The sequence below is a fragment of the Streptomyces sp. NBC_00576 genome, from assembly GCF_036345175.1.
Lineage (GTDB): Bacteria > Actinomycetota > Actinomycetes > Streptomycetales > Streptomycetaceae > Streptomyces.
This window is the reverse complement of record NZ_CP107780.1, coordinates 10,110,571-10,168,241: the sequence shown is the minus strand read 5'-3', so window position 1 is coordinate 10,168,241 and position 57,671 is coordinate 10,110,571. Positions and strand designations below refer to the sequence as shown.

The 57,671-nt window shown below is 71.6% G+C and carries 38 protein-coding genes and 2 pseudogenes (2 of these 40 only partly in view); 25 read left to right on the top strand and 15 right to left on the bottom strand.

All coding sequences use genetic code 11. The features are described from left to right. On the bottom strand, positions 1-799 hold the beginning of the coding sequence (locus OG734_RS44195) for an IlvD/Edd family dehydratase (protein WP_330293011.1). 914 nt of this gene lie to the left of the window's left edge; 799 of the gene's 1,713 nt are visible here — the first part of the coding sequence; its start codon is at positions 797-799; its stop codon lies beyond the left edge, outside the window. Between the two features lie 49 nt (positions 800-848). On the opposite strand from OG734_RS44195, the gene OG734_RS44190 reads away from it, so the two are divergent. From OG734_RS44190 to OG734_RS44180, 3 genes and pseudogenes are all read left to right on the top strand, one after another. Beyond that, positions 849-1,679: an IclR family transcriptional regulator gene (locus OG734_RS44190; protein WP_330293010.1), complete on the top strand. Its 831-nt coding sequence runs from the start codon at positions 849-851 to the stop codon at positions 1,677-1,679. Between the two features lie 258 nt (positions 1,680-1,937). Then, positions 1,938-2,495, top strand: a pseudogene (locus OG734_RS44185) (fumarylacetoacetate hydrolase family protein); the annotation flags it as partial. Then, complete coding sequence (locus OG734_RS44180; RefSeq protein ID WP_330293009.1) at positions 2,492-3,526, top strand: zinc-dependent alcohol dehydrogenase; 1,035 nt, start codon at positions 2,492-2,494, stop codon at positions 3,524-3,526. The pseudogene OG734_RS44185 and the gene OG734_RS44180, both read left to right, overlap by 4 nt. Positions 3,527-3,532: 6 nt before the next feature. Here OG734_RS44180 and OG734_RS48195 read toward each other — a convergent pair whose 3' ends face one another. Together OG734_RS48195 and OG734_RS44165 are read right to left on the bottom strand one after the other, a co-directional pair. Next, positions 3,533-5,569: a 2-oxo acid dehydrogenase subunit E2 gene (locus OG734_RS48195; protein WP_443065035.1), complete on the bottom strand. Its 2,037-nt coding sequence runs from the start codon at positions 5,567-5,569 to the stop codon at positions 3,533-3,535. A 1-nt stretch (position 5,570) separates the two neighbouring features. Next, entirely contained in the window at positions 5,571-6,521 is a 951-nt protein-coding gene (locus tag OG734_RS44165) for a thiamine pyrophosphate-dependent enzyme (RefSeq protein ID WP_443065034.1), read from the bottom strand. Between the two features lie 451 nt (positions 6,522-6,972). On the opposite strand from OG734_RS44165, the gene OG734_RS44160 reads away from it, so the two are divergent. From OG734_RS44160 to OG734_RS44125, 8 genes are all read left to right on the top strand, one after another. Further along, complete coding sequence (locus OG734_RS44160; protein WP_330293008.1) at positions 6,973-8,298, top strand: cysteate synthase; 1,326 nt, start codon at positions 6,973-6,975, stop codon at positions 8,296-8,298. Between the two features lie 61 nt (positions 8,299-8,359). Then, entirely contained in the window at positions 8,360-16,027 is a 7,668-nt protein-coding gene (locus OG734_RS44155) for an amino acid adenylation domain-containing protein (RefSeq protein WP_330293007.1), read from the top strand. Between the two features lie 6 nt (positions 16,028-16,033). Beyond that, the gene (locus tag OG734_RS44150; protein ID WP_330293006.1) at positions 16,034-22,372 is read left to right on the top strand and encodes an amino acid adenylation domain-containing protein; all 6,339 of its coding nucleotides are present in this window, start codon (positions 16,034-16,036) and stop codon (positions 22,370-22,372) included. Between the two features lie 31 nt (positions 22,373-22,403). Beyond that, positions 22,404-26,363, top strand: coding sequence for an amino acid adenylation domain-containing protein (locus tag OG734_RS44145; protein WP_330293005.1), 3,960 nt, complete (start codon positions 22,404-22,406; stop codon positions 26,361-26,363). Then, positions 26,360-26,572 (top strand): MbtH family protein, encoded by a 213-nt coding sequence (locus OG734_RS44140; protein WP_330293004.1) that lies wholly within the window; start codon positions 26,360-26,362, stop codon positions 26,570-26,572. The genes OG734_RS44145 and OG734_RS44140 overlap by 4 nt, the downstream gene beginning before the upstream one ends. Before the next feature lie 35 nt (positions 26,573-26,607). Continuing rightward, positions 26,608-27,321, top strand: a complete 714-nt coding sequence (locus OG734_RS44135; protein WP_330293003.1) for a thioesterase II family protein — start codon at positions 26,608-26,610, stop codon at positions 27,319-27,321. 11 nt (positions 27,322-27,332) lie between these two features. Then, entirely contained in the window at positions 27,333-28,157 is an 825-nt protein-coding gene (locus tag OG734_RS44130) for an SDR family oxidoreductase (RefSeq protein ID WP_330293002.1), read from the top strand. A gap of 52 nt (positions 28,158-28,209) precedes the next feature. Further along, the gene (locus tag OG734_RS44125) at positions 28,210-30,882 is read left to right on the top strand and encodes a non-ribosomal peptide synthetase (RefSeq protein ID WP_443065032.1); all 2,673 of its coding nucleotides are present in this window, start codon (positions 28,210-28,212) and stop codon (positions 30,880-30,882) included. A 69-nt stretch (positions 30,883-30,951) separates the two neighbouring features. Here the strand turns inward: OG734_RS44125 and OG734_RS44120 are convergent, their stop codons facing one another. From OG734_RS44120 to OG734_RS44105, 4 genes are all read right to left on the bottom strand, one after another. Then, positions 30,952-34,173, bottom strand: coding sequence for an alpha-L-rhamnosidase (locus OG734_RS44120; RefSeq protein ID WP_330293001.1), 3,222 nt, complete (start codon positions 34,171-34,173; stop codon positions 30,952-30,954). A 510-nt stretch (positions 34,174-34,683) separates the two neighbouring features. Next, entirely contained in the window at positions 34,684-35,955 is a 1,272-nt protein-coding gene (locus OG734_RS44115) for an ABC transporter substrate-binding protein (protein WP_330293000.1), read from the bottom strand. Between the two features lie 56 nt (positions 35,956-36,011). Then, positions 36,012-36,833: a carbohydrate ABC transporter permease gene (locus OG734_RS44110; RefSeq protein ID WP_330292999.1), complete on the bottom strand. Its 822-nt coding sequence runs from the start codon at positions 36,831-36,833 to the stop codon at positions 36,012-36,014. After that, positions 36,830-37,786 (bottom strand): carbohydrate ABC transporter permease, encoded by a 957-nt coding sequence (locus OG734_RS44105; protein WP_330292998.1) that lies wholly within the window; start codon positions 37,784-37,786, stop codon positions 36,830-36,832. The genes OG734_RS44110 and OG734_RS44105 overlap by 4 nt, the downstream gene beginning before the upstream one ends. 320 nt (positions 37,787-38,106) lie before the next feature. On the opposite strand from OG734_RS44105, the gene OG734_RS44100 reads away from it, so the two are divergent. Together OG734_RS44100 and OG734_RS44095 are read left to right on the top strand one after the other, a co-directional pair. Beyond that, entirely contained in the window at positions 38,107-39,144 is a 1,038-nt protein-coding gene (locus OG734_RS44100; protein WP_330292997.1) for a LacI family DNA-binding transcriptional regulator, read from the top strand. A gap of 184 nt (positions 39,145-39,328) precedes the next feature. Next, on the top strand, positions 39,329-40,468 hold the full coding sequence (locus OG734_RS44095) for an ABC transporter substrate-binding protein (protein ID WP_330292996.1): 1,140 nt from the start codon (positions 39,329-39,331) through the stop codon (positions 40,466-40,468). 192 nt (positions 40,469-40,660) lie between these two features. On the opposite strand, the pseudogene OG734_RS44090 reads toward OG734_RS44095, so the two are convergent. The 3 genes and pseudogenes from OG734_RS44090 to OG734_RS44080 all read right to left on the bottom strand — a co-directional run. Then, positions 40,661-41,073, bottom strand: a pseudogene (locus OG734_RS44090) (alpha/beta fold hydrolase); the annotation flags it as partial. A gap of 31 nt (positions 41,074-41,104) precedes the next feature. Further along, positions 41,105-41,509 carry a pyridoxamine 5'-phosphate oxidase family protein gene (locus OG734_RS44085; protein ID WP_330292995.1) on the bottom strand — a complete coding sequence of 135 codons (405 nt, stop codon included), beginning with the start codon at positions 41,507-41,509 and terminating at the stop codon, positions 41,105-41,107. Then, positions 41,506-42,198: an NAD(P)-dependent oxidoreductase gene (locus OG734_RS44080; RefSeq protein ID WP_330292994.1), complete on the bottom strand. Its 693-nt coding sequence runs from the start codon at positions 42,196-42,198 to the stop codon at positions 41,506-41,508. The genes OG734_RS44085 and OG734_RS44080 overlap by 4 nt, the downstream gene beginning before the upstream one ends. Positions 42,199-42,274: 76 nt before the next feature. Here OG734_RS44080 and OG734_RS44075 point away from each other — a divergent pair, with 76 nt between their 5' ends. The 4 genes from OG734_RS44075 to OG734_RS44060 all read left to right on the top strand — a co-directional run bounded on the left by OG734_RS44075 (position 42,275) and on the right by OG734_RS44060 (position 45,384). Continuing rightward, positions 42,275-42,931: a TetR/AcrR family transcriptional regulator gene (locus OG734_RS44075; protein ID WP_330292993.1), complete on the top strand. Its 657-nt coding sequence runs from the start codon at positions 42,275-42,277 to the stop codon at positions 42,929-42,931. A 345-nt stretch (positions 42,932-43,276) separates the two neighbouring features. Beyond that, positions 43,277-44,269, top strand: coding sequence for a dihydroxyacetone kinase subunit DhaK (gene dhaK, locus OG734_RS44070; protein WP_330292992.1), 993 nt, complete (start codon positions 43,277-43,279; stop codon positions 44,267-44,269). A gap of 94 nt (positions 44,270-44,363) precedes the next feature. Then, positions 44,364-44,963, top strand: coding sequence for a dihydroxyacetone kinase subunit DhaL (gene dhaL, locus OG734_RS44065; RefSeq protein ID WP_330292991.1), 600 nt, complete (start codon positions 44,364-44,366; stop codon positions 44,961-44,963). A 10-nt stretch (positions 44,964-44,973) separates the two neighbouring features. Further along, positions 44,974-45,384 (top strand): PTS-dependent dihydroxyacetone kinase phosphotransferase subunit DhaM, encoded by a 411-nt coding sequence (locus OG734_RS44060; protein ID WP_330294011.1) that lies wholly within the window; start codon positions 44,974-44,976, stop codon positions 45,382-45,384. 92 nt (positions 45,385-45,476) lie between these two features. Here the strand turns inward: OG734_RS44060 and OG734_RS44055 are convergent, their stop codons facing one another. Beyond that, entirely contained in the window at positions 45,477-46,193 is a 717-nt protein-coding gene (locus OG734_RS44055) for a glycoside hydrolase family 75 protein (RefSeq protein WP_330292990.1), read from the bottom strand. A 365-nt stretch (positions 46,194-46,558) separates the two neighbouring features. On the opposite strand from OG734_RS44055, the gene OG734_RS44050 reads away from it, so the two are divergent. Both OG734_RS44050 and OG734_RS44045 read left to right on the top strand, forming a co-directional pair. After that, on the top strand, positions 46,559-47,536 hold the full coding sequence (locus OG734_RS44050; protein WP_443065031.1) for a fibronectin type III domain-containing protein: 978 nt from the start codon (positions 46,559-46,561) through the stop codon (positions 47,534-47,536). A 207-nt stretch (positions 47,537-47,743) separates the two neighbouring features. Further along, on the top strand, positions 47,744-48,280 hold the full coding sequence (locus OG734_RS44045; protein ID WP_330292988.1) for a hypothetical protein: 537 nt from the start codon (positions 47,744-47,746) through the stop codon (positions 48,278-48,280). 80 nt (positions 48,281-48,360) lie between these two features. On the opposite strand, the gene OG734_RS44040 is transcribed toward OG734_RS44045, so the two are convergent. The 3 genes from OG734_RS44040 to OG734_RS44030 all read right to left on the bottom strand — a co-directional run bounded on the left by OG734_RS44040 (position 48,361) and on the right by OG734_RS44030 (position 51,124). Continuing rightward, positions 48,361-49,164, bottom strand: coding sequence for a putative protein N(5)-glutamine methyltransferase (locus OG734_RS44040; protein ID WP_330292987.1), 804 nt, complete (start codon positions 49,162-49,164; stop codon positions 48,361-48,363). 317 nt (positions 49,165-49,481) lie between these two features. Beyond that, positions 49,482-50,204: a GNAT family N-acetyltransferase gene (locus OG734_RS44035; protein WP_330292986.1), complete on the bottom strand. Its 723-nt coding sequence runs from the start codon at positions 50,202-50,204 to the stop codon at positions 49,482-49,484. Continuing rightward, positions 50,201-51,124 (bottom strand): NADP-dependent oxidoreductase, encoded by a 924-nt coding sequence (locus OG734_RS44030; protein WP_330292985.1) that lies wholly within the window; start codon positions 51,122-51,124, stop codon positions 50,201-50,203. Before OG734_RS44030 ends, OG734_RS44035 begins: the two co-directional genes overlap by 4 nt. 232 nt (positions 51,125-51,356) lie before the next feature. Between OG734_RS44030 and OG734_RS44025 the strand changes: the two genes are divergently transcribed. The 3 genes from OG734_RS44025 to OG734_RS44015 are packed head-to-tail and all read left to right on the top strand — an operon-like array spanning position 51,357 to position 53,424. Further along, the gene (locus OG734_RS44025) at positions 51,357-51,962 is read left to right on the top strand and encodes a sulfite oxidase-like oxidoreductase (protein ID WP_330292984.1); all 606 of its coding nucleotides are present in this window, start codon (positions 51,357-51,359) and stop codon (positions 51,960-51,962) included. Beyond that, entirely contained in the window at positions 51,955-52,713 is a 759-nt protein-coding gene (locus OG734_RS44020; protein WP_330292983.1) for a ferredoxin reductase, read from the top strand. The genes OG734_RS44025 and OG734_RS44020 overlap by 8 nt, the downstream gene beginning before the upstream one ends. Before the next feature lie 60 nt (positions 52,714-52,773). Continuing rightward, positions 52,774-53,424, top strand: coding sequence for an Rv1733c family protein (locus OG734_RS44015; RefSeq protein WP_330292982.1), 651 nt, complete (start codon positions 52,774-52,776; stop codon positions 53,422-53,424). A 23-nt stretch (positions 53,425-53,447) separates the two neighbouring features. Here OG734_RS44015 and OG734_RS44010 read toward each other — a convergent pair whose 3' ends face one another. Continuing rightward, positions 53,448-54,806 (bottom strand): 8-oxoguanine deaminase, encoded by a 1,359-nt coding sequence (locus OG734_RS44010; RefSeq protein ID WP_330292981.1) that lies wholly within the window; start codon positions 54,804-54,806, stop codon positions 53,448-53,450. A 134-nt stretch (positions 54,807-54,940) separates the two neighbouring features. Here OG734_RS44010 and OG734_RS44005 point away from each other — a divergent pair, with 134 nt between their 5' ends. From OG734_RS44005 to OG734_RS43995, 3 genes are all read left to right on the top strand, one after another. Beyond that, positions 54,941-55,909, top strand: coding sequence for an acetylxylan esterase (locus OG734_RS44005; RefSeq protein WP_330292980.1), 969 nt, complete (start codon positions 54,941-54,943; stop codon positions 55,907-55,909). Positions 55,910-56,030: 121 nt separating this feature from the next. Beyond that, a complete protein-coding gene (locus OG734_RS44000; RefSeq protein ID WP_330292979.1) occupies positions 56,031-57,197 on the top strand; it encodes a serine hydrolase domain-containing protein in 1,167 nt (388 codons plus the stop codon). A gap of 168 nt (positions 57,198-57,365) precedes the next feature. Continuing rightward, positions 57,366-57,671 carry the beginning of an alpha/beta fold hydrolase gene (locus OG734_RS43995; RefSeq protein ID WP_330292978.1) on the top strand. Its footprint extends 516 nt past the window's final position, so the window shows 306 of its 822 coding nt (coding positions 1-306); the start codon lies at positions 57,366-57,368; its stop codon lies beyond the right edge, outside the window.

The following is a 57,671-nucleotide window of genomic DNA, read 5'->3' as shown; positions in this document are numbered from 1 at the left end:
ACCCGCCGATGGCGGCCAGGGCGACGATCGCGTTGTGGAAGGACGCCTTGGTCAGGAAGGTGGCAGGGCGCCGGTCGGCGGCGACCATGTCCACCGCCAGTCTGCCGGTGCCGTGGGCGGCTTCCAGCAGCCGGCTGTCGGGCGCCGGAGTACCGGCCACCCCCGGCACGATCGTCCCCAGCGCCTCGGCGACCAGGGCCATCGTCGAGGCCGTGCCCATGGTGTTGCAGTGCCCGCGGCTGCGGATCATCGACGACTCGGAGCGGGTGAACTGCTCCTGGGAGAGCGTGCCGGCCCGCACCTCCTCCGACAGCCGCCACACGTCGGTGCCACAGCCCAGCGGCGTACCCCGGAAGGTCCCGGTCAGCATCGGCCCGCCTGGCACGACGACCGCGGGCAGGTCCACCGAGGCGGCAGCCATGAGGAGCGAGGGGATCGTCTTGTCGCAGCCGCCCAGCAGCACGACACCGTCGATCGGGTTGGCCCGCAGCATCTCCTCCGTGGCCATCGCCGCCATGTTCCGCCAGAGCATGGCGGTGGGCCGCACCTGTGTCTCGCCGAGCGACACCACGGGCAGGTCCAGCGGGATGCCCCCGGCCTCGTACACGCCATTGCGGACCGAGGCCGCCACCTCGTTCAGGTGGGCGTTGCAGGGAGTCAGGTCCGAGGCGGTGTTGGCGATGGCGATCTGCGGCCGGCCGGTGAAGGCGTCATCCGGTGCGCCCCGGCGCATCCAGGCCCGGTGGATGTAGGCGTTGCGCCCCTGTCCCTCGTACCACTGTGCGCTGCGAAGCTTCACCGTCGACCCTTTCCAACAATTGGTATGGTGGTCTATTCTTCGGAACCTCATGGAGCATAGGCAGATGTACGACGGCTCGTCAGCCCCTGCGGCCGAGGAAGTCGCCGGAGGCGACGGTGACGCCGCGCGTCTCGTGGGCTCGGACCGGGTGCTCGCTGTCCTCAAGGAGCTGGCGCGCTATCCCGACGGCGTGGGCCTTGAGGAGCTGACCCGGGTGATCGGCAGCCCCAAACCGACCGTGCACCGGGCGCTGGTGGCCCTGCGCCGGGCCGGACTCGCCGACCAGGGCGCCCGAGGCCGCTATGTTCTCGGCGACGAGTTCCTGCGGATGGCCTTCGCCCACCACGAGGAACGCCCCGAGCATGTCCGGGTACGTCCCGTACTGGAGGCGCTGGCCGACCGGTTCGGCGAGACGGCGCACTACGCGGTCCTGGAGGGCCGTGAGGTCGTCTACCGCGCCAAGGTCGACCCGCCGACCGGCGCCGTGCGGCTGACGTCGACGGTGGGCGGCCGGAACCCCGCCCACGCCACCGGCGTCGGAAAGGCGCTGCTCGCCCACCAGTTGGCGACGGTGGGGGAGGTCGAGGCGTGGATCGGCAACTCGCCGCTGGTCCGCCGCACACCCCGGACGCTGTGCACGGCCTCAGACCTGCACCGCGACCTGCGGGCCGTCCGCGAGCAGGGTTACGCCGTGGACGACCAGGAGAACGAGCCCGGCGTCAACTGCCTCTCCCTGCCCGTGTACGCGACCTCGCCGACGGCTCCCTCGGGCGCGGTGAGCGTCAGCGCGCTGACGTACCGGACGCCGCTGCGCACCCTGGTCGACGCGGTCGACGAGATCCGGACGCTGCTCGGCCCGTTGGCAGAGCCGCACCGATGAACCACCAGCAAGGATGCCGCGGCCTTCAGGCCAGGGAGGAATCGGACTCCTGTGGAGCAGGGCCGGAAGCGGGATTTCACCCCAAAGGCGAAACACCGTCCACCTGATCGGGTAAGCTGCATACAGTGCGTTGCGAGAATCAAGCGCGTACGCCGTGCTGATCGACAACCCGGCTGGTGTTGATCGTGGAAGACCTGTTGGGTCGCTGACCCGCAGGCAGCGTGAGCCAGGAATCCCCCTGCTTCAGCTGGGGGAGGATTCAACAAGTCGCCCAACACCCTCGTCGGTCCCAACGACGACGTACGCATCCCGCGCGGCTCCACCAAGACCGACTGGGAGGTGGAGCTCGCCATCATGATCGGCCGCCGCACGAGCTACCTGGACTCGGCCGAGGAGGCGCGCGACGCCATCGCCGGGTACGTGGTCGTCAACGACGTCAGTGAGCGCACGTTCCAACTGGAGCGAGGCGGGCAGTGGGCGAAGGGCAAGTCCGCCGAGACCTTCAACATGGCGGGTCCCTGGCTGGCCACCACCGACGAGATCGAGGACGTCCTCGCGCTCGACATGTGGCTCGACGTCAACGGTGTGCGCCGTCAGACCGGCAACACCAAGACCATGATCTTCGACCCGTACTTCATCGTGCACTACCTGAGCCAGTTCCTCGTCCTGGAGCCCGGTGACCTGATCAACACCGGTACCCCGCCCGGCGTCGGCATGGGCTTCAAGCCGCCCGTGTGGCTCCGGCCCGATGACGTGATGGAGCTGGGCATCACCCGCCTCGGCAGCCAGCGCCAACACGTGCTCGGTCCACGGTGACCGCCAGCCGCCTCATACGCGCGTTCGTTCTGACGGCACCCGGGAAGTACGAGGTCCAGGAGGTCCCCGCCCCGGTGGCGGTCCCCGGCGAGGTCGTCGTCGACGTCGAGCGGGTCGGGGTGTGCGGCACCGACATGGAGTTCCACACCGGGGCCATGGCCTACCTCCACCAGGGCCACTCCTCCTACCCGATGCGCCTTGGCCACGAGTGGTCGGGGCGCGTGTCGTCGGTCGGTGACGGTGTCGACGCCGCATGGATCGGCCGCCGGGTCATGGGCGACACCATGCTCGGCTGCGGCACCTGCCGCCGCTGCCGACGGGGCAGTCAACACGTGTGCGAGCAGCGGCAGGAGGTCGGCATCCGCGGGGAGCGGGCCGGTGCCCTCGCCGAGCAACTCGCCGTTCCCGCCTCCTCGTTGCACACCCTGCCCGAATCCGTCGACGCGGTACTGGGCGCGCTGGTCGAGCCCGGCGGCAACGCCCTGCGTGCCGCCCGGGCCGCCGAACTGCGGTCCGGGGACCGGGTGTTGGTCCTGGGTCCGGGGACCATCGGTCTCCTGGTCGCGATGTTCGCCCGCGCGGCCGGTGCGGAGGTCCATCTGATGGGCGTGACCGAGGGCTCGCTGGCCTTCGCCCGCGAGCTGGGCTTCGAGCACGCCTGGCGGGAGGACTCCGTCCCGGATCTGCCGTACGACGCTGTCGTGGACGCCTCCAACGCGGCCCATCTCCCGGACCTCGCCCTTGAGTTGGTCGAACCGGCCGGCCACGTCGTCTACATCGGTCTGGCCGGCGTACCAAGCCGGATCGATACCCGCACGCTCGTCCTCAAGGACGTCACCGCGGTCGGTGTGCTGTCCGCCTCCCCCGGTCTCGACGCCACCATCCGTGCGTACGCCGAGGGTTCTGTCGATCCGAGGCCGCTCGTCGCCGCGACGGTGGGGCTGGACCAGGTCGGAGCCGTCCTCGCGGGTGAACGCCCGGCGGGCGCGGGTCCTGGGCCCAAGTTCCATGTGGACCCGCGCCTGGGCTGAGGTGGTTCAGGGTGCGGTGATGCCGTCGATGACATGGCGCAGGAAGCCGGCCGCGGTGCCGCCGTCGTAGACGCGGTGGTCGAAGGTCAGTGACAGGTGGACCACCTTGCGCACCTCCACTCGGCCGTCCACCGCCCAGGGGCGTTCGACCAGGCGGCCGATGCCGAGCATGGCCGTCTGGGGGTGGTTGAGGATCGGGGTGGCACCGTCGACACCGAGCACACCGTAGTTGTTGAGGGTGAATGTGCCGCCGGTCCGGTGTTCGGCGGCGAGTGCCCCGTCTCGGGCCAGGCCGGTGAGGCGGCGCAGTTCGGTGGCGAGGTCGTCCAGGGGCAGCCGGGCGGCGTCCCGTACGACGGGGACGACCAGCCCCTCGTCGGTCTGTGCGGCGAAGCCGAGGTGCACCTGCGGCAGCCGGACGATCTCCGAACGGGCGTCGTCCACCCGGGCGTTCAGTGCGGGGTGGGCGGCGAGCCCGGCGAGGCAGGCTCTGGCCAGCAGCGGCAGCAGACCCGTGCCGAGGGTGTCTCGGGCGGCGAGCAGGGCGGTGGCGTCGGCGTCCGCCCAGATGGTGACGGCGGGCGTGTCCCGGTGGGCGCGGACGAACTTCTCGGCGGCCGCGCCCAGGGGAAGCCGGAGTCCGGGCTGCCGGGCGGCCTTCGGTCCACTGGTCTCACTGGTCCTATTGGTTTCCGTCGGTGCCACACCATTCCTCGTGGCCCGGCGCGCCCCGCCCGTCCCGTACCCGGTGAGGACCGCGCCCGACTCGCTCTCGGGGGCGGCCTCCGCCACCGACAGCAGCGGCGCCCCGACCTTGACGATCTCGCCGGCGCGACAGTGCAGGGCGGTCACGGTCCCGGCGAAGGGGGTCGGGAGGGTGATCACGGACTTGGCCGTCTCCACCTCGACGACGGTCTGGTCGTGCGTGACGCTGTCGCCCACGGCGACCGTCCACTCCAGTACCTCGGCCTCGGCCAGCCCCTCGCCCAGGTCCGGCAGCAGGAAGGCCCGGTGCCCGGCAGCCGGCTCGACCGGGGACGCCGGTATCGGCCGCCGTACGCCCTGACCGCCGTCCGGCAGCACACGGCGCAGTCCCGCCAACACCCGGCCGGTGCCCGGCAGATGGGCGCTCTCCAACAGGGGCGGCGGATACGGGATGTCCAGGCCGGTGACGCGCAGCACCGGCGCGCGCAGCGCGTCGAAACAGCGCTCCTGCACCCGGGCCGCGATCTCGGCGCCGACGCCCGCGAATCCCTGCGCCTCGTGCACCACCAGGCAGCGCCCGGTGCGCCGCACGGACGCGGTGAGCGCGTGGTCGTCGAGGGGGACGAGGGTGCGCAGGTCCAGCACCTCCACGTCGAGGCCCTCGGCCGCCGCCGCCCGCGCCGCGGCCAGCGCGACGGCGACCGCCGGGCCGTAGGCGACGAGCGTGGCGTCGGTGCCGGGGCGGCGCACCGCTGCCGTACCGAACGGCTCGGTGCTGAGGGGGAGTTGGATGTCCTCCTTGGTCCAGTAGTGGCGCTTGGGTTCCAGGAAGACCACCGGGTCCGGGTCCTCGATCGCCTCCCGCAGGAGCGAGTACGCGTCGGCGACCGTGGCGGGGGTGACGACCTTCAGGCCGGCCGTGTGCGCGTAGTAGGCCTCGCTGGAGTCGCTGTGGTGCTCGACTCCGCCGATTCCGCCGCCGTACGGGATGCGGACGACCATGGGCAGGGCGAGGGTGCCGCGGGTGCGGTTGCGGAACTTGGCCACGTGGGAGGCGATCTGTTCGAACGCCGGGTAGGCGAACGCGTCGAACTGCATCTCCACCACCGGCCGGAATCCGGCCATCGCCATCCCGACGGCGAGGCCGGCGATGCCCGCCTCCGCGACCGGGGTGTCGAAGCAGCGGCGGTCGCCGAACGTGTCCGCGAGCCCGTCGGTGACCCGGAAGACCCCGCCGAGCCGGCCGACGTCCTCGCCGAAGACGACGACGCGTTCGTCCGCGTCGAGCGCGTCCCGCAGGGCGGTGTTGAGTGCCTGTGCCATCGAGGTGGCCGCCATCTCAGTGTCCCTCCAACTCGGTGCGCAGGGCGACGCGTTGCTCGGCCAGTTGCGGAGTCGGGGCGCTGAACACGTGGTCGAACAGCGCGAGCGGGTCCGGTGCGGGGTCCTCGGCGAGCCTGATCCGCACGTCGGCCGCGTACGCCTCGGCCTCTGCCGCGGCTGCCTCGATGTCGTCCTCGGTGAGCAGGCCGCGGTCGCGCAGCCAGTTCTCCAGCCGGTCGATGGGATCGCGCCCGCGCCAGTGCTCGACCTCCTCGGCCGGACGGTAGCGGGATGGATCGTCGGCGCTGGTGTGCGGGGCCATCCGGTAGGTGTGCGCCTCGACAAGCCAGGGGCCGCCGCCCGTGCGCGCTTCCTCAACTGCCCTGCCCAGTACGGCGAGTACGGCAGCCACGTCGTTGCCGTCCACCTGTTCGGAGCGGACGCCGTAACCGACTCCCTTGTACGCCAGGCTCGGTGCCGCGCTCTGGGCGGAGAGCGGCACCGAGATGGCGTAACGGTTGTTCTGCACCAGGAAGACCACGGGTGCCCGCAGGACACCGGCGATGCCCAGCGCCTCGTGGAAGTCGCCCTCGCTGGTGGCACCGTCACCGACGAGCGCGAGGGCGACGGTGTCCGTGCCCTTGAGGCGTTCGCCGTGGGCCAGCCCGGTGGCGTGGGCGGCGTGGGTGGCCAGCGGGGTGCACTGGGGTGCGGTGCGGTGGCGTACGGGGTCGTAGCCGCAGTGGCCGTCGCCGCGCAGCAGGGTCAGCGTCTCGACGGGGTCGATGCCCCGGCTGACCAGCGCCACGCAGTCGCGGTACGTGGGGAACAGCCAGTCGGTGGGGCGCAGGGCGAGCGCGGCACCCACCTGGCACGCCTCCTGCCCGAGGCTGGACGGGTGGACCGCGAGCCGGCCCTGCCGGGCGAGCGCGGTCGCCTGCTCGTCGAAGCGGCGCCCGAGGACCATTTTCCGGTACGCGGCAAGCAGCAGCGCGGACTCCGGCAGCTCGTATTCACCGCGTTCATCTTCTGCTTCCAGCGCTTTCCCATGCCATGGGAAAAAGCGAACCGGAATTTTGGAAGGAAGCCATTGCGAAGGCGAAAGTGAGGGTACGGGCAACGAATCTGCCCGTTCCACCACTGCTTCAAGGGTCGGTTTCTCGCCCAATTGCCCGCCGTCCTCTCTTCAAGACGCGTATGCGCCCCGGGTTCCTCACCAGGGCTAACACAGCCTCACCACACGCTTCAGGAAGGGGAGATGAAGCGGAACTGAACACTCCGCCGTTGTGCACCAGCTCACATGGATGAACAGAATGTCAACCGACCGTTGGTGCAACGGTAATTCACGGGTCACCCGCCCTTTGCACAGCTCCGGCTGCAATTGACCCGCGAAGCACGGTCCTGCGGAAGGCAATGGAATGTCCCCCGTACGCCCCCAAGTACGCCCGGGAAATCGTCACTACACACTCGTCTGCTCCTCCTGCGGTACCCGCTACGAGGACGACGGCCTGATTCTCGACTGCTCCCGACCACACGATCCGGCGTTCCTGCGCACCGAGTACCCCGCTCCCGCCGGGTACGAGGGTGTCGCCGGGCGCACCGGCACCGGACTGTTCCGCCACGCCCCTCTACTGCCCGTGGCTCGGACCTTCCCCGGCGTACCCGGCCCGGTCGTCCAGCGCGCCGACCGGCTCGGCCGGCGTATCGGCCTCGAGCAGCTGTGGGTCGCCTTCAACGGGTACTGGCCGGAACGCGGGGCGCAGTTGCCGACCTGCACCTTCAAGGACTTCGAGGCCTACACGGTGCTCGGCCGGCTGCCCGCCGACCCGCCCGTCCTGGTGATCCCCTCGGCGGGCAACACCGCCGCCGCCTTCGCCTGGGCCGCGACCCGCCATCAGGTGCCCTGTCTGATCGTCGTGCCCGCTGCGGCCCTGGCCGGCCTGCGCTTCCCCGCCCCGCTCGACCCCTGCGTACGCATCGTCGCCCTCGACGGCGCCACCTACAGCGATGCCATCGCCTGCGCCGACCTGCTGGCCCGGCTCCCCGGCCACCAGGCGGAGGGCGGCTGCCGCAACGTCGGGCGCCGTGACGGTCTGGGCACCGTGATGCTGGCGGCGGCCGAGGCGATCGGGCGCCTTCCGCAGACGTACGTGCAGGCGGTCGGCAGCGGTACGGGAGCCATCGGCGCCCATGAGGCGGCGCGTCGGATCCGGACCGGCGACGAGGCGTTGCCGCGCCTGTTGATGTGTCAGAACGCGCCGTTCGCCCCGCTGTTCGAGGCCTGGCGGTCCGTCGGCCCGGCTCCGGCCGACCGGGAACACGAGCCGCTGGCCCGCGAACTGACCAACCGGCGGCCGCCGTTCACCGTCCACGGCGGAGTGCGCGACGTGCTCACGGAGAGCGGCGGCGACGTCCTGTGCGTCGACAACGTTGCCGCGCTCGCCGCCATGGACCTGTTCGAGGAGACCGAGGGCATCGACCTCGAACCGGGCGCGGGAGTCGCGCTGGCCGCCCTCGCCGACGCCGTACGTGCCGGGCGCGTCGACCGCGACGAGCTGGTCCTCCTCAACATCACGGGCGGCGGGCGGGCCCGGCAGGCCCGCGACCTCCGGCTGATCCCTGCCGAGCCCTGGCTGCGCATCCCCTGGCCCACCACCGCCGACGGCCCGCACACGGTCGCCGAGCAGGTCGGACGGCAGCTGACGTACGCCTCTGCCTCTGCCTCCGCCGGAGCGGCCAGTTGAGGCGACACCGGGCCGACGACAACCCACCGACACTCCCCCACACCCCCACCGGAGCCCGCCGATGACCGTAAGCCGTGGCCTGGAGCCGTCCGCCGCCCAGCGCTCGATGTGGTTCGGCCAGCGGCTCGACGGGGCCGGTGCCGCCTACAACGTGGGCGAGTACACCGAGATCCACGGGCCCGTCGAGCCGGAGCTGTTCCGGGCGGCCGTACGGCTGGTGGTGGACGCCACCGAGACCTTGCGGTCCCGGTTCACGGCGGGCGACGACGGCGTACGTCTACTGGTGGACGCGGATCCCGAGTGGTCGATGCCCGTCGTCGACGCGGCGGGGGCCGAGGCCGCGTCGGAGTGGATGGCGGACGACTTCGCCACGCCCTTCGACCTCGACCGGGGCCCGCTGTTCCGGTACGCGTTGCTGTGCCTCGCGGACGACCACTGGATCTGGTACCAGGCGTACCATCACATCGCTGTCGACGGCTTCAGCTGTTCCCTGCTCGCCCGGCGGGTCGCCGACGCGTACACCGCGCTCGCCGCAGGCGCCCCGCACACCCCACCGCCCGCGCCCCTCGCCCCGCTGATCGCCGCCGACGAGACCTACCGCGCCGACGAGCGGCACGAACGCGATCGCGCCCACTGGACGAGCGCCCTCGCCGAGCGGCCCGACCCGGTGAGCCTGTCCGCCCGTCCGCCACAGGTCGGCGACCACTTCCTGCGCCGCACGGGCCATCTCCCCGAGTTCGCCGGCGACTTGGTTCACTCCGCCGCCGAACTCGCCGGCACCCGCTGGTCCCGCGTGGTCCTCGCGGCGACAGCCGCCTATCTGCACCGGCTCACCGGCGCCCAGGACGTCGTCCTCGGCCTCGCGGTCACCGCCCGGCAGAGCGAGACCGAACTCGCGACCCCGGGCATGGCGTCCAACGTGCTCCCCCTGCGGCTGCCCGTACGCCCGGACACCCCCGCCGTCGACCTCGTACGGCAGGCGGCACGCGCCACCCGCGACCTGCTGGCCCACCAACGGCACCGGGGCGAGGACCTGCGCCTCGACCTGAACTGCCCGCAGGACGGCCCCCGTTACTTCGGCCCGGTCGTCAACATCATGGCCTTCGGACCGGAGTTGCGCTTCGCCGGCCACCCGACCACTCGTCACAACCTGTCCACGGGCCCGGTCGAGGACCTCGCGGTCAACATCTACGACCGCGCGGACGGTCGGGGCATCCGGGTCGACCTCGACGCGAGTCCCGAGCATTACGCCGATGCCGAACTCACCGCCCACCACCGGCGTTTCCTCCGCTTCGTGGAGCGGTTCGCGGCGGCGGCCGTGGAGCCCGGCACGGTCGTGGGACGGGTGGAACTGACGCTCCCCGGCGAGAAGGCGCGGCTCGACGGTCCGGTGCCCGCTCCCGTCGTACGTGCGGACAGTGTTCCGGGACTGTTCGCAGCCCGCGCGGCAAGCGACCCCGACGGTATCGCAGTCGTCCACGGCGAGCAGGCGATCACCGGCCGCGAGCTGGACACCCGCGCCAACCGGCTCGCCCACCGTCTGCTCCGGCTCGGTGTCCGGCCGGAGGACCGGGTCGCGGTCCTGATGCGCCGCTCCGACGAGCTGATCGTGGCGTTGCTGGCCGTCCTCAAGGCGGGCGGCGCGTACGTCGGACTCGATCCGCGCGCCCCGGCGGCCCGTACCCGGCTGATCCTCGCGGAGACCGGGGCGTCGGTACTGCTGACGGACGGCACCGCCGACACCTCCCACGCCGGCCTCCCTGCCGTCACCTGTACTGACCCCTCGCTCGCCACCGAGCCGGACACCGACCCCGAAGTGCGCCTGCACCCCGATCAGTTGGCCTACGTCAGCTACACCTCGGGCTCCACGGGCACGCCCAAGGGCGTCGCCGTCACCCATCAGGACATCGTCGCGCTGGCCGCCGACTCGGCGTTCGGGGGTGGTGCGCACGCACGGGTTCTGGTCCATTCGCCGACCGCGTTCGACGCGTCCACGTACGAGATATGGGTGCCGTTGCTGGGAGGCGGCACCGCCGTGGTCGCCGGGGCGGGCGGGGCCGACGGGGCCGACGAGTACATAGACGCCGCCGCAGTCGCCCGGCTGACGGCCCGGCACGGACTGACGGCGCTGTGGCTGACCGCCGGGCTGTTCCGGCTCGCCGCCGAGCAGGACCCGGGCTGCTTCGCCGGACTGCGCCAGGTGTGGGCCGGCGGCGAGGCCGTCCCGGCGCCCGCCGTCCGCCGGGTCCTCGCGGCCTGCCCCGGTCTGACGGTCACCAACGGCTACGGCCCGACCGAGACGACCACGTTCGCCACCTGCCGCCCCTGCCCCGACGGCGCCGAGGTGCCCGACGCGCTGCCCATCGGCCGCCCGCTCGACGGTATGCGCGCCTATGTGCTCGACGGCGGCCTGCAGCCGCTTCCGGCGGGCGTCGTCGGCGAGTTGTACGTGGCCGGGCCCGGCGTGGCGCGCGGCTACCTCGGGCGGCCCGACGCCACCGCCGAACGTTTCACCGCCGATCCGTACGGCCCGCCCGGCGCCCGCATGTACCGCACCGGGGACCGCGTCCGTCTGGATAGGAACGGCGAGTTGGAGTTCCACGGGCGGGCCGACGGCCAGGTCAAGCTGCGCGGCTTCCGCGTCGAACCCGGCGAGGTCGAGACGGCCCTCGCCGCCCATCCGCAGGTTGCCCAGGCGGTCGTGCTGGTCCGCGAGGACCGCCCCGGCGACCGGCGGCTGGTCGCCTATGTGGTGCCCGCCCCAGGGTCGGCACCCGCGCCGAAGGTCCTGCGCGCCCACCTCGCCGAACAACTGCCCGACCACCTGGTCCCCTCCGCGGTCGTACCGCTGGACCGGCTTCCGCTGACCGCCAACGGCAAGCTGGACCGCGCCGCCCTGCCGGCTCCCCCGGTGGAGGGCGGCAGCCGCGACACGCAGACCCCGCGGACCCCGCAGGAGGAGGCCCTCTGCGGTCTGTTCGCGGACGTCCTGGGCCTGCCCGTGGTCGGCCCGGACGACAGCTTCTTCTCGCTCGGCGGCCACTCGCTGCTCGCCCTGCGCCTGATCGGCCGGATCCGCGACGCGCTGGGTGCCGAGCTGACACTGCGCGACCTGTTCGGGGCGCCCACTCCGGCGGCCCTCGCGGGTCCGCTCGCCGCCAGGGGTGCGGTCGTACGGCCCGCCCCTCGGCCCGTACCGGGAGCAGTCCCCGACGAGACTCCGCTGTCCTCCGCCCAGCGGCGCCTGTGGTTTCTCGACCGGCTGGAGGAGCCCGGCGCGGCCTACCACATCCCGCTCGCCGTACGGTTCACGGGCGCCGAACTCGACCAGGAAGCCCTGCGCCTGGCGCTGGCCGATCTGGTCACCCGCCACGAGATCCTGCGCACCGTCTATCCGGACACCGACGGCACTCCGCGCCAGCGGCTGCTGGACCCGGCCGCCGACCGGCCCCGGCTGCGGGTCGACCGGGTCACGGAGGCCGAACTTCCGGAGCGGCTCGCCGAGTTGGCCAGCCTGCCGTTCCGGCTCACTGAAGACGTCCCGATCCGCGCCCATCTCCTCGTCCTCGGCCCCGAGGATCACGTACTGCTGCTCGTGCTGCACCACATCGCCGCGGACGGCTGGTCCCTGGATCCCCTCACCCGCGATCTGGCCACCGCATACCGGGCCCGCCGGGTCCGCCAGGCCCCCGGCTGGGCACAACTGCCGGTTCAGTACGCCGACTTCGCCGTCTGGCAGAGCGAGCAGATCGTCGGCGTCGGAGACCTGATGGCCTCTCACCTCGCGTACTGGGCGCGGACTTTGGCCGGGCTCCCCGACGAACTCCCCCTGCCTGCCGACCGTCCCCGACCGGTCCGTGCCACGCACCGGGGCGGCGACATCCCCGTACGGCTGGACGCGACCCTTCACCGACGGCTGCGCACGCTCGCCGGGGAGACCGGGACGACGCCGTTCATGGTCGTCCAGGCCTCGCTCGCCGTCCTGTTGACCCGGCTCGGAGCGGGCATCGACATCCCGCTCGGCACTCCGGTCGCGGGCCGCGCCGACGAGACGCTGGACGACCTGGTCGGCTGCTTCCTGAACACCCTCGTCCTGCGCACCGACACCTCCGGCGCCCCCACTTTCCGGGAGCTGCTGGACCGGGTCCGGGAGAGCGACCTCGCGGCCTACGCCCACCAGGACCTGCCGTTCGAGCAGCTGGTCGAGGCCCTCAACCCGCCCCGGTCACCAGCCCGGCACCCGCTGTTCCAGGTCATGCTCGCCTTCCGGCCCGGCGCCGAACCGCATCTTGGCCTGCCCGGCCTCACCGCCCGGACACTTCCCGTGGAGACCGGCGCGACCAAGATCGACCTCACCTTCAACCTCGGTGAACGGCAGGCCGCCGACGGCTCCCCGGCCGGCATCGAGGGCATCCTCCAGTACAGCGCCGACCTCTTCGACCGGACCACGGCCGAGGTACTCGCCGCCCGGCTGGAACGGCTGCTGCGGGCCGCTCTCGACGATCCCGACCGGCCCGTCGGCGCGCTCGACATCCTCGGCCCGGACGAACGGCGCCGCCTGCTCGTCGAGTTCAACGACACGGCGCGGGATGTTCCCGCAACGCCCTTCCACCGGATGTTCGAGAAGCGGGCCGCCGAGACGCCCGACGCGGTGGCCGTGACGGACGTCCGCGCGAGCCTGACGTACCGTCAACTCGACGTACGGGCCGACCGTTTGGCACGAGCGCTGACCTCACTCGGCGCCGGACCCGGCCGTGTCGTCGCCTTCTCGCTGCCCCGGTCCGTCGACCTCGCGGTGGCCGTACTGGCCGTCCTCAAGGCGGGCGCCGCCTATCTGCCACTCGACCCGGAGCATCCGGCCGAACGGACCGCTTTTCTGCTGTCCGACGCCGATCCGGTGTGCGTCATCGCCAGGGACCCGGTGGCTGTCGACTGTCCGGTCGTGAGTCCCGACGCGGAGGCCCCCTGGGCCGAGACCCCGTCGGCCGACGCCCGCCCCGCCGACCCGGCCTACCTGATCTACACCTCCGGTACCACCGGGCGCCCCAAGGGTGTGGTCGTCGAGCACCGCAACCTCACCACCTACGTGGCCCGTTGCGTGTCGGCGTACCCGAGTCTGCGCGGCACCTCGCTGCTGCACGCCACGATGTCCTTCGACGCCACCGTGACGAGCCTGCACGGGGCACTCGCCGCGGGCGGCCGGGTGCACATCGCCGCCGTCCACGAGGCGGGCGCGGACCCGCTGCCCGGCGGCTACACCTTCCTCAAGGCCACGCCCAGCCACCTCGCGCTGCTGCCCGCCCTGCCGTACGACATCTCGCCCACCGAGGAGTTCATGCTGGGCGGCGAGGCCCTGGTCGGGGAGGCCCTGCGCACCTGGCGCCAAGGCCGTCCCGACGTCCGGCTGATCAACCACTACGGTCCGACCGAGCTCACCGTCGGCTGCACCGACCATCGCATCGAACCCGGCGACGACCTGCCGTCCGGCCCCGTGCCCATCGGGCGTCCCATGTGGAACACCCGTGCCTACGTCCTGGACGCCTGGCTCAACCCGGTCCCGGTCGGCGTCGAGGGTGAGCTGTACGTGGCCGGCGACCAGGTGGCCCGGGGGTACTGGAACCGGGCCGGGCTGACCGCCGAACGGTTCGTCGCCGACCTGTACGGGCCGCCGGGTGCCCGTATGTACCGCACCGGCGACCTGGCCGTGCGCCGGACCGACGGCGTCCTGGAGCTGCGGGGGCGGGCTGACGGGCAGCTGAAGATCCGGGGGTTGCGGATCGAGCCCGGCGAGGTCGAGGGTGTGCTCACCGCGCACTGTGACGTCGAGCAGGCCGCGGTGGTGGTCCGCGAGGACCGGCCCGGCGCACGGCGACTTGTCGGCTACCTCGTGGGCTCGGGCCACATCGACATCGACGGTGACGACGTACGGGCGTATGCGGCGCGGCGGTTGCCCGGCCATATGGTTCCGGAGGCGTTCGTCGTGCTGGGCGCCCTGCCGATGACTCCGAACGGCAAGCTGGACCGGGCCGCGCTGCCCGCGCCCGACGTCACAGTCCTCGACGGGACGCGCTCTCCGCGTACGCCGGGCGAGGAGACGCTGCGCGGGCTGTTCGCCGAGGTCCTCGGCCGGGATCCGCACGGTGTGGGTGTGGACGACGGGTTCTTCGACCTCGGCGGCGACAGCATCGCCTCCATCCACCTCGTCAGCCGCGCCCTCGCGGCCGGGCTGCGGCTCACCCCGCGCGACGTCTTCGAGCAGCGGACGGTCTCCGGGCTCGCCGCGGTGGCCGCGGCGCGTCCGGCCCCGGCGCGAGGGCCCGCCCAGGAACCGGCGGTCGGTGAACTGCCGCTGACCCCGGCCATGCACCGGTTGCGTGAACGCGGCGGCCCCATCGGCTCGTTCAGCCAGTCGGCACTCCTCGTGACGCCCGCCGGAGCCGCCGAGAAGCGTCTGGCGGGCGCCCTCCAGGCCGTACTCGACCACCACGACAGCTTGAGGATGCGCGTGACGACCGACGGCGACTGGGCCGCGTACATCCCGCCACCGGGGAGCGTGGACGCGGCCGGACTGCTGGAACGGGTCGCCGTACCGGACGGGGACTTTGAGGCGGTGATCGAGGTCCCGCTGTCACAACTGCGGCCGAGCGAAGGCGAACTGGTTCGTGCGGTGTGGTACGACGCCGGGCCCGACCGCGCCGGGCGGCTGCTGCTGACGGTTCATCATCTGGCCGTGGACGGCGTGTCCTGGGGCATTCTCCGCGCCGACCTGGCCGCTGCCTGGCGGGATGAGGAACTGCCTTCGTCCGGCACACCGTTCAGGCACTGGGCCCGGCTGCTGGAGCGCGAGGCCGACGCGCGGACCGGCGAACTGGACGTCTGGCGGCAGCTGTTGGACGCCCACGAACCGTTTCTCGGCACCCGCCGTCCCGACCCTGCGCAGGACGTCGTCTCCGCGATGCGTCACCTCACCCGCACCCTCCCGGCCGCACAGACCACCGACCTGCTCACCACGGTCCCCGCCGCCTTCCACGCCGGCCCCGACGACGTCCTGCTCGCCGCCCTCGCCCTCGCCTTCGCACGATGGCGCGACCGTCCGGTGCTGCTGCTGGACATCGAACGGCACGGGCGCGAGGAGCTGACCGAGGGGGTTGACCTGTCCCGGACGGTGGGTTGGTTCACCAGCGTCGTCCCGGCGCGGCTCGACCTCACCGGCCTCGTCCTGGAGGATGCCGCCCAGGTCCTCAGAAGCGTCAAGGAGCAGTTGCGCGCCGTACCGGACCACGGCATCGGCCACGGTCTGCTGCGCCACCTCAACCCGGCCACCGGACCTACCCTCGCCGCGCTCCCGGCCCCGCAGATCGGCTTCAACTACCTGGGCCGCACGCCGACCGCCGACACGCTGTCGGCCGACTGGTCGGCGGCGCCCGAGGCGCTTCCCGGCGCGCTGGCACTCGGCGCCGCCCACGACCCCGCCCTGCCCGTCGCCCACGGTCTGGAGATCACCGCCGTGGCCACCGACGAAGGGCTGCGGGCCACCTGGTCCTGGGCTCCCGGCATCTGGTCCGAGGACGACGTGAGCGCCCTCGCCGAGCTGTGGTGCGCCGCCCTGACCGAACTGACCCACGTCACCTCGGGGGGTGGACGGACCCCGTCCGACCTGCCGCTGGTGTCGCTGTCCCAAGCAGAGATCGCCGAACTCGAAGCCGAGTTCGGAAGCGAGTGGAGGTAACCCACGGTGACTCGGTCCGGAATCTCCGACATCCTGCCCCTGTCCCCGTTGCAGGAAGGACTGCTCTTCCACGCCCTCTACGACGACGACCGCAGCCCCGACGTCTACGCCGCCCAGCAGGTTCTGGAGCTGACGGGCGAGGTCGTCCCCGCCGCTGTACGGGCCGCGGGGCAGGCCCTGCTCGACCGGCACCCGAACCTGCGCGCCTGCTTCCGCCGTCGGGAGAACGGGCAGCCGTTCCAGATCGTGCCCACCGACGTCGAACTCCCCTGGTCGGAGGTCGACTTGTCCGCGTATGACGAGCACGGCCGTGGCGTCGCCTGGCAGCGGCTGCTCGACGATGAGCGCACCCGCCGCTTCGACCTGGCCAAGCCGCCGCTGCTGCGCCACCTGCTCGTCCGGTGGGCCCCCGACCGTTACCGGCTGGTGATCACCAACCACCACATCCTGCTCGACGGCTGGTCCAAGCAGCTGCTCGTCCGTGAGTTCGGCGCCCTGTACGCGGGCGAGCACCCGACCGCGCTGCCGACCGTCCCGCCCTACCGCGACTATCTGGCCTGGCTGGCCCGGCAGGACCGCGGCGCCGCCGAACGGGCCTGGCAGAGGGCCCTGGCCGGGCTGACCGGGCCCACTCTGCTGGCCCCCGGCGCGCCCGCCACGCCCACTCTCCCCCACGAGCTCGTCGTGGAACTGCCCGAGGAGCTGACCACCCGCGCGGAAACGACGGCACGCTCGCTCGGTGTCACCCTCAACACCCTTGTCCAGGGCGCCTGGGGGCTGCTGCTCGGCCGACTGACCGGGCGCACCGACGCCGTCTTCGGCCAGACCGTCACGGTCCGTCCGCCCGAGCTGCCGAACGTCGCGTCGATGGTCGGTTTCTGCATCAACACCGTTCCCACCTACATCCGTTGGGACGAGGAGGCCACCGTCGCAGACCTCCTCACCGGCATCCGGAGTCGACAGGCGGACCTGCTGCCGCACCAGTATCTCGGCCTCGCGGACATCCGGCGCGCCACCGGCACGGGCACCGGCGACCTCTTCGACACGCTCCTGGCGTTCGAGAACTACCCCGCATCCGCCGCCAAGGGCGCCTCCCAGGTCACCCGGCTCACCGCCCGCGACGCCACCCACTACCCGCTCACCCTCTCCGTCCTGCCCGCCCGCCGCCTGGCCCTGCGCCTGTCCTACCGGCCCGACCTGTACGACGAGGCGGGCGCCCGCGCCCTGTTGGAGCGTTTCGCCGAGGTGCTGGCAGCCCTCGCGGCAAACCCGGCGCGCCCAGTCCGTGAGGTGGAGGCACTGCTACCGGGCGAGCGGGAACGCCTCCTGGACCGGACGACCACCGAGGCCGAACCGGCCGTCACCCTTCCCGAGCTGTTCGCCCGGCAGGTCACCCGCACCCCCGACGCCACGGCCGTCGTGCACGACGCGACCCGTCTCACGTACGCGGAACTGGACGAGCGGTCCAACCGCCTGGCGCATCTGCTCGCCGAACGGGGCGCGGGCCCGGAGCAGTTGGTCGCCCTGGCCCTGCCGCGCACACCTGACCTGGTGGTGGCGGTACTTGCGGTGCTGAAGACCGGTGCCGCGTATGTGCCGATGGACCCCGAGTACCCGGCGGAGCGGCTGGCGTTCATGCTGGCCGACGCGGCCCCGGTACTGCTGTTGACGACCGACGGCCTGGCCCTCGCGCAGACGCAGACCGGCGGGATCCCCGTGGTCACGGTGGCCGAGTCGGTCAACCACCCTTCGACGGCACCGCAGTCACCGTCTCCGACCCCGAGCCCCGCCAACACGGCCTACGTGATCTACACGTCGGGCTCCACCGGCCGCCCCAAGGGTGTCTCGGTGCCGCACTCGAACGTCGTTCGGCTCTTCGAGTCCACCCGGCACTGGTTCGGCTTCGGGCCGGACGACGTGTGGACACTGTTCCACTCGTACGCCTTCGACTTCTCGGTGTGGGAACTGTGGGGAGCGCTGCTGCACGGCGGCACGCTGGTGGTCGTGCCGTTCGCGGTGAGCCGTGAACCGGAGGAGTTCCTGCGGCTGTTGGCACGGGAGCGCGTCACGGTGCTGAACCAGACGCCGTCGGCCTTCGGCGAACTGCTGCGTGCGGAAGTGGCCCGGCCGGACGTCGCCCATGAACTCGCCTTGCGTTACGTGGTGTTCGGCGGCGAGGCGCTCGACTTCACCCGGGTCGCCGAGTGGTACACCCGGCATCCGCAGGACGCTCCCGTCCTGGTCAACATGTACGGCATCACCGAGACGACGGTCCATGTCACCGGTCTGCCGCTGACCGAGGGCGCGGTACGGGCCGCCCAGGGCTCGATCGGCCACGCCATCCCCGACCTGCGCGCCTATGTGCTGGACGCGGGGCTGCGGCTCGTACCGCCCGGTGTCACCGGTGAGTTGTACGTCGCCGGGGCAGGCCTCGCCCGCGGATATCTGGGCCGGCCGGGGCTGACGGCCGGACGGTTCGTGGCCGACCCGTTCGGGAGCCCCGGCGAGCGTATGTACCGCACGGGTGACCTGGCGCGCCGGTCGGCGGAGGGGGAGCTGGAGTACGCGGGGCGGGCCGACGGCCAGGTCAAGATCCGCGGTTTCCGCATCGAACTCGGCGAGGTGGAGGCGGCGTTGGCCGACCATCCCGAGGTCGCCCAGGCGGTCGTTTTCGAACGGGACGGGAGGCTGGTCGGTTACGTCGTGGGCCGGGCCGGCCAGGACGGCCGGACCGACCTGGACACTGACGACTTGCGCCGCCACGTCGGCCGCACGCTGCCCGAGCACATGGTGCCCAGTGCCGTGGTCGTCCTGGACCGACTGCCGCTGACCGCGAACGGCAAGCTGGACCGGGCCGCACTGCCGGAACCAGTGGCGGCATCCGGTGGGGGCCGTGCCCCGCGTACTCCGCAGGAGGAGATCCTGTGCGGCCTGTTCGCCGATGTCCTCGGCGTGGTGGCGCACCGGGTGGGATCGGACGACGGGTTCTTCGACCTCGGCGGCGACTCCCTCCTCGCCATGCGGCTCACCGACCGGATCAGGGGCGCGCTCGGCACCGCGCTGCCCGTCCGCGCGGTCTTCGAGGCGCCGACCCCGGCCGGGCTGGCCGAGCGGCTGAACTCCGAGGACGCCGTACGACGCCCCGAACTCGCCCCGTACGAACGGGGACACGCCCCGATTCCGTTGTCGTACGCCCAGCAGCGCCTGTGGTTCATGAGCCGCCTCGACGCGGGCAACACCGCCTACACCGTCCCCTGGGCCCTGCGCCTCACCGGCCGCCTGGACCGGCCTGCGCTCCAGGCGGCCCTCACCGACCTCGTGGCCCGGCATGAGCCGCTGCGCACCCTCTACCCCGACTTCCAGGGCACCCCGTACCAACGCGTCCTCGACCCGGAGGCGGCCCGACCGGACCTCGCCGTCGAGGCGACCACCGAGGCCGGACTCCCTGCGCTGCTCACCGCCGCCGCCAGGCACCGCTTCGACCTGTCGGCCGAACTCCCGCTGCACGCCACCCTGTACACGCTCGACGCCGACACCCACGTCCTACTGCTGCTCGCCCACCACATCGCCGTCGACGGCTGGTCCATGGCACCGCTGATGCGCGACCTGGAGACGGCGTACGCGGCGCGGAGCACCGGAGGCATCCCGGAGTGGCGGCAACTGCCGGTCCAGTACGCCGATTTCGCACAGTGGCAGCGTGATCTGTTGGGTGCCTCGACCGCATCCGACAGCCTGATGAGCCGTCATATCGCTTTCTGGCGAGATGCGTTGGCGGGCATTCCCGACGAGCTGCCCCTTCCCGCCGACCGTCCACGGCCCGCCGAACCCAGTGGCGACGGCGACCGGGCCTCCCTCACCATCGACGCCGAACTGCACACGGGCCTCGCCGACCTCGCCGCCGCCTCCAAGGTCACCCTCTTCATGGTGCTTCAGGCGGGGCTCGCCGCCCTGTTGACCCGGCTCGGCTCGGGCACCGACATCACCCTCGGCACCCCGGTCGCCGGCCGCCCCGACGGCAGGCTGGACGACCTGGTCGGCTTCTTCGTCAACAGTCTCACCCTGCGCACCGACACCTCGGGCAACCCCACCTTCCGCGAACTGCTGCACCGCGTCCGGGAGTTCGACCTTGCCGCCTACGCCCACCAGGACGTGCCGTTCGACCTCCTCGTGGACGCCCTCAGCCCGGAACGCACCCTCGCGCGCCATCCTCTCTTCCAGGTCGTGATCGCCTTCACCGGCCACTCCGCGCACCCCGGCCTCTCCCTGCCCGGTCTGGGAGTGAACCGTGAACCCGTGGAGACCGGCGCCGCCCGCTTCGACCTCTCCCTCTATCTGAGCGAGCGCCGCGAATCCGACGGCAGCCCGGCGGGCATCGACGGCATCGCCGAATACAGCACCGACCTGTTCGACCCGGCCACGGCCGAGCGGCTCACGCGCGTACTGGTGCGCCTGCTGACCGCTGTCGCCGCCGACCCCGGTGTACACATCGAGGACGTGGACCTCCTCGGGGACGACGAACTCTTCCAGGCACCGGTCCGCAGGGCGCTGCCGGAGACCAGGGCCGCGGAAGGCACGGAAGCCACTGAGTCCGCCGCCGGCCAGGACCCCGCCAACCCGGCCGAACGCATCCTCGCAGCGCTCTTCCGTGAACTGCTCAACCTGCCCGAAGTACCGCTCGACGAGGACTTCTTCGCCCTCGGCGGCGACAGCATCTCCTCGATCCGGCTGGTGAGCCGGGCGGCCGAGGCCGGGGTCGTGATCAGTGCCCGGGACGTCTTCAAGCACCAGACGGTGAAGGAGCTGGCGGCGGTGGCACGTGGACCGGTCGGTGGTGCGCCCGTCGCCGGTGGAGGCGCGGACCTCGTGCGGGTCCCCGACGACGATACGGGCCCGGTCCCGCTCACCCCCGTCATGCGGTGGCTGCTCGAACGCGGCGGCCCGATCGACCGCTTCAGCCAGTCCGTCCTGCTGACGGTCCCACCGGCGGCCGACCTGCCCCGGCTGACCGACGCGCTGCAGGCCCTGCTCGACCACCACGACATGCTGCGTTCCCGGCTCGACACCGGTTCTGAACCGGCTGTCGGCGCGGTACTCGACGTACGCCCGGTGGGTGCGGTTCGCGCCGCCGAGCTGCTCCACCGCCGGGACGTCTCCGGCACGGACAACCTCCACGCCGCCGTTTCCGAGGAGTTCGACCGGGCCGTGGGACTGCTCGATCCGGCGGCCGGGGTGATGGTCCGGGCCGTGTGGTTCGACGCCGGCCCCCAGCGGCCCGGGCGGCTGCTGCTGGTCGTCCATCATCTGGCCGTGGACGGCGTGTCCTGGCGCATCCTCGTACCCGACCTGGAGACCGCCTGGACGGCCGTCGCGGCAGGGCGACGACCCGAACTGGCCGCTGTCGGCACGTCGTTCCGCCGCTGGGCGATGGTGTTGGGCGAGCAGGCGCGTACGCCGTCGAGGGTCGCCGAGGCCGAACTGTGGCACGGCGTCGCGGACGCTCCGCGGATCCCGCTGGGCGCGCGACCGCTCGACCCCGACCGGGACACCGCCAAGGCGACCCGCTCGCTGCGGCTGACCTTGCTGCCCGAGACGACCGGCGCCCTGCTCACCACCGTTCCGGCCGCCTTCCGTGCCGGTGTCCAGGACGTCCTGCTGACCGGTCTCGCGCTGGCCGTCGCCGACTGCCAGGGCTCCCCGCACGTCGTCCTCGACGTCGAGGGCCACGGCCGTGAGGAGCTGGCGCCCGGCCTCGAACTGTCGCGCACGGTGGGCTGGTTCACCTCGCTCTACCCGGTCCACCTGGACCTGACGGGCGTGGACGTGGCCGACGCGCTGTCCGCCGGACCCGCCGCGGACGTCGCCGCCGCCCGGGTCGCCGAGCGCCTGCGCGAACTGCCCGACCACGGCATGGGTTACGGCCTCCTGCGCCACCTCAACCCGGACACGGCGGCCGAGTTGGCCAAGGCTCCCGTCCCGGCCGTCGGCTTCAACTATCTCGGCCGGTTCACGGCCCCCGCCACCACCACCACCACCACCACCACCGAACCGTGGGCTTTCGCCCCCGAGTCGTCGGCACTCGGCACCGGCATCGACCCCGGCCTGGCCGCCGCCCATGTCCTCGACGTCAACGCGGTCGTCCACGACACCGGCACCGGACCGCACCTGCTGGCCGACTGGTCGTGGCCCGACGGCGTACTGACCGAACCGGAGGTGCGGGCACTGGCCGAGTCCTGGTTCGCCGCGCTCACCGCACTCGCCGGCCGGGCCGGCCACGGCTCCGGCATGTCGCTGGCCGGCCTGGCCCCGGACGAGCTCGACGAACTGGCAGCGGGCCTCGACGGCTGACCACCCCCACGAGACAGCGAGACGAGACGACATGACCCAGCCCTCGACGCCGAGGCCCGCGCCGGCCGACGTACTCCCCCTGACCCCGCTCCAGGAGGGCCTGCTCTTCCACGCCCTGTTCGAGCACGAGCGGGACGCCCCCGACGTGTACGTCGTACAGCTGGTCTTCGAGCTCGAAGGCCCGGTGGATCCCGAACGCCTGCGCGCCGCCGCCCAGGCGCTGCTGGACCGTCACCCGAACCTGCGGGCGGCCTTCCGGCGACGCCGGGGCGGCCAGCCTGTGCAGGTCGTCCCGCACCGGGCGACGCTGCCGTGGGCGGAAGCCGATCTGACCGGACCGGGCACCGACACCGAGAAGGCGTGGGCCGCGCTGCTGGACGAGGACCGGGAGAACGGGTTCGACCCGGCCACCCCTCCCCTCCTCCGCTGCACCCTGGTGCGCACCGCGGCCGACCGCCACCGGCTGCTCGTCACCCACCACCACATCCTGCTCGACGGCTGGTCGGTCTCCGTCCTCCTGCGCGAACTGCTCGCCCTGTACGCCGCCGACGGCGCCCCGGCGATCCTCGGGCCAGTGCCGCCGTACCGCACGTTCCTCCAGTGGCTGGAGCGCAGGGACCGTTCCGTCGCCGAGGCAGCCTGGCGGGAGGCGCTGGCCGACGTGACGGAGCCGACCCGCCTGGCCCCGGACCCCAGGTCGGCCTCCGCTTCAGGGGCCAGCGACCTGGCTCAGGCCCGCACCGAGCTTTCGGCACAGACCGGGGCCGCCCTCACGGCGCGCGCCCGGAGCCTCGGGGTCACCGTGAACACCCTTGTCCAGTCCGCGTGGGCGATCCTTCTGGGCCGACTGACCGGCCGCGACGACGTCGTCTTCGGCACCACCGTCTCCGGCCGTCCGCCCGAACTGCCCGGCGTCGAGTCCATGGTCGGCCTGTTCATCAACACCGTCCCGACCCGGGTCCGGCTGCGCCCGGCGGACTCTCTCGGCCGTCTGCTCCACGAGGTCCGGGACACCTACGTCCATCTCCTCGACCACCATCACCTCGGCCTGGCCGACATCCAGCGGGCTGTGGGCGTCCCGGAACTGTTCGACACTCTCCTCGTCTTCGAGAACTATCCGGTGGATCCCGAGGCGACGGGCGAAGGCGGTGGGGGCGCGGACGGCGGGCTTCGCGTCGTCGGATCGAGTGGGCGCGACGCGACCCACTACCCGGTGACCCTCGTCGCCCTCCCCGGAGTCCGGCCCCGCTTCCGGCTGGCTTACCGCCCTGGGCTGTTCGACGCCGGATGGGCCGACGCCACGCTCGCCCGTCTGGTGCGGATCCTGGAGGCCATGGCCGCCGACCCGGACGTTCCTCAGGGTCGCCTGGGCATCCTGACCCCCGGCGAACTCCCCCGGCCGGTCCGGCTCGCGCCGGCCGCGACCCGTACCCTCCCCGGCCTCTGGTCGGCCCAGGTCGCGGCAACCCCGGACGCCGACGCCGTACTCGACCGGGGCACCCGGCTCACGTACCGCGAACTGGACGCCCGCGCCGAGCAGTTGGCCGCCCGGCTGACCGCTTTCGGGGCGGGTCCCGAGCGCGTCGTGGGCATCGCGCTGCCTCGCACGGCCGAGCTGGTCGTCGCCGTCCTCGCGGTGCTGAAGTCCGGCGCCGCCTATCTGCCCCTCGACCCCGCCTATCCGGCCGACCGCCTGGCGTACATCGTCGGCGACGCCCGTCCGGTCGTCGTCCTCACGACCGCCGAGACGACCGGAGCGCTACCTGAGGGCACACCGATACTCGACGTCGAAGACACCCTGACGATCAGTCAGAATGCCGTCACCATTGGTGAGTTGGCGCCCGAGAACCTCGCGTACATCACCTACACCTCCGGTTCCACCGGCCGCCCCAAAGGGGTTCTGGCCACCCACCGCAACGCCGTCGAGTTCGTCGAGTGGACGCACAGCGAGTTCGGTCGCGACCGGCTGGCCAAGGTGCTGTTCTCGACGTCGCTCAACTTCGACGTGTCGGTGTTCGAGATCTTCTCGCCCCTGCTGTGCGGCGGCCGTGTCGAGATCGTCGAGAGTCTCCTCGCACTCACCGACGGCACCCCTCGGGACGCCGGTCTGATCAGTGGCGTACCCACGGTCATGGCCGGCGTCCTCGCCGAACGGCCTGCCGTCTCACCGCACACGGTGGCACTCGGCGGCGAACCGATCCCCGGGCAGCTCCGCGCCGACATCGAGGCCGCCTTCCCCGGGGTTCGGCTCGTCAACTTCTACGGCCCCACCGAGGCGACGATCTACGCCACCGCCTGGCAGTCGGACCTCGGCCCTCGCGACGACTGCGCACCTCCCATCGGCCACCCGCTCGCCCGCAACCACGTCCACCTCCTCGATCACGCCCTGCATCCCGTGCCCGACGGGGCCGTCGGCGAGGTGTACGTGGCGGGCGGCGGGCCCGCCCGCGGCTACCTCGGCCGCCCGGGCCTCACGGCCGAGCGGTTCGTCGCCGACCCGTTCGGCGAACCGGGGGAACGCCTGTACCGGACGGGCGACCTCGCGGTCCGTGGCTCGGACGGGCAACTGCGGTTCCTGGGCAGGGCCGACCATCAGGTGAAGGTGCGGGGCTTCCGGATCGAACTGGGCGAGATCGAGGCCGTACTCGCCGCCCACCCCGCCATCGCCGGCGCGGCAGCGACCGTACGCAAGGACGGCCACGGCGGGAAGCAACTCGTCGCGTACGTCGTCCCCGCCGAAGCACCAACTCAAGGAGAAGAAGCGGAAGGCGGGGCCGCGTCCCCCAGCTCCCTCCGCGACCACCTCGCCCGCACACTCCCCGCCCATATGATCCCCTCGACGTTCGTGACTGTCGCGGCCCTCCCCCGCACCGCCAGTGGCAAGCTGGACCGCAAGGCGTTGCCCGCCCCCGATGCGGCGCTCGGCATGAGCAAGACTGCCCCGCGTACCGGCACGGAGGAGACACTGCGCGGCATCTTTGCCGACGTCCTCGGTCTCGACCCGGCCCAAGTAGGCATCCACGACGGCTTCTTCGACCTCGGCGGCCACTCCCTGCTGGCCCCCCGCCTGACCTCGCGCATCCGCGCCGAACTCGGCACCGACCTGCCGCTGCGCGTCCTCTTCGACACCCCGACCGTTGCGGCGCTGGCCCGCAGGACAGCCGTGGGCGACCAGTCCGTCGATTCGGGTACGGCTCCGCTGGGCCCGCTGCTCCCCCTCCGTACCCGCGGTCACCGCGAACCCCTCTTCTGTCTCCCGCCGGCCTCCGGCCTGTCCTGGGGCTTCGCCGGACTCGCCCTCCACCTGGCCGCTGACCGCCCCCTGTACGGCTTGCAGTCCCGTGGACTGATCCCGGGTCAGGAACCGGCCGGCACCCTCGCCGAGGTGGTCGCCGAGCACACCGCCCGCATCCGCGAGACCCAGCCGCACGGCCCGTACCATCTGCTCGGCTACTCCATGGGCGGCCTCGTCGCGTACGAGGTGGCCGTCGGTCTGCAGGCGGCCGGAGAACAGGTCGCGCTGCTCGCCCTGCTCGACGCCTTTCCCGGGGCCTGGACCGCACAGGGTCCCGCGCCGTCCGACCGCCCGGCCCTGCTGCACAGCCTCCTCACCATCCTCGGCCGTCCGGCGCCCGTCGACGAGGACGAGCCGCTCACGGAAGGGCGGTTCACCCAGCTGGTCCGTCGCGTGCCCGACATGCCCGGCAGCCTCGCCGACGCCGAACTGGCCGCCCTGGTCGAGGTGACGGCCAACAACCGGCGCCTGCTGGGCGAGTTCACCCCCACGTCGTACGCCGGTGACCTGCTGTTCTTCACCGCCGCACAGGATCCGGACGCGCTCCCCGACCGGTACGGCGGCTGGCGGCCGTACGTCGAGGGCCGCGTCGACAACCACGACATCCCCTGCACCCACGGGGAGATGACCCGGCCCACGTCACTGGACCGCATCGGCCCGGTGCTGGACAGCCACCTCAGGAGGAACCAGGCATGACCACCAACCCCTTCGACGACGACACCATCGAGCATCTCGTCCTGGTGAACGAAGAGGGCCAGCACTCCCTGTGGCCCGCCTTCGCCGACGTCCCGGCCGGCTGGACCGTCGTCCACGGCCGGGCGAGCCGCCGGTCCTGCCTCGACTACGTCGGCGAGCACTGGACCGACATGCGCCCCAAGAGCCTGATCGAGGCCATGGGGCAGTGAGCACGACGGACAACGCGAAGGAGATTCGGACGACCATGCGTGACACTGACGCGACCAAACTGGTGTGCCTTCCGTACGCGGGGGCGGGCGCCTCGTTCTACCGACCCTGGACCGCCGTCGCAGGTGACGCGCTGGAGATCGTCGCGCTGCAACTGCCGGGCCGGGAACGGCTGATCGACGAGGAGCCGTACCGGGACGCCCACCGGGCCGTCGACGGCCTCCTGGCCCAGTTGCGGGAGCGCCTCGGCGACGGCGGTGGCCGGGTGGCCCTCTTCGGGCACAGCCTCGGCGCCGTGCTCGCGTACGAACTCGCCCACCGGCTGGCCGCCGAGCCCGGCGTCGAGCCGGTGCACCTGTTCGTCAGCGGGTCGCCCGCGCCCGGCCAGGGCCGTGCACGGCGGGCCACCGGACTGTCCGACGACGAATTCCTCGCCCGCGTCGGCGAGTTCGCGGGCTACCGCCACCCCGCCTTCGACGACCCGGAGATGCGCGAACTGCTCCTGCCCGCCCTGCGCGCGGACGTCGAGATGCACGAGAACCACCGGCCCTCGACCGAACTCCCCCTGGACATGCCCCTCACGGTCGTCCGGGGCCAGGACGACGAGCTGGTCGGTCACGACGACGCCGTGTCCTGGAGCAAGTCGACCGGCCGGGACTTCGCGTACGTCGAGCTTCCCGGCGGCCATATGTACCTGACCGAGACCACGCCCGCCCTCGTCCGCGTCATCGTTTCGACACTCGCCTCCTGAAGGAGTTCCCCATGCGTCTGCACGGCAAGTCGGTCCTCGTCACCGGCGCCGCCCGTGGCCTGGGCCGGGCCACCGCGGTCGCCTGTGCCGTCGAGGGCGCCGACCTCACGCTGCTGGACATCTGCGCAGACCTGCCCGGCGTGCCCTACCCGCTGGGCACCCCGGGCCAGTTGGAGCACACCGCCGACCTGTGCCGGGAGGCCGGTGCCGCCGTCGTCACCGCGGTGGCCGACATCCGCGATCTGCACGCCGTACGGGCGGCGGTCAGCCGCGCGGAGGAGCGGTTCGGCCGGATCGACGTCGCCGTCAACAACGCGGGGATAGCCGCGCCCTCGGGCAAACCGGTGCACGAGATCGACGAGGACGAGTGGTCCCTGATGATCGACGTGGACCTCTCCGGGGCCTGGCGGGTGATCCGCGAGGTGGGGAAGGCGATGAGCGCCCGGCGCGGCGGCAGCATCGTCAACGTCGCCTCCACCGCCGGGCTCGTCGGCTACCGGCACTTCGCCGGGTACGTCGCCGCCAAGCACGCCGTCATCGGCCTCACCAAGGCCGCCGCTCTCGACTACGCGCCGACGAAGGTACGCGTGAACGCGGTCTGCCCGGGGTCGGTGCGCGACGACGCGTGGGCCGAGGGCCGGATGCTCGCCGAGATCGCCCGCGCGCTGGAGGTGCCGGTCCACGAGCACGAGAAGACCTTCGTCGAGGCGCAGCCCATGAACACGCTGATCGAACCCGAGGACGTCGCCGCCGCGATCGTCTTCCTCGCCTCGGACGAGTCCCGGCAGATCACCGGCTCGGTCCTGACCGTGGACGGCGGGTTCAGCATCCGCTGAGCCCGACTCCCCGATCATCAACTCCCCCCAGCATCAAGGAGTAGTACGGCCCGTGTGCGCCTCACTGCCCGATCCCGCCCGCTGTCACGCGATCCGCGTCCGGTCGGACCACTTCCCGGAGTCCGTCGGCGATCAGCGGCTGTGGATCGAGGACGTGCCCGTTCCGGCCACGGACCCCCTCGCCGAACGCCGCCGGACCACCGAACTCGCCCGTCCGGCCCACGACATACGCAGGGTCCTGCTCCGGTACGCCGACGGTGGGTCCGACCTGATCGTCGTGAGCCGGCGCGGCCGCCACGACCGTACGCCCGTGGACCGGCCGCCGACCGCGTCCCCTCCCGCCTGGGGCCTGGGAGGCGACGGTCCTGCCCCCGGCTTCACCGTCCCCCTGAATCAGGAAGAGAAGGAAGGGGACGAGGCGAGCTGGCTCACGGCACTGGCCGTCACCCTGCGCCGCTACGACCCCGACACCCCGCCACTCATCGGCACGGACCACGGCAGCCTCACCGTCGAACCGGCCGCCACGCTCGGCGAGTCGAAGCCCTCACCCGCGACGGGCCCTGCCCTCACAGGCCTGCTCTTCGGCACGCAAGACGAGGGCGAAGGCGAAGGGGAGGGCGAGACCGAATACGTGCCCTGCCTCGCGCCGCCGTTCCCTCTCACCGTGTCCGTCTTCCGGGACCCGGGCGGGTGGCGGCTGCGCTGCGACCATCTGAGCAGCCACTTCTCCGCGGAGATCGCCGCACAGTTCGTACGGCACCTGGTGCACGTACACGAGCATGTACTGAACCGCCCGCACACTCCGCCGGACGATGTCGAGCTCCTCGACGAGGCGGAGCGCGCCCGCACGGCGGCGCTCGGCCGTCCCTCCCGTGACCTGGCCACGACCACCCCTGCGAGCGTGCCGGGCAGGCTCGACCGGATCGTGACGGCAACGCCCGACCGCGTCGCGCTGACCGATGGCGCCACCGCCACCGTCCTGACGTACCGCGAACTCAACGAGCGCGCCGACCGGTTGGCAGCCGGGTTGCGGGCACGCGGAGTGGTCGGCGGCGACCGGGTGGGCGTATGTCTGGAGCGCTCCGCCGAACTCGTGGTCGCTTTGCTCGCCGTCCTGAAGTCCGGCGCGACCTATGTGCCCCTGGACCCCGCCTACCCTGCCGACCGGCTCGCCCACACGGCACGGGACGCGGAGCTGGGCGTGGTGATCACCCGGCTCCCGGGATTCCCCGCCGTGGCGGACTGCGTACGGGTGACGCCGGACGAACTGGCGGACGTCCGGACCCCGGAGGAGCACGCGAACCATCCGTTCCCTTCGCCCGCCGACGCCGCCTACGTCATCTACACGTCGGGCTCCACCGGCCGGCCCAAGGGCGTCGTCGTACCGCACCGCAATGTGGTCGCGCTGGTCGACGCGACCCGTGACGAGTACGGGTTCGGCGAGGCGGACGTGTGGACGTGGTTCCACTCCACTGCTTTCGACTTCTCGGTGTGGGAGATCTGGGGCTGTCTGCTGACCGGCGGACGGCTGGTCGTGGTGCCGTACTCCGTGTCCCGTGAGCCGGACCGCTTCCGTGATCTGCTCGTCGCCGAGCGGGTCACCGTGCTCAGCCAGACCCCGTCGGCCTTCGCCCAGCTCCTGGACGTCGATCATGCCGATGCCGGCGTGCGGCTCGTCGTCCTCGGCGGTGAGCCGCTGGACACGCGGATGTTGCTGCCCTGGTTCGACCGGCACCCCGAGCGGCTCTGCCGGGTGGTGAACATGTTCGGCATCACGGAGACCACCGTCCATGTCACCGAGCAGACCCTCACCCGCAAACTCGCCCTGGCCGCCACCCGGTCCGTAGGGCACGCCCTGCCCGGCTGGTACCTGTATGTGCTGGACCCGGTCGGACGGCTGCTGCCACCGGGAGTGGCCGGCGAGATCTGCGTCGGCGGTGCCGGGGTGGCGCGCGGCTACCTGGGCCAGGAGGAGTTGACGAGCCGCCGGTTCGTGCCGGACCCGTTCACCGGCGCCGTGCTGTACCGCAGCGGTGACCTGGGGCGTCTTCGCCCTGACGGGCGGCTCGAACACCTCGGGCGGATCGACAGCCAGGTGAAGATCCGCGGTTTCCGGATAGAACTCGACGAGATCCGCTCCGTTCTGCTGGAGGACCCTGCCGTGCGGACGGCGGCCGTCGTGGTGCGCCGCGACGACCCTGCCGACGCCGCCACCGCCAGGATCGACGCGTACGTCGTTCTGTCGTCCGGAGGCGACCCGGGCGTCGTCCGCGACCGGGCCGCGGGCATCCTGCCCGAGCACATGCTCCCGGCCACGGTCACCGCGCTGGACACACTTCCTCTGACGCCCAACGGCAAACTGGACGCAGCACGGCTCCCCGTACCGGCCGTCCGCAGGACGCGGGGACCGAGCACGACCCGTGCTGCCGCCACCGGGGACGGTCTCACCACGAGCCTCACGGAGATCTGGAGCGAGGTCCTGGGCGTGCCCGTCGGCCCGGACGACGACTTCTTCGAGCTGGGCGGCAACTCCCTGTTCGCCGTCCGCATCGGCGCGGCGCTGCGCGCCCGGGGTCTGCCGTCGCTGCGCCTGCGGGAGCTGTACCGCCACCCGACCGTCAGGGAGGTGGCCGCGAGCCTCGGGGTGCCCGACAATCCCCGTGCCGACACGGCGGAGCCCGCAGGCGCACATGGCGGCCCGTGGCAGCAGTGGCTCCATGCCTGATGCCTCGGACGCGTCTGCGGCACCGAGTGGCACCGCAGACGTGTTACCCGTCCATTCAGTACAAGCCCGTCAGCGCAGCCGGGCGGTCACGCGGTACCGGCCGGACTGCAGCCGGCAGGCGTACACCCCGTCGGTGTGACCGATGAAGCGCACGCCCTCGGCACGCGCCAACGGGACACGTCCTTCGTGAACCGAATCGACCGACGCGGCCGGAACCCGCAGGGTCGCCTCGCTGTTCGCGGGCACGACCACGTCGTACACGAGCACCCTGCCTCCGTCCCGAACCTTCCACTCGCTCCTGATCTCCCCGTACGGCGACTCGTACGCCCCCGAGACCTGTGTGATCCGGCCCGTGGGATCGAGGTGGGGTCGCAGCAGGAAGTGCTTGAAGCCGGGGCTGTCCGGATCGCGGGCGATGCCGGCCATGTACTCGTACATCCACTCCATGATCGCGCCGTAGGCGTAGTGGTTGAAGGAGTTCATGCCGACCGGCCCGAACCCGTCCTCCTTCGAGTACGAGTTCCAGCGCTCCCACACCGTGGTGGCACCGTTCTTCACCGAGAACAGCCAGGACGGCAGCGCGTCCTGGTGCAGCAGCTTGTAGGCCAGGTCCGCTCGGCCCTCGTCCGTGAGGACGGGCGCGAGGACGTTGACGCCGAGGAAGCCGACGGACAGCGTGTTCTCCGCGTACCGGACGCGGATGCTGCTGGGGTGCGCGGCCTTGTAGGCGTCGTCGTTGCCGATGTTGTCGGCGAGATGGCCGACGAGCGTGCGGCGCTGGGCCTCCGTCTCGTAGAGGTCGAGCTTGAGGGCCCACAGCAGCGCGGTCTGGCTGTTGTCTTCCGTCTTCTGGCTGGGGTCGGAGCCCGGTTCGATCGGAGAGGCGTCGCCGAGGCTGGACCTGACGGTGACCGTGCCGCCCTCGGTGCTCAGGTACTTGGTGATGAACGCCTGCCTGATGCGTCCGAAGAGCCGGTCGTACGCCTCTGACTCCGACGTCCGGCCGATCGCGCGGGCCATGTGTGCCATCAGCCGGGTGCTGTAGCCGTAGTAGACGTCACTCATCAGCTGGGCGCTGGTCTTCTGTGGCCCCAGCCAGTCGCCGGTGAGGGACCCCTGTCCGGCGTAGGTGTCGCCGGTCTGCTCCTGGATCCAGTCCAGGTAGCGGGTCATCGCCGGCCAGTTGTCCTCGACGACGGTCGCGTCACCGGTCATCTGCCACACGGTCCACGGCACGATGACGCCGGCGTCCGCCCAACCACTGCCACCGCCCGGGAAGTTGAACCGTCCCGTTGGGGCAACGCCGGTGAACTGCGCCTTGTCCATGCCGTAGATGGCCTGGGAGTCGACGACGGTGTCCTGGAAGTGGGTGAGGAAGACGCCGGCGTCCACGTTGTAGAGGCCGGTCGTGGCGAAGACCTGTGTGTCCCCGGTCCAGCCGAGGCGTTCGTCGCGCTGTGGACAGTCGGTGGGTACCCAGAAGTAGTTGCCGCGCTGGCCCCAACGGATGTTGCTCGCCAACTGGTTGATGTCGGGATCGTTGGTGGTGACGGTGCCGATCTCACGAATCGCGGATGTGGCGACCTTGCCTGTCAGGCCGGTGATCGTGACGGTGTCCGTCACGGTGACAGAGACGTAGCGGAAGCCGTAGAAGGTCAGGGCGTCCTGGTGGGTCTCGCCGTGCCGGTCGCCCTTCAGGACATACGTGCTGGTGGCCTTGGCGCTGCGGAGGTTGGCGCGGTAGAGAGAGCCCTCGGGGCCGTCCGCGCCGGCGCTGTCGTCGTTGAGTATCTCGCCGAACCTGAACTCGGTCTTGGCTCCGGCAGGGCCGCGCAGGCTGTAGCGGGCCACGCCGACCATGTTCTGGCCGAGGTCGAAGACGACGGTCTCGCCCGCGCGAATCGTGACCGGGGCGGAGGCCGCCTTCGCGGGATCGGTCACCGTCCTGGCGGGGTCCACGACGATGCGTCCCCTGCCGTTGGGGCTGCCGTCCTGTCCGGTCACCCCGGTGGCGACGGTGATCGACTGCGGTCGGCGGTCCCACTTCGGCATCAGGCGTGCGGTCTCGCCCGGGTAGGCGAGGAGTCGCGAGTTCGGGAACCTGTCGTCGAAGGCGACTCGTTCCACGTCCGACCAGGTGGAGTCGTCGAATCCGTGCGCCGTCCAGCCCGGCAGCTCTTTGCGGGCGTCATAGGTCTGGCCGTCATAGATGTCGTCGGCGCGGTAAGGGCCGGTGTCCGTGGCCTTCCAGCCGCCGCCCGGACCCGTGACGATCGTCTGCGAGGCCCCGTCGGCATACCGGATCCACAGCTTGGCCTTGACGGCCAGGGCGTTGCCGTCCTCCGCGTAGTACGTACTGCCTGCGGAGATGCGGCCGTTGTACCAGCCGTTGCCCAGCACGACCGCGAGGGTGACCTCCGACTCCCCCGTCACGAGGTCGGTGACGTCGTAGGTCATGTAGTTGACGCGCGCGTCGTAGTTCGTCGAACCCGGGGGCAGCAGTTCGATCGTGGTGCCGCCGTCCTGCGGCACGGTCACGTGGTGTCCGTTCACATAGGCGTCGTACACGCCGAGTGCGGAGACGTACAGCCGCGCCTCACGGACACGGGACGGGTGCTTTCCGCGACCCGCGTTCCCGAGCGCTTCCTCCATACGCAGCATCGGGGCCCCTGCGGAGTTCGGGACCTTCCCCCTCATCCCGATCCACTGCGCGCCGTCCCATCCGGTCACACCGTCGGTGCTCATCAGGCCGGTTTCGAAGTAGGAGGGGGTTGCGGTACCGACCGGTCGCTCCTCGGCGTCCCAGACCGTGACGGTCCAGTGATAGCGGGTCGAGGCGCGCAGCGGCCTGCCCGCGTAGCGGACGGCCACCGAATCCGAGGCACGGACACGGCCGCTGTTCCAGACGTCCGCCCGGGCAGCGGTCAGCTTCTCCGGGGAACTCGCGACGAGAATCCGGTACGCCCCCTGGCTCCGTCCGCGCCCCGCCGACCGCATACGCCAGCCGAAGCGCGGCCGGGAAGCGTCAACGCCCAAGGGCTCCGTGCGGTGTTCCACTGTCAGTCCGAGCACTGCGCCGCCCTCCTCACCGCGGGACGCCTGCGCCGCCGCCGCGCTCGTTCCGCTTCCCATGACACCGCCCCCTAGCGATACGGCGCCGGCTGTCGCGGCGAGCACGGTTCGACGACGCACGGCCGTGCTGTCCGCGCTGTCCGTGCTGTCCGTGTGGGGAGGTGTTCCCTCACTGACCTCGCGCTCGGCGCCGTCCGTCCTGCGTGCTTCGTGGCTCATGCCTTCGTCCTTTCGGGTTTACGGGTGTCGGGCCGCGGAAAGCGCGTGGTGAACGTGTGCCTTCCCGAGCCGACGTTGTGGGGGGGTACCGCGCGGACACCACGCCGTACGGCGTGCGGTAGCTGCCCTCGGCATGGGTGAGATCGCCGACCGGGCGGGGGTGGCGGTGGTGCTCGTCGCGGGCCGCCTTCGTGCAGGGCCCTGACGATCGGGGCGCGAGCGATGATGCCGCCGCTGAGATACGGACCGCCGCCGAACGGCTGGTGGGCGCGGACCAGTTCCACCAGCGCGTCGAGGACCGTGCCGCGATCCCCGTGGAAGGCTCCGTGATGTCGGCCGCGAGTTTGCGGTACTCGGACGCGTCCGCGTCCCGGCCGATCGGTGCTGCCATCCGGGCTCCACCTTTGGCATCGGACATGCCCAACCTCCGATGGACGATTGCGATTTGAACGTTTCAATCAGGTGCCGCAAAACGCCGTCGGCCACAAAGGGTGGCCGACAGCGCGTCAGTCAGCTCCCGGCCTCGTAGTCCGTGTCCATCTCGGCAAGGAGCTTCTTGGGCGCGGACTGGTTGCTGAAGATCTCCTGGAGACCGCTGAGCATGGTCTGCTGGACCTTCGCGTTGGGCCAGAGCTGGTCCATGAACGGCACGGTCCTGCCGGCCTCGATGAACTCGGACAGTTCGGCCAGCGACGGGTTCGCGACGAAGCCCGTGTCGGACCCGCTGGGCAGGCCGCCCTGCTTCTTGACGAACAGGTTCATGCCCTCGGGGGACATCACGAAGTCCACGAACTTCAGGGCGAGTTCCTCGTTCTTCGCCTTGGCGTTGACGCCGTAGCCGGCGCCCGCCGCAGCAGGTATGAGCGTCTCGGACGGATCGTCGGTGGCCGGCAGCGCCCGGAGCGTGAACGTGCCCTTCGGGTTCTTCTGCTCCAGGAGGGCGATCACCCAGTTGCCCTGGATGATGCCGAGCGTCTTACCGGTCGCGGCGAGGCCCTGACTGGCCTCGTAGTTGGTCCCCAGGGGGTTCTTCTGGAAGCAGCCCGTCTTCTCCATCGTCAGGTACTTGTCCAGGGCCGTCAGCCATGGTGACTTGGCGAAGGTCGCCTGCCCGGACTGCATCTTCTTGTCGAAGTCGCGGTCGTCGCCGTAGACGGTCGTGGCGACCAGCGCGTACTGGACGAGCTGGGTCACCCAGTTGTCCTGGTTGCCCAACGCGAAGGCGGGGGTTCCCTTGGCCTTCGCCGCCCGGCAGAACGCGAGCAGTTTCGTCCAGGTGTCCGGCGGGGTGAGGCCGGCGTTCGCCATGGCCTGCTCGTTGTAGACCGCGCCGATGCCGTTCTGTCCGAAGACCGCCGTGTAGGTCTTCCCCTCGTACTGGGCGACGCTCTTGATCGCCTCGGGCATCCTGGCCGCCCACGGCCGGTCCGAGAGGTCGCGCAGATAGCCCGGTTCGGCCAGGACGTAGGTGGCCCCCGGATTACCGTTGCCGGGCCAGACCGACATCACGTCGGGTGCGGTGCCCGAGGACAGCTGGGTGCGGATCTGCTGCTGGTACTGGTCGGCGCCGCTGGTGGTGTAGCGGACCTTGACACCCGGGTTGGCCTTCTCGAACGCCTTGACGACGTCCTCGACCGAGCCCTGGTCGATGGAGGCGAGCGTCAGAGTTCCGGAGCCGCCGGAGCCGCCGCCGGAGCCGGCCTTGGTGCCGCCACTGCACGCGGCCAGCACAGCCATGGAGGTCACTGCGGCGATCAGGATCGGGAGTGTGCGTGTCTTCATGATGTCCTTCTCGGGGGAAGAGCCACCGGGCATGAGGGACGGTCGAGCGTCGCGGGTCATCCCCGCAGCCCTCCCGCGAAGCCGTTGATGATGCTGCGCTGCAGCACGAAGTAGACGAGCAGGACGGGCAGGATGCTGATCACCAGTGCGGCGAAGATGAGGTTCCAGTCGGTGACGTACTGGCCGACGAAGCCGGCGATCGCGACCGGCATGGTCTGCCGGTCGCTGCCGCTGAGATACAGCAGCGGGGTGAAGAAGTCGTTCCACACCGCTACGGCGTTGAGCACCAGGGCGGTGACGGTGATGGGTTTGAGCATCGGCAGGACCACGTACCGGAAGCCCTGCAGCGGGGTGCAGCCGTCGATCAGTGCCGCGTCCTCGAAGTCGCGGGGCAGGGCGCGCAGGAAGCCGACGTAGAGGAAGACGGTGAACGGCACCTGCAGGCCGGAGTAGAAGAGGACCAGCGCCCAGGGTGTGCCGAGCAGGCCCATGTCGCGCATGGTCTGGTACAGGGGCAGCGAGGCGAGTTGGAAGGGCAGGACAAGGCCCAGCAGGAAGCCCAGGTACGTGCCTCGGGACCAGCGAGCCGTGGCGCGCGCCAGCGGGAACGCCGCGAGCGAGGAGACGGCCAGCACGATCGCGACGCTGCACGCCGTCACCAGCACGCTGTTGAACAACGCCCCGCCCAGTGCGCCCTGTTGCCAGGCCTGGGTGAAGTTGTCGAGGGTGGGTGAGGTGGTCGGGCTGATCGGTGACGAGTTGTCGGACGCCGGCCGGACGGCGAGGTTGACCAGGACGTACACCGGGAAGCCCACGACCAGGGCGATGGCGATCATCGCCAGCTCCAGCCCGAAGGTGCGGGGGCGGTAGCGGCTCACGACGTGGCCCTCTCGTTGCGGGACAGCACGGCGTACTGTCCGGTCGAAACGACGGCCACGATGATCGTGAGGACGACCGCGAGCGCGATGCTGTAGCCGAACTCCCCCAGCGTGAAGGCGTCCTTGTAGATCAGCGTGGAGAGGGTGTCGGTCGCGTGCCCCGGCCCGCCGCCCGTCAACGCGTACACCTGGTCGAAGAGTTTGATCCCGCCGATGATCGACAGCATCAGGTTGATGGTGAGGGCCGGGGCGAGCAACGGCCGGGTGACCGACCAGAAGCGCCGGACGGGACCCGCGCCGTCGATGGCCGCGGCTTCGTGGACCTCCCTGGGTACGGACTGGAGTCCCGCGAGGAAGATGACCATCGAGTAGCCCGCGAACTGCCAGACGATCACTCCGACGACGGACCACAGGGCGACCGTCGGACTGCCCAGCCAGTCCTGCCGCAGGCCGTCCAGTCCGACCGCGCCCAGCAGGCTGTTGACCGCGCCGTCGGGGCCGAGCAGGTTGCGCCAGAGGTAGGCGGTGACGATCGGGGTGATCACGGCCGGGGCGAACAGCAGGACCCTGAGCACGTTGCGGGACTTGATGGCCGAGTTGACCCCGAGGGCGAGCAGCAGGCCCAGCGCGTTCTGGATGACCGTGATCGACACGGCGATCAGCAGTGTGCGCCAGATGGCCTGTGTCGCGTCGGGATCGCGGAACAGTTCGGAGAAGTTGTCGAGCCCCACGAAGGAGAAGTGGGGGTCCAGGCCGTCCCAGTCGGTGAAGGCGTAGTAGACACCGCGAACGCTCGGCACCAGGACGACGAAGGCGAAGAGCAGCACTGCCGGCAGAGCGAACCACCAGGGCGGGGTGTTCCGCGCCCGCCGGACGCCGGAAGCCGGTGCGGCGTCCGGCGGGCGGTGCAGCCGGTCATGGTCCGGAAGCTGCTCGTGCGGGGCTACGGTCACCAGCACACCTCCCTTCTTGAATCGATTCAATATGGTGGTCGAGGGTCCGCGGGCAGTGGGGCACATGGAGGGCGACTGCCGCTTCCTGCCGCCGGAACGGATGGCGTCCGGCGCCGGGGGATACTTCCGTAGAGGCGATGGGTAACGTTGCCCACAGGGTGTGGCCAGACCCTAGAGAGCGTCCCGCGTAACGTCAAGATGCCGCGCACGCTGCACAGTTGTTACGACGTCGGCCCAGCTCGGCCGCCACGGGGCTCCCGTCGGGCCACAGGGTCGTCCGTAGACTCGGCGACAGCGTTTTCCAGCGGAAAAGGAATCGAATGGAGCCACCAGCTCGGCGCCGTCGCGTGACGATCGTCGATGTCGCGCGCCACGCCCAGGTGTCCACCACCGCCGTGTCCAAGGTGCTGCGCAACGCATACGGAGCCAGCCCCGAGATGCGCGCGAAGGTGCGCAGCGCGATCGACGAACTCGGCTACCGGCCGCACGCCGGGGCCAGAGGTCTGCGCGGGCAGACGTACACCATCGGCGTGATGCTGCCCGACATCAGGAACCCCTTTTTCCCCGACGTGCTCGACGGCATCACCGACCGGCTGGGCGACACGGAGTATCAGGTGCTGCTGGGCCCGGGCTGCAACGGCGAGAAGGAGGAGGCGCGGGTCACCGAGGCGATGCTGGACCGCGGCATGGACGGCCTCATCCTGGTCGCCCCCGTCTCACCCCGCACCCACCTCGAACACGTCGCCTCCTCCGTACCGACCGTCGTCGTCGGCCGGCACGGACCGTCTCCGCTGTACGACACCGTGGTCGACGACGATGTCGAGGGCGCGTCCCTGACCGTCGGCCACCTCGCCGGTCTCGGGCATCGCCGCATCGCCCACATCGAGCACCACGAGACCGACCCGACCCGCCTCGCGGAGATGCCCAACGCCCGCCGTGCCGACGGGTACAGGCAGGCCATGCGGACACACGGGCTCGCGGAGTGGATCGACGTGGTCTCCACCACCTACACCCAGGAAGGCGGCTACAAGGGCGCACAGGAGCTGCTGGCCCGCCCCAGCGCTCCCACGGCCATCTTCGCCGGCGCGGACATCGTGGCCATGGGCGTCCTGGAGGCGATCAACGAGGTCGGCCTCTCCGTTCCCGGCGACATTTCGGTGGCCGGCTATGACAACACCACCTTCGCCGCGCTCGGCCCGATCTCACTGACCAGCGTCGACCAGGCGGGCCACGAGATCGGCAGGAACGCGGCCCGTCTGCTCCTGGAGCGGATCGCCGACCGGCAGAAGCCCACGGACCAGGTCAGCCTGTCACCCACCCTGGTGCCGCGCCGGACCACGGACCGGCCACCGGTGTAGGTCGCCCGCACAAGCCGTATGTGGCAGCGTTCAACCGTTCGATTGAATGTTGGATTCCACCTATGGGAAACGTTGCCCATGCGTGGCTGACGGGACAAGGATGAAGGCTGCACGGCGCCCCCGAACGTCCCCGGGCGCCGGACGGCTTCACTAAGCCACCCCCCATCAGAGAGGCTTCCTCAGCGTGTCCAGCTTCCTCAGCAGACGACGTGTCCTCGCCACCGGAGCGGGTGCCGCCCTCGGAATGGGCGCGGTCGCCGCGAACGCCGCCCCCGCGTCCGCCTCCCCCGTCACCTCCCGCGACACCACCCGGGGCGAGGAGAAAAGGACCCTCGACGAGCTCTACCGGACCGCTCTCGCCGAGGGCGGCAAGCTCGTCGTCTACGCCGGCGGCGACACCCCGACCCAGCAGGACGGCACCAAGGCGGCCTTCAAGGCCCGCTTCCCGGAGATCGACCTGACGCTGATAGTCGACTACAGCAAGTACCACGACGTCCGCGTCGACAACCAGTTCGCCACGGACACCCTCGTTCCGGACGTCGTGCAGTTCCAGACCCTGCAGGACTTCGACCGCTGGAAGCAGCAGGGCCGTCTGCTGCACTACAAGCCCGCCGGGTTCTCGAAGGTCTACGACAAGTTCAAGGACCCGCAGGGCGCGTGGGTGGCCACCGGGGCGATCGCCTTCAGCTTCATGTACGACACGGCGGCGGTGGGTTCGAAGACCCCGCTCACCCCGCGCGACCTGGTCGACCCGAAGTGGAAGGGCAAAATCGCCTCCGCCTTCCCGCACGACGACGACGCGGTGCTCTACCTCTTCACGCTGTACGCCCGTAAGTACGGCTGGGACTGGGTGGCGAAGTTCGCCGCGCAGGACGTGCAGTTCGCCCGTGGCAGCAACTCACCGGGCGACGCCGTCTTCGGCGGGCAGAAGACGATCGGCGTCGGCACCGCGGGATCCGCGGTCGGCACCACTCCCGTGACGTTCGCCGTCGGCGCCGGACATCCGTTCATGGCCTGGGGCCAGCGCATGGCCGTCCTCAAGGAGGCCAAGAACTCCACGGCCGCCAAGCTGTTCCTCAACTGGCAGCTGTCGACGGAGATGCAGAACGGATCCTTCAACGGCTGGTCCGTCCGCACCGACGTCACTCCCCCGACAGGTCTGAAGCCGATCTGGGAGTACCCCGACGCCCACGTGGACGGCTTCCCCCGCTTCATGTCCGACCGTGCCGAGGTGGAGCGCTGGAAGCAGACCTTCGCCCTGTACTTCGGCGAGGTCAAGGGTGACCCCACGCCTGGCTGGCTCGGGCTGCACCCGGGGGCATAGAGGCATACGTGCGCCGATCGCCGCTCCGGAGCGGCGATCGGCGCACCGCTGTTCACAGGACCTCCGTGTCGTAAGCGTCCCCGCACGTGACCCACGCCGAGCCTCGACCCTTCCGAGAGCGGACGTGCGAAACCACCGATCCGCACCTCCCGGCATGAGTCAGGAGACGTGCACGTTGGCGACCAACTCATGTGCGGGATGGGCAGCTTCTTCAAGAGGCTTGATGATTGTCTCGGTGAAGGCGAGGCCGCGGACGCGGCCCGGCAGGCGGGCAGGCGGGCGGGCGGCGCGGTCGAAGGCGAGCGCGCCGCCCCGGTCGTGGCCGACGAGGACGGCCCCGGCAAGGCCGAGGGCGTCGAACCAGGCGTCGAGGTAGCGGGCGTGGTCGTCGAAGGAGTAGGCGAGGTCGGGCTTGCCGGAGTCGCCCATGCCGATGAGATCGGGGGCCAGAAGGCGGCGGCCGGGCGCGGCCACACCCGGCAGGACGTTCCGCCACAGGGGGGGGAGGAGGTGGGGTTGCCGTGGAGGAAGACGAACGGCAGCCCGTCGGGGTCGCCGGACTCGCGGTAGTGGAGAGTGGAGTCGAGGACGGGGAGGTTGGGCACGGCGGTGTCACTTCGCTTTCAGGACGGGGATTCAGAGGTTGAGGCTCAGGACACGGTCGACGGCGATCTCGACGACGACCAGGTCCAGCGGGGCGGGCGGGGCCGCGCGGTAGCGGACGGTGTAGCGGCGGACCGCCTCGGCCAAGCGCGCGGGGTCGTCGGTGACGGCGGCCCGGCCTTCGAGGGTGACCCAGCGGAAGCCGTCCGCCTGGCAGAGCGCGACACGGGCCGTCGGGCCGCCCGCCACCACGTTCCGGGCCTTGCGCGCTCCCGCCCGGGTGGTCACCCGGACCAGGCCGGTGACCGGGTCGAAGGTGAAGCGGACAGGGGCGACGTGCGGGGTGCCGTCGGGGCGGAGGGTGGTGAGGGCGGCCGTGTGGGGGCGAGTGAGGAACGCCCGTGTGACGGCCGGGAGTTCGACGATCGCCTGGCTCACTTCTTCTTCACGCCCTCGTTCCAGATGAGCTTGGCGATGTTCGGCTTCACGGCCGTGGTGATGACGCCCATGGCCGTACGGACGTACCGCCGCTCCTCCAGCTCGCGCAGCATGCTCGAGGCGAGGTCGGCACGGGCGGTGAAGACGCCGTCGGCGCTGGTCTCGGCGGTGTGGTAGTCCGTGACGACGGGGTGCTCGAAGAGGCCTGAGGGCCGGACGAAGGTCCAGTCGAGGTCCGTCTGACGGATCACGGCCTCCATGCGGCGCATGTCCTCGTGGAGGGTGCGGCCGAGGCGTCGGTTCACCAGCGGGTCGAGCACATGATTGAAGAAGTGCGCGCCCGTGGGACGCCAGTTCGGGTCGGCGATGCTGGAGCTTACGGCGAGCAACCGCTTGATGCCGTAGCGGGCCATGGCCCCGGTGATGGCCGTGGCGCTCGCCGAGTACGTGGTGATGGTCTCCTTGCTGAAGCGCGCGCCCAATGCGGAGAGGACGGCGTCCGTCCCCCCGATCGCGGCGTCGACAGCCGCCGGGTCGGTGGCGTCGGCGACGGCCACAGCGAGGCCGGGCCGCGTGGGGAGGGAGCCGGGGCGGCGGGTCACGGCGACGACCTCGTGGCCGGCAGCGAGGACCTGGTCGGTGAGGTGGCGGCCGGTCGGTCCATTGGCGCCGAAGACTGCGATACGCATGGCGTCGGGTCATCCCTTCATGTGATTACCGGAACGCCCTTGACTGTGCCGATCACGAAAAGCAGGCTCAACGCTGATGAATAACGCCGCCCCTGCCCCCGCCCGCACCCGAGGCCGCCCCCGCGGCAACCCGCCGACCCGCGAGTCGATCGTCTCGGCGGCCCGGGCGCTGTTCCTGGAGCGCGGCTACCGTGGCACCACTCTGCGCGCGGTGGCCGGGGCCGCCGGGGTCGACCCGGCGCTGATCGGGTACCACTTCGGCTCGAAGAAAAGCCTGTTCGCGGACGTGATGCAGTTCCAGTGCGCCAATGCGCTGGCGGTGGACGACGTCCTCGGGGGCGACCCGGCCACCCTCCCCGACCGCCTGATCGACGCGGTGACGGACCTGTGGGAGGACGCCGACTTCGTACAGCTCACCGCCCAGGGCGAGGAGGCTGCCGAGGTGATCCGCGAATACCTGGAACGCGAGCTGCTGGCCCGCCTTGTTGAATTTCTCGGCGGCCGGGACGCAACCGCCCGCGCCACGGCCGTGGTGACGATCCTCGGCGGCATCATCTACACCCGCTACCTCAACCCCCTCCCCACCCCCGCCGCCCTCACCCCGTCCGAGACCCGCCACGTCCTCATCCCGGCGCTGCGCGCGGCACTGGCCCCGAGGCCGCGCACCACGGCAACCACCGGAGCGAGCCGTCGCGGCTCGCCGACCTCCGGTGGAGGCGCCGTCCGGCCTTGACCACCTCAGCACATCCGGTGTGGCTACCCCTGTGGGTAGCGGTGCATCTGGCTCGAGATCGTCCAGATCGCTCTTCGCCGGCCCGAGGTCAAGTTCCGGGCATTTTCCGGGCCGAGTCGCCATCCCGCGCCCGCAACTGCCGAGCTTTCGCAGCCCAGAGCAGGAACCTCACCCGTACTGGCAGGAGACGAAGAACCTACGGCACCACCCAAAGCCGCCAGCTGCACGGGGGCAGGTCACGGCGCAGTCCCGGGTGACCTTCACCGCCGCAAGGTTGATACTGCCCATGGTAGTTCTCCAGCCACCACACATCGCCCTGCCTGCCAATCTTTCCAGGAGGTACCCATGAAGATGCTCATCAACGTTCCGGAGACCGTGGTCACCGATGCGCTGCGGGGCATGGCGGCGGCCCATCCCGAGCTGACCGTCGACGTGGAGAACCGGGTGATCGTACGGCGGGACGCGCCCGTTGCCGGGAAAGTGGCCCTCGTCTCCGGTGGCGGGTCGGGGCACGAGCCGTTGCACGGGGGGTTCGTGGGGCCGGGGATGCTGTCGGCGGCCTGCCCGGGTGAGGTGTTCACGTCTCCCGTGCCCGACCAGATGGTGCGGGCAGCGGCCGCCGTGGACAGCGGGGCGGGCGTCCTGTTCGTGGTGAAGAACTACACCGGCGACGTCCTCAACTTCGACATGGCGGCCGAACTCGCCGAGGACGAGGGCATCCAGGTCGCGAAAGTCCTCGTCAATGACGATGTCGCCGTGACCGACAGCCTCTACACGGCCGGGCGGCGCGGTACGGGCGGCACGCTGTTCGTGGAGAAGATCGCCGGTGCGGCCGCGGACGAGGGACGCCCGTTGGAGCAGGTGCGCTCCGTCGCCCAGCAGGTCAACGACCAGTGCCGCAGCTTCGGTGTCGCACTCGGCGCCTGCACCACCCCCGCCAAGGGCAGCCCCACCTTCGATCTGCCGCCGGGCGAGCTGGAGTTGGGCGTCGGCATCCACGGCGAACCGGGACGGGAGCGGCGGCCGATGATGACCTCGGGCGAGATCGCCGACTTCGCGGTGGAGGCCGTGCTGGAGGATCTGAACCCGCGCAATCCCGTGCTGGTCCTGGTCAACGGGATGGGCGCGACGCCGCTGTTGGAGCTGTACGGGTTCAACGCCGAGGTGCAGCGCGTGCTGGCCGGGCGCGGGGTCGCCGTGGCCCGCACTCTCGTCGGCAACTACGTCACCTCGCTCGACATGGCCGGCGCCTCGGTGACCCTGTGCGAGATCGACGAGGAGTTGCTGCGGCTGTGGGACGCGCCGGTGCGGACGGCGGGTCTGCGCTGGGGCATGTGAGCCCGGCCGGACACGCATGGCAGTCATCGCCCCGGGTGACGGCCCGTCACCCGGGTGGACAGCGACCGACGTACCTACCACGCAAGGAGATCCTGTGCTCGATGCCGACTTCTTCCGCCGCTGGATGACGGCGACGGCCGTGTCCGTCGGCCACGAGGCGGAGCGGCTCACCGCCCTGGACTCGCCGATCGGCGACGCCGATCACGGCAGCAATCTGCGGCGCGGGTTCAACGCCGTGGCCGCCGTCGTGGAGAAGGACGCGCCCGACACGCCCGGTGCCGTCCTCACTCTTGCCGGACGCCAGCTCATCTCGACGGTCGGCGGCGCCTCGGGACCGCTGTACGGAACCCTGTTGCGCCGGACGGGCAAGGCGCTCGGCGAGGCGGTCGAGGTGAGCGCGGAGCAGTTCGCGGACGCGCTGCGCACCGGGGTGGACGCGGTGATGGCGCTCGGCGGTGCGGCGCCCGGCGACAAGACGATGATCGATGCTCTCGTGCCCGCCGTGGACGCCCTCGGTGACTCGTTCGCCGCCGCCCGCACGGCCGCCGAACAGGGCGCCCTCGCGACGACGCCTCTGCAGGCCCGTAAGGGCAGGGCGAGTTATCTCGGCGAGCGCAGCATCGGTCACCAGGATCCGGGGGCCACCTCGGCGGCGCTGCTGATCGCGGCTCTCGCGGAGACCGCCGGTGAGTGACAACAGCGGCCTGGGCGGCGAGAAGTTGGTCGGGGTCGTGCTGGTCTCGCACAGCGCGGCGGTTGCATCCTCGGTGGCGGACCTGGCCCGGGGGCTCGTGGGCGGCGGTGCGACCGTTCCCGTCGCCGCGGCGGGCGGCACCGAGTCCGGCGAACTGGGCACGAGCGCCGAACTGATCACCGCGGCGGCCCGTTCCGTGGACCGGGGTGCCGGAGTCGCCGTCCTGATGGACCTGGGCAGCGCGGTCCTCACGGTGAAGGCGCTCCTGGCGGAGGGTGACGAACTCCCGCCCGGCACCCGCCTGTTGGACGCCCCGTTCGTCGAGGGAGCGGTGGCGGCGGTCGTCACGGCGTCCACGGGAGCCGACCTCGCGGCGGTCGAGGCGGCGGCCGCGGAGGCGTACACGTACCGGAAGGTGTGAGGGAGGACGGGAAGGGCGGGAAGAAGGCGGCGGGGAACGGTTCGAGGACCGGCCCGCCGCCCCTCCCCAAGGCCCGTCCGGAGCCGGTCGCCTCAGTCGCCGTCCACGCCCGCGTCACCCGCGTCGACCTGGCCCACGAACTGCTTCGCCAACTGCTCCCCCGTCTCCACCGCCGCCGCGTGGTCCTCGATCGGCGACACCCTGGAGTTCTTGAAGACGATGTACGTGACGCCGGAGGCGGCCCCGCCGCCGTGTGGGTTGGGGTTGATGCCCAGCGCGTCGGCGGTGGCGTAGGACGCCTCACCGATGATGTCGTACGGTCCGGTGTCGCCGACGACCGCGTACTCCACTCGGTCCCGGTAGACGACGGCGGCGACCGAGCCGCCCCGGATGCCGTGGTCACGGTAGTTCCAGATGCTGCTGGCGACCGGTACGACGATGAACGGCAGGCGTTCGGGGGCCAGTTCGCCACCATCGGACTGCTGGTACGCGGTGCTGTTGGCGAAGTACGGGTCGGTGCGGCTGTTGCAGCGCGGGCCGGGCCGACCGTCGCAGTCGATGTCCATGTCGGCCTTCCAGAACACGGCGTCCTCGGTGCCGCAGACAGGGATGTCCGCCGGGGTTCCGGCGTCGCTGCGATAGCGGCCGTTGGACACGGGCGTGCAGTCACGCACCTTGGCCAGCAGGTCGGCGGCCCGGACGCTGCCCTCGTACCGCACCGGCTCATTCGAGTGGACGGCGGCGGGAAGAGTGGTCGGGGCGAGCAGGGCGGCGCCGGCCGCGGCGAGCGTCAGCGTCTGGACACGCACGATAGGGGGCCTCTCCTAGGGGATCTGACGGACACTCGGTCCAATCTGGTACCGGTCCGATCACGCGTCCACCGTTGGGGGGCCGTACGGTGCATACCCCGAACTCCCGACAGGGGCCGGGCACCTGAGCCTGCGTCGGCTCCGGCCGCCCGGCCGCCCGCACCGGCGCGAGTCCTGCGACGACAGCGGTTCCGCGCCACTGACATGAACTGCCCTGACAGCAGGGCCAGTTCAGCCTTGATGAGCTTCAGCATACGTATTCCAGGCGGCCACACAGCATCCGCATCCCTCTTGATGCACCCACCCCACGGGGTCCATATTGGTCCGGACCAATACATGCGGGAGGGATGGAAGAGGGGCCGGCTGTGCGACGCGTCGTCCGTTACGTCACGTCCGTCTGCGGTGTGCTGCTGCTCACCGTCTCCTGTGCCTGGAGCGGGGACGGGAGCGGCACGGGGGTCCGGCTTCCGCCCACCCCGGCCGGGGTCACAGCCGCCGCGGGCAGCGCGACCAGCGTGCACGTGATGTGGAATCGGGCACCGGACGGGCCCGAGGTCGCCGTGTACGAGGTGTATCGCGGCGGGATGAAGGTGAGAGAGGTGCCCGGTTCGGAGCACATGGTGGATGTCGTCGGCCTCGCCCCGGCCACCCCGTACGTCTTCACCGTGCGGGCACGGAACACCGACGGGCGCTCCGGGCCACACAGCGAGGGTGTCCGCGCGACGACCCCCGTCGCGTCCCCGGCGGACGCCACCGCCCCGACCCGCCCCGGCCACCCGCGGGGCAGCCCGGCCGGCAGCCGGTCGGCACGGCTCTCCTGGGGTGCGTCGACCGACGACCGGGGTGTGGCCTCGTACGACATCTACCAGGGCACGTCGAGAATCCACACCGTGAGCGGGGACCGGACAACCGCTGTGGTCACCGGGCTGCGACCGGGCACCGACTACACCTTCACCGTCCGCGCCCGCGACGCCGCCGACAACGTCTCCCCCGCCGGCGACCCCGTACGGCTGACCACCGCACCGGGCACCGACGACGGCCGCGCCACCGCCCCCACCGGCTTCCGTACGACGACCCATCGCACGGACGGGGCGTACTACCTCGACCTGTCCTGGATACCGCCGCGCCCCGACGGCGTGATCACGGAGTACGAGATCCAGCTCGACGGACGTCCGGCCACGTCCCTCGTGTGGGGCGGCCCCGCACCGCGCGAGCGGGCGTCGTACAGCTTCTATGCGGGCCGGGACGCGGGGGTCGGATACCGGGTACGGATCAGAGCGCGGCTACCGGACGGGACGTGGGGTGGGTTCTCGGCGGAGCGGACGGCGGTGACGGCTCCGTAGAACGACGTCGCGGGGCGGTGGTCCTGATCGCCCTGACAACCCATCACCGGTCCGCCGTACGAACGAATCCATCACCTGCCTGGTGGCAGTCCGGATGCGGTCCTGGCCGGGGGCACGTTTGCTGGCCCCGAGGCAGCACGGGCGATCCCCGACCCCTCGGCGGCGCATGGGACGTACCGCCAACCGTGCCGCTGGAGGGCAGTCCACATGCGAACCGTTCCACTCCTCCTCCGATCCGGCCTGACCGTGGCGGCCGCCGCCGTGCTTCCGCTCACCCTGACCGCCCAGACCGCTTCGGCGGCCGGGATCTCCGTGAGCACCAGCGGGTCCACGGTCTCGGTGACCACCACCACATGCCTCACCAGCAGCGGCAGCGGCTACGGCAGCGCCTCGCTCCTCAACAGCAGCCAGCGGTCCTTCAACGACGGGCGTGTGGTCACGCTCTCGGGGACGAGCGCCAGCCAGTCCGCCGTCTGGTCCAACATCGGCCCCGGCACCTACACCGTCACCGTGCGGTGCGCGAACGGTGCCACCGCCGGTTCCCAGGCGGTCATCGTCAGCACCGCCTCGACGCCCACCATCTCCGCCACGGCCTCCCCCACCCGGGGTGTCATGGGCGGTCTCGGCGGTGCTGCCGAGGACTACGGCACCCTCACCCTCGTGGCAGGCGGCGTACTGGTCGCGTGCGGCGCCGTGGCGGCGGCCTGGGTACTGCGCCGACGTTCGAAGCCCTACCGGCTCTGAGCCGGGAACCCGGAACCCCCACGGCCGGTGGCCGTCCGTGCGAGCACCCTCGCACGGACGCCACCGGTCGTTCCGCGCGCCTAGGCCTGGACTCCTACCACCACATGCGCGTACAGCTCCTCGGACACCGCGAGCCGCGTGACCAGGCCACCCTTCTCGAAGGCCTCGATCGCCGACGGTGCCTGGCGTTCGCTCGTCTCGACGAGGAGGCAGCCGCCGGGGGCCAGCCACTGCCGTGCCCCGGCGGCGACCCGGCGCAGTACGTCGAGGCCGTCGCCGCCGCCGTCCAGCGCGACCAGGGGTTCGTGGTCGCGCGCTTCCGGGGGCAGCAGGCCGACCTCCTCGGTCGGGACATAGGGCACGTTGGCGGCGAGGATCCCGACCCGGCCGCGCAGGCCGGCGGGCAGGGCCTCGAACAGGTCGCCCTCGTGGGCACGGCCGCCGTACGCGGCGACATTGCGGTGGGCGCAGCGCACGGCCACGGGGTCGATGTCGGCGGCGTGCAGTTCGACCCCGGTGAGTACGGCGGCCAGCGCGGCGCCGACCGCGCCCGAGCCGCAGCACAGGTCCACGACGACGGACGCGTCCGGGGCCTGGGCGAGGGCCTCGGCGACCAGGAACTCGGTGCGTCTGCGCGGCACGAAGACACCATGCTCGACGACGATGCGCAGGCCGCTGAACTCGGCCCAGCCGAGGACGTGTTCGAGTGGAAGGCCCAAGGCGCGGCGGGCGACCATGTCGGCCAGCTCGTCCGGGCCAGGGGCGGCGGAGAGTATCAACCGTGCCTCGTCCTCGGCGAAGACACAGCCTGCCGCGCGCAGGGCGGCGGCGACGGATGCCGGGGAGGAGTTGAGCGAAGAAGAACTGGAAGAACTGGAGGGCATGGAATCGAGAGCCTTTCGGAAGCCGAAGGGCGCTCTCGCGATCGCCTAAGCGAGCCCAGCAGTGTCCGCGCCCAAAGGGGCGCGGGGAACTGCGCGACCAGCCGCGACCCCGCCGCAGCGAACCGACAACCCCTCGCGGCACCTCCCGCGGAGCGACTCGCTGCCTTGAGGTGAGAGCACCCGACCTGACACAGCGGTAATGGGTCTCACCTCCCAGGTGATGTCCGGCTGGGGCGTTCCACAGCCGGACGGCAACACTACCCGAACAGTTGGGCGCAGGTCCTCTCCACCCCGATTCTCACTGTGTGACATCCCTGCTACGGCACCGCCAACTCCCGCTCGTCGCCGAGGCGTTCGGGCACCCGGGCCGCCAGGAACGCGGTTCTGCGGCGCAGCCGGAAGCCGAGGGACTCATAGAGCCGGATGGCGTGGGTGTTCCCGGCTCCGGTGTGCAGGAAGGGCGTCTCACCGCGTTCCCGGATGCCGTGGGCGACGGCGCGGATCAGCCGGGTCGCCAGGCCCTGGCCGCGAACCGCGGGGTCGGTGCAGACCGCGCTGATCTCGGTCCAGCCGGGCGGGTGCAGCCGCTCCCCCGCCATGGCGACGAGGGCGCCGTCCCGGCGGATACCCAGATAGGTGCCCATCTCGACGGTGCGGGGCAGGAAGGGGCCCGGCCGGGTCCGTTCGATGAGGTCGAGGATCTCGGGCACGTCTGCGGGGCCGAGGCGGACCGACTCCGGGTCCGGCCCGGCGACGAGGCCGTCGTCCACGAACTGCACGCCGTCGATCTCGAACGTGATCTCCCAGCCCTCGGGGACCCGTCCCGCGAAGCCCGCCAGAGGCACCTCGGCGCCGGGGCCCGCGAGCGCGGCGACATCGGCCCAGTCGTCGGCGTCGGGCTCGTCGGGCAGCGCCAGCCACGGCGACACGTCGACGGGGTAGCGCAACACGCGGCCGCGCCGCTCGGCGAAGTGGGCGTGCGGGCCGGTCAGCGCGGCCAGGGCGGGGTTGTCGAGGACGTGGGGCGCGCCGTCGCTCATCGGGCGACCTCGATCACGATCTTGCCGCGCGCGTGGCCCTCCTCGACCGTGCGCAGCGCCTCACCGGCCCGGTCGAGCGGGAAGGTGCGGGTCACATACGGGTTCAGGTCGCCGCGTACGACGAGGTCCGCGACCGCTTCGAGGACGGCGGCGTCGCGGGCGCGGGCGACCCGGGCACCGCCGAGTCGCTCCACGACGTCGGCGGGTGCGCCCGCCGTGATCAGCTTGGTGCGGTCGGTCAGCAGGGTCGCGGCCTCGGCGAGCACCTCGCCGCCGACCAGGTCGTAGACGCCGTCGACGCCCTCCGGGGCCGCCGCCCGCACCCGTGCGGCCAGGTCGGGGCCGGACGGGACGTGCACCGCGCCCAGCGACTCGACGAAGTCCTTCTTCCCGTCGCTCGCGACCCCGACGACCCGTAGCCCCCGGGTCCGGGCGATCTGGAGGATCGCGGCGCCGACCCCGCCGCCCGCACCGGTGACCACCAGGGTGGCGCCCTCGGGCAGGGCGAGCTGTTCGACGCCGTCGTACGCGGTCGCCGCCGCGACGGGCAGGGCCGCCGCGTCCGGGAAGGACAGCCCGGCGGGCTTGGGCGCGGTCACCGTGACGGGCAGCAGCGCGTAATCGGCGTAGCCGCCGGCGACCGGGTTGCCGAAGACCGCGTCCCCGACGGCGAAGCCGGTGACATCCTCACCGACCTCCGCGACGACTCCGGACACCTCGTTGCCGAAGACGGCGGGCAGCTCGCGCGCCGCGCCGCCCGCGCGGGCGTAGCCGGTGCGCTGCTTCCAGTCGACGGGGTTCACGCCGGCCGCGCGCACCGCCACGAGCAGTTGTCCGGGGCCGGGGCGCGGCCGGTCCACGTCGACGAACGCCTCGGTCTCCGGGCCGCCGAACCGTGTGAAGACGTACGCCTTGGGCATCTGCTCCCACTCTCCTTCGCTCGCGCCTGATCAGCCGGTGCGCCGATCACCAGGACCCGCACTCAACCGCAAGGTCGATCGCGGGACTGCTATTCCCGGGGTTCCGAAGGCTTGAGGAGTGTTCATACGCCCGCAATGATCACCGCGGGCCCGGGGTCCGGGGCATGCCCGGTGACCCCGTACGGTGGTACGCGTACCGACTGACCAGGCCTGACCGTGAGGCATCCACCCTATGAACGTCACCCGAGGCTTCAGCGGACGCCCGCGCGTCTACAACGCCGGGTTGCCGCCCGGCCAGTACGACGCGGGCGACGACTGGCCCGTCCTGTCCGCCGAGGTCACCCCCGATCTGGCGCCCGCGGACTGGTCCTTCCGGATCGACGGCCTGGTGGCCGAGCCGCACACGTGGGACTGGGCCGAGGCCCACGCGCTGCCCGCGTCGGCGTACGAGGGTGACATCCACTGTGTGACGAGCTGGTCGAAGTTCGGGGTGCGGTTCGGGGGCGTGTCCCTGGACGCGTTCCTCGACGCCGTGCGGCCCGACGGGTCCGCGACGCACGCCGTCGCCTACTCGCACACCGGGTACACCACGAACCTCCCGCTCGCCGACCTGACCGGCGGCCGGGCGTGGATCGCCTGGGAGTACGAGGGGCGGCCCCTGCCCGCCGAGCACGGTGGCCCGGCGCGGCTGCTGGTGCCGCATCTGTACTTCTGGAAGAGCGCGAAGTGGATCGCGGGTCTGCGGCTCCTCGACCACGACGAGCCGGGGTTCTGGGAGCAGAACGGCTATCACGCGCGCGGGAACCCGTGGGATGAGCAGAGGTACTCCGGTGACTGAGACCTTTGTCCCTCCGACCGGATTCGCGGTGCCGGGCCGTATCGCCGTCAGCAACCGGGCGGCGGCCCTCTGGCAGACGGCCACCCTGACCGAGGTCCGGCGGGAGACGCCCCGCGCGTCCACCTTCCGGTTCGCGGTGCCCGGTTGGGCGGGTCATCTGCCCGGCCAGCACCTTATGCTGCGGCTGCGGGCCGAAGACGGTTACACGGCCCAGCGCCACTACTCGATCGCCTCGCCCCCGGGCGACGCCGGGCACATCGAGCTGACCCTGGACCATGTCGAGGGCGGCGAGGTCTCCGGCTGGTTCCACACGGTTGCCAAACCGGGCGACGAGGTCGAGGTGCGCGGTCCGCTCAGCGGCTTCTTCGCCTGGCCGGGCGACCGTCCCGCGCTGCTGATCGGCGCCGGCTCCGGCGTCGTACCGCTGATGTCGATGATCCGGCACCACCGCGCGTGCGGCGTGACCGTGCCGCTGCGGCTGCTGGTGTCCGCGCGCGGCCCCGAGGAGCTGATCTACGCGCGGAAGTACGGGACCGAGACCACTCCCGTCTTCACCCGCCGGGCGCCCGAGGGTGTGCCGGTCGGGCGGCTGGCGGCATCCCACGTGGCGCCGCTGCTGGCCGCCGAGCAGCCGCCGGGCGGCTGGGAGGCGTACGTGTGCGGCTCCAACGCCTTCGCCGAGCACGCCTCGCGGCTGCTGGTGGCGGCGGGCCAGCCCGTGCACCGGATCCGGATCGAACGCTTCGGCTGAGGCCGGGCCACGGCCCTCGGTGGTGCGCCGGACCCACGGGGGCGCGGGCCGGTCGTACGCGTGCCCCTCGTACGCGACTCCCGTTCGGTCGGTGCCGCGCGCGACGATGGGCGGGTGGCGGTCCGAGGGCGAACCCGGGTGTACGGCTGGCGCTGGCGGCGCAATCCGCTGCGCCGCCGGTCGGACGTCGTGGAGGCGTGGACGGTGCTCGTCCTCGCCGTGGCGCTGTTCGTCGGCGCGCCCCTGGCCGGGGTCCTCGCGGCCCGGTGGACATACGACGAGGCTCGGGCGACGGCCACCGCGCAACGTGCCGAGCGTCATCTCGTCCATGCGGTGGCTGTCGCCGGAGCGGATGCCGGGGCGCCCCCGGCGCTGGCCGGCAGACAGTACCTGTACCGCGTGCGGGTGCTGTGGACGGAACCTGGGGCGGGGGCGCGCACGGCGACGGCGCACGTGCCGGCCGGTACGCGACGCGGTGACGCCGTCGATCTGTGGCTCGACGCGCACGGGCGGACCGTCGCGCCGCCGCCCGGCGCCGCCGCGGTCCGGCAGCACACGGCGGCGGTGGGGATCTGTGCCGCGGGGGTGGCCGCCGGTGTTGTACTCCTCGCCCGAACCGCCTTACGCCGTACGGTCGTTCAGCGGCGCCTCGGGGAGTGGGAACGCGCGTGGGCGCGTACGGGGCCGGAGTGGACGCGGCGGCGGGCGTGACGATCAGTGGCGCTGCTGAAGCCCTACACCATCTGCTGCATCCGGCGGGCGATCCGGCCGTGGTCGGTGAGCGCGTCCCGCAGACCCGGCAGGACGGGTTCGCCCCGGTCGACCAGGACGCGTCCGCCGACGACCGTCGTCCACGCGCGGGCCGGTCCGCAGCGCAACCACGCCTCCACGGGGTCGCTGAGCGCACCGGCGAGCGCGACCTCGTGCAGGTCCCAGACGACCAGGTCTGCGCAGGCGCCGGGCCGCAGATGCCCGATCTCGTCGGCGCGGCCCAGGCAGCGCGCCGAGCCCCGGGTGGCGATGTCGAGGGCGTCGCGCGCGGTCATCGCACCGGGTCCGCCCCGGTAGCGGCCCAGCAGCAGGGCGCCGCGCGTCTCCATCCAGAGCGAGGCATGGTCGGTCGAGGCGGAGCCGTCGCAGCCGATGCCGACGGGCAGGCCCAGTTCGCGCATCTCCTTCACGCGGGCGGTGCCGCCGCCGATGAGCATGTTGGAGCTGGGGCAGTGCGCGACGCCGACGCCCGCGGCAGCCAGTCGGCGCAGTTCGGCGTCGTTGGGATAGATGCAGTGCGCGACCCAGGTGCGGTCGCTCATCCACCCGGCCTCCTCGAAGTACTCGACGGGCCGGCAGCCGTACGTCTCCAGGCAGTACGTGTCCTCGTCGTGGTCCTCCGCGAGGTGCGTGTGGAGGCGTACGTCGTAGCGCTCGGCGAGTTCGGCGGTGGCCGTCATCAGCTCCCTGGTCACCGAGAAGGGTGAGCAGGGCGCGAGGGCGACCCGGATCAGCGCGCCCGGTTCCGGGTCGTGGTGGGCCTTGATCAGCCGCTCGCTGTCGGCGAGGACCTCGTCCTCGGTCTGCGTGACGCTTCGGGGCGGCAGGCCACCGTCCTCCACGGACCGGGTCATCGAACCGCGGGTGGCGTGGAAGCGGAAGCCGATGTCGCAGGCGGCGCGGATCTCGGCGTCGACAAGTCCGGGGCGCGGATGGACGTACAGATGGTCGGAGGAGGTGGTGCAGCCGCCCATGAGGAGTTCGGCCATGCCGACGTACGCGGACACGTAGGCCGCCTCCTCGTCGAGGGCGGCCCACAGGGGGTAGAGCGTGGTCAGCCAGTCGAAGAGGGTGCCGTTCACGGCGGGCGCGTAGGAGCGCGTGAGGTTCTGGTAGATGTGGTGGTGCGTGTTGATCAGGCCCGGGGTGACCAGTCGTCCGGCCGCCGACACGGTCGTCCGTGCCTCCGGCTCGGTGCCCGCGGGGCCCACGGCGGTGACGCGCCCGCCGTCGACGGCCACCCACCCGCCGGGAATCTCGCGCGTGCCGTCCACCACGAGCAGTTCGGCATCCCTGACCAGCAGTTCCACAGCAGTCGGCATGGGCGTCATCGTAGAGGTGAGCGGTCATCACGGAGGTCTTGCCCGCGGCTTGAGGCCTGGCGGGTCGTTGGTCCTCCCACGTACGGTGTGATCATCCGCAAGCGCTTGCCACTACCCCGCAAAGGCGGTCCTACATGGCCCAGTTCGACCTCCCCCTCGACGAACTCCGCGAGTACCGCAGCGCGTCCGCCGAGCCCGAGGACTTCGACGCCTTCTGGTCCAAGACCCTCCAGGAGACCCGGGAGCACGACCTGGACGCCCGCTTCGAGCCGGTGGAGACGGGTCTGACCACGGTCGACGTGTACGACGTGACGTTCGCCGGATTCGGCGGCCACCCGGTGAAGGGCTGGCTGCGGCTGCCCGCCGGGGCCTCGGAGCCGCTGCCGGTGGTCGTGGAGTTCATCGGATACGGCGGCGGGCGCGGCCTGCCGCACGAGAACCTGCTGTGGGCGTCGACCGGCCGCGCCCACTTCGCCATGGACACGCGCGGCCAGGGCAGCGCCTGGGGCGGCGGTGGCGGGACGGCGGACCCGGTGGGCAACGCGCCCTCGTACCCCGGATTCATGACCCGTGGCATCGACGCTCCCGAGAACTACTACTACCGGCGGGTGTACACGGACGCGGTGCGCGCGGTGGAGGCGGCCCGTTCGCATCCCCTGGTCGACCCGGCGCGCACGGTGGCCCTCGGTTCCAGTCAGGGCGGCGGGATCACGATCGCGGTCGGCGGGCTGGTCCCTGACCTGGTCGCGGTCGCCCCGGACGTGCCGTTCCTGTGCGACTTCCCGCGCGCGGCGACACTCACGGACCGCAACCCGTACCGCGAGATCGGCAACTACCTCAAGACTCACCGGGGCCGCACCGCCGACGCCCTGAACACGCTCGCCTACTTCGACGGCGTGCACTTCGCGGCCCGCGGCCGGGCCCCGGCCCTCTTCTCGACGGCTCTGGAGGACCAGACCTGCCCGCCGTCCACGGTGTTCGCGGCCTTCAACGCCTGGGCGCACGAGGACAAGCAGGTCGAGGTCTACGACTTCAACGACCACGAGGGCGGCGGCCCGTATCAGGAGGCGACGAAGGTGAGCTGGCTGCGCTCGTACGCCTGACGGACTCTCAGGCCGATCTGGTCGACTGCGACACCTTCCGCGCGATCCGACCAGTCGGTATGTTCATCGGTGCCGGGTCACAGCGTCGTGGCCCGGTTTTCCGGCGGACCCTGGAGGGCCCATGTCCGAGCACGCGCCAGACGTTCACGGCGACTGCGACGCACGCTTCTCGGCGGTGCGCACGGCGTTCGAGGAGAACTTCCGCGACCGCGGGGAGCTGGGCGCGGCGGTGAGTGTCACGGTCGGCGGCGAGACGGTGGTCGACCTGTGGGGCGGCTGGGCGGACGCGGGGCACACGCGCGCGTGGGAGCAGGACACTCTCGTCAACGTGTGGTCGACGTCGAAGGGTCCCGTGGCGCTGTGCGCGCACATCCTCGCCGACCGTGGGCTGCTCGACCTCGACGCCCCGGTGGCCGCGTACTGGCCCGAGTTCGCGGCGGCGGGCAAGGAGGGTGTACTCGTACGGCACCTGCTGTCGCACCGGTCGGGCCTGGCCGGCCTGCGGGAGCCGCACTCGCTCGCCGACCTCTACGACTGGGAGCTGACGACCCGCCGGCTGGCGGCCATGGAGCCCTGGTGGGAGCCGGGGACGCGGTCCGGCTATCACGCGCTGACGTACGGCTTCCTGGTCGGTGAGGTGGTCCGCCGGGTGTCGGGGCTGCTGCCGGGCGCCTTCCTGGAGCGGGAGGTGACCGGGCCGCTGGGCATCGACTTCACCATCGGACTGCCGGAGAAGGAGGCCGAGCGGGCCGCCGAGCTGGTACAGCCGCCTGCCGCCTCCGCCAGTGAACAGGCCGCGGTCTTCGCCCAGTTGACCCCTACGGCGATCGCCGCCCTGGCCAACCCCCTCGCGGGCCCGGCGGAGGCGAACAGTCCCGAGTGGCGGGCCGCGGAGATACCGGCGGCCAATGGACACGGCACGGCACGCGCGATCGCCGCGCTGTACGGCGTCTTCGCCGGCCAGGGCTCGTACGGCGGACAGCGCATCCTCTCCCCCGCGGCGGCCGAGCGGGTGCGCGAGGGGCAGGGCAGTTGCCGGGACCTGGTGCTCGGCGCCGGTTTCGACCACGAAACGGAGATCGGGCTCGGGCTGTGGCTGAGCGGCCCGGGCGGCTCGTACGGGCCGAATCCGAGGGCGTACGGCCATGACGGCTTCGGCGGTTCCTGTGGGCTGGCCGACCCGGATGGCGGAGTGTCGATGGGGTTTGTGATGAACCGCATGGGTCCCCATATCGCCGACGACCCGCGGAAGATGGCGCTGATCGACGCCTTGTACAGCGCGCTCTGACGCAGGTAAGGAGCGCAGCTGGGTTATGGGTCGTACGGGGTGGGTGGCAGGTGTAGTCAGATGACAGATTCGCTGGACGCCGTGTGCGCATAACGTCGAGGTATGACCGGACGACGCGCGGCAGATCGCGCGTCCGTCCGACTACGTCCTACCTCTCGAAAGGCACACATGAGCACGTTCACCACCTCCGACGGCACCCAGATCTTCTTCAAGGACTGGGGCACGGGGCAGCCGGTGGTGTTCAGCCACGGCTGGCCGCTGAACGCGGACACATGGGACGGTCAGTCCCGCCTGGTCGCCGAGCACGGCTTCCGCGCCATCGCGCACGACCGGCGCGGGCACGGCCGTTCCGCGCAGCCGTGGCAGGGCAACCACATGGACCAGTACGCGGACGACCTGGCCGAACTGATCGAGTCGCTCGACCTCGACAACGTTATCCTCGTCGGCCACTCGACCGGCGGCGGCGAGGTGACC

Bases quoted from the DNA above. Each gene is read 5' to 3' on its own strand.
- OG734_RS44190 (WP_330293010.1), top strand. From the start codon at position 849: ATGGAGCATAGGCAGATGTACGACGGCTCGTCAGCCCCTGCGGCCGAG.
- OG734_RS48195 (WP_443065035.1), bottom strand. From the start codon at position 5,569: ATGGCGGCCACCTCGATGGCACAGGCACTCAACACCGCCCTGCGGGAC.
- OG734_RS44165 (WP_443065034.1), bottom strand. From the start codon at position 6,521: ATGGTCCTCGGGCGCCGCTTCGACGAGCAGGCGACCGCGCTCGCCCGG.
- OG734_RS44160 (WP_330293008.1), top strand. From the start codon at position 6,973: ATGTCCCCCGTACGCCCCCAAGTACGCCCGGGAAATCGTCACTACACA.
- OG734_RS44155 (WP_330293007.1), top strand. From the start codon at position 8,360: ATGACCGTAAGCCGTGGCCTGGAGCCGTCCGCCGCCCAGCGCTCGATG.
- OG734_RS44145 (WP_330293005.1), top strand. From the start codon at position 22,404: ATGACCCAGCCCTCGACGCCGAGGCCCGCGCCGGCCGACGTACTCCCC.
- OG734_RS44140 (WP_330293004.1), top strand. From the start codon at position 26,360: ATGACCACCAACCCCTTCGACGACGACACCATCGAGCATCTCGTCCTG.
- OG734_RS44135 (WP_330293003.1), top strand. From the start codon at position 26,608: ATGCGTGACACTGACGCGACCAAACTGGTGTGCCTTCCGTACGCGGGG.
- OG734_RS44130 (WP_330293002.1), top strand. From the start codon at position 27,333: ATGCGTCTGCACGGCAAGTCGGTCCTCGTCACCGGCGCCGCCCGTGGC.
- OG734_RS44120 (WP_330293001.1), bottom strand. From the start codon at position 34,173: ATGAGCCACGAAGCACGCAGGACGGACGGCGCCGAGCGCGAGGTCAGT.
- OG734_RS44115 (WP_330293000.1), bottom strand. From the start codon at position 35,955: ATGAAGACACGCACACTCCCGATCCTGATCGCCGCAGTGACCTCCATG.
- OG734_RS44100 (WP_330292997.1), top strand. From the start codon at position 38,107: ATGGAGCCACCAGCTCGGCGCCGTCGCGTGACGATCGTCGATGTCGCG.
- OG734_RS44080 (WP_330292994.1), bottom strand. From the start codon at position 42,198: ATGCGTATCGCAGTCTTCGGCGCCAATGGACCGACCGGCCGCCACCTC.
- OG734_RS44075 (WP_330292993.1), top strand. From the start codon at position 42,275: ATGAATAACGCCGCCCCTGCCCCCGCCCGCACCCGAGGCCGCCCCCGC.
- dhaK (WP_330292992.1), top strand. From the start codon at position 43,277: ATGAAGATGCTCATCAACGTTCCGGAGACCGTGGTCACCGATGCGCTG.
- OG734_RS44045 (WP_330292988.1), top strand. From the start codon at position 47,744: ATGCGAACCGTTCCACTCCTCCTCCGATCCGGCCTGACCGTGGCGGCC.
- OG734_RS44040 (WP_330292987.1), bottom strand. From the start codon at position 49,164: ATGCCCTCCAGTTCTTCCAGTTCTTCTTCGCTCAACTCCTCCCCGGCA.
- OG734_RS44035 (WP_330292986.1), bottom strand. From the start codon at position 50,204: ATGAGCGACGGCGCGCCCCACGTCCTCGACAACCCCGCCCTGGCCGCG.
- OG734_RS44030 (WP_330292985.1), bottom strand. From the start codon at position 51,124: ATGCCCAAGGCGTACGTCTTCACACGGTTCGGCGGCCCGGAGACCGAG.
- OG734_RS44025 (WP_330292984.1), top strand. From the start codon at position 51,357: ATGAACGTCACCCGAGGCTTCAGCGGACGCCCGCGCGTCTACAACGCC.
- OG734_RS44010 (WP_330292981.1), bottom strand. From the start codon at position 54,806: ATGCCGACTGCTGTGGAACTGCTGGTCAGGGATGCCGAACTGCTCGTG.
- OG734_RS44005 (WP_330292980.1), top strand. From the start codon at position 54,941: ATGGCCCAGTTCGACCTCCCCCTCGACGAACTCCGCGAGTACCGCAGC.
- OG734_RS44000 (WP_330292979.1), top strand. From the start codon at position 56,031: ATGTCCGAGCACGCGCCAGACGTTCACGGCGACTGCGACGCACGCTTC.